Origin of the sequence: Nostoc sp., assembly GCF_036917195.1 — a bacterium.
Classification (GTDB): domain Bacteria; phylum Cyanobacteriota; class Cyanobacteriia; order Cyanobacteriales; family Nostocaceae; genus Nostoc.
This window is the reverse complement of record NZ_JBALDG010000020.1, coordinates 173015-230685: the sequence shown is the minus strand read 5'-3', so window position 1 is coordinate 230685 and position 57671 is coordinate 173015. Positions and strand designations below refer to the sequence as shown.

Below are 57671 nucleotides of genomic sequence, written 5' to 3'. Positions count from 1 at the left end.
ATCTGACTAATAGTCGCAGAACTTGCTTGCGTCGGTAACTTCATTAACCGGATTTGAATACGAAACAGAACTCGCTTGGCAGAGTTCCCTGGACTACCAGTCTCATACTCTACATCAAAAATTTCATCCACCTGCCGTCCAGCGCTATTAGCAATTCCGACTGATCCAAGTTGTGCTTGATTTGGACGCAGGGCTTGAGAAACTTTATCTTTAATCTGAATCTTCACTTGATTAAGGATTGCAAAATGAAACACCTCCTCTGACATCCGCATTCGCAGATAATCCAGATTAAAGTCCCGTGAGTTGACCAAATCGGGATTAGTTTCCATTTTGCGAATTGTTTCTAGCGCCAGCTTAAATTTTTTCTCTAATTCTCGCGTGCGGAATTGTTCAAACTTAAGTTTTTTCTCCAGCTTATTCATCTGGAGCTTACTATACACAATTAAAGCAATCACCGCTAAAGCCAGTCCTCCAGAAGTTACCAACAATAATGGTGGTATTTGAGGATCACTTGCTGGCACTTCCTGGGATGCTTTTTTAGGCTTTGACCCTGGGGATTGGGCAAGAAACATCGAAGTGGACATGGTTGGAAAACTGAAAAACTTGACTCCTGATGTTTAGGATGCCCAAATCTTCAATGCCATCTTGCTGTATCATTAATATTTTTTACAGCTTTTTACAAACCGCATATGTCCAAACATTTGAGCCTCCCTATTCTGTCTGAGGTTTCATCTACAAGCTTTAGCAATATTCGTCTGATAGCCACAGATATGGATGGCACCCTGACTAGACGAGGAAAATTTACTCCTGCACTGCTGCAAGCTTTAGAGGATTTAGCAGCAGCTGACATTAAGGTGCTGATTGTCACAGGACGTTCTGCTGGGTGGGTGAGTGGATTGAGTGCGATGATGCCAGTGGCAGGTGCGATGGCAGAAAATGGCGGTTTGTACTTTCCGCCTGGGAACCAGAAACCAGTAGTCTTAACACCCATTCCCGATTTAGCTAAACATCGCCAGCACTTGGCTACGACTTTTGAGAATTTACAAACTAAATTTCCCCAAATCCAAGAATCTGCTGATAATCGCTTTCGCATCACCGACTGGACTTTTGATGTAGCTGCTTTGCGTCAAGACGAACTACAAACCCTAGACAATCTCTGTCAACAAATGGGTTGGGGATTTACCTATAGCAATGTGCAGTGTCACATTAAACCCCAAGGGCAAGATAAAGCTGTGGGATTGTTGCAAGTATTGCGCGAATATTTGCCCCAATACTCACCAGAACAAATTGTCACTGTTGGCGATAGCCCCAATGATGAAAGTTTATTTGATCAGCGTTATTTTCCTGTTTCTGTAGGCGTGGCAAACGTGCTGGAATATCTGAATCAGTTGAAATATCACCCTGCTTATATTACTAACGCTGCCGAAGGGGAAGGATTTTGTGAGTTATCTAGTTATATTTTGAAAAGCTTGCACATCCTAAGTTAGGCAGAGCCAGACTTGCTCTACAATAATCTCGTAGCACTGATTTTACAACCATGACGGCTACTCTAAGAGTTGGTATCGAATCCGAAATATTCTATCCCAGTGCTGATGGTCAACCACTGGCAGAAACCTACGACCACCTTTATGCCTTGCTAACTACTTTGGAAGTACTGAAACAGTATCTGGCATCTCATCAGGCAACAGTATTGGGAAATCAATTTCTTTATTATGCACAGGGTTTTCCTAAGTTGCGCGTAGCCCCAGATGTGATGGTGATTTTTGATGTTGCATCCGGCGGTCGGGACAACTATAAAATTTGGGAAGAGGGTCAAGTACCCACAGTTATTTTTGAAATGACATCTTTTGGTACTAAGGGACAAGACGAAATCTTCAAAAAGACCCTCTATGAGCAGCTAGGTGTCAAGGAATACTGGCTATTTGACCCTAAAGGCGAGTGGGTAGAACAACAGCTACGTGGCTATCGCCTGCGGGGAGAAATCTACGAACCTATACAAGATGGACGCAGTGAACCGTTACAACTGCGTTTGGTGGTTGAGGAAAGGCTAATTGGGTTTTATCGAGAGGATACAGGGGAAAAATTACTAATCCCTGATGAACTGGTACAGGCTTTACGGCAGGAAGTTTTAGCAAGGCAGCAAGCAGAACAACTGGCAGAACAGGAACGCCAACGAGCAGAACAGGAACGCCAACGAGCAGAACAAGAACGCCAACGAGCAGAACAGGCAGAATTGCAGATAGAACAGTTAAAGGCAAGGTTACGTTCGCTGAATGTAGACCCCGATACTATTGAGTAACATGCAAGGTGTAATTCTAAAAATTGCTTTAACTACGCCCATCGTAGACATCGCACCAAACACACTAATGAGTGACGGTGAAATTTAAAAATTGTTACAAACAAGTAGACAATTTGTTACCTATATTTTTGCCACATTTATTACCTTAGACAGAATAGAATAGATGGGTGTCCACCGCGTTTCAATCTCGGAAGTCTCAATAGTAGTGATTTGATTGAGAAGACTATCTTATATAATATTCGCAAGAGGTTAGCGTTGCAAGCATCTCAGTTTTGCAAAAATATCTTTTAAAGAATCCGAAAAGCAGCAAGTTGATTTTGGAGATAAAGTATACACATACCAAAACGAGATGCACTCGTTAACATTTTATTTCCAGCTTCCACTAGAAAGTCCAAGACCAATGGTAGAGTCAAGAATTTACCTTTAAATACTGTGGTATTAAATTATGCAAGAAATTGAAAGATTCTTTAGCGACTTGTTCAGGAGCGTAATCAACCGCTTTAAGTATTTTGCGATGGACACTGCTGAACAGAAAATGAGAGAAACTATCGATGAGCAGATCAAACAACGGCGACAAAAACCCAAACCGAAGGATCAAGAAGACCGCGAGTAGATAGGTCTTTTGGGGTAGTTTAAAACTAGTCAGTTAAACACTAGTACATGACGGCGTAAATGCAGCTACCATTTCAATTAACAAGATTTGGGGCAAAATTCCTTCTTTAAAGGTAGGCAAACTGACGCCATGTACTAGGGTGTAGCTCCCCTGGCTTACGCGTAACTTTAGCTTTTTTACTGAGTATTTCTTACTAAAAAAGGGTAGCGATCGCTGTTGAAGGCGTTTAAAACAGCAAGATTTTTATCACTATCACTACAAGCATAGCGCTTCCCTATTGTTGAGTGGGCAGCGCTATTTTCTCGCCCTCACTCTGTCAACAAACTACAACTCTTCCGAATATGCTAACCTAGTATGGTTAACTAATCTCGCACATCTGAGAATTCGGGTGTTTCCCTGTTGGGAAATACGCTTGGATGGAGGTTTAACCCGAATCGGAGTTAGAAAATATATGCCAGTAGTTTCATTGGCTCAGATGATGGAGTCAGGGGTTCACTTTGGGCATCAGACCCGGCGTTGGAACCCAAAAATGTCTCCTTACATTTACACTTCCCGCAATGGTGTACATATCATTGACTTGGTGCAAACTGCCCAGTTGATGGATAATGCTTATAACTACATGCGATCGCACGCTGAACAAGGGAAGAAATTTCTTTTTGTTGGCACCAAGCGCCAAGCGGCTGGAATTATTGCCCAAGAGGCCAGCCGTTGTGGTTCCCACTACATTAACCAACGGTGGTTGGGCGGAATGTTGACTAATTGGGCAACCATCAAAACACGGGTAGACCGTCTGAAAGATTTAGAACGCCGTGAGGAAACAGGCGCTCTAGATTTATTACCGAAAAAAGAAGCATCAATGCTACGTCGGGAAATGACGAAGCTTCAGAAATACTTGGGCGGCATTAAAACAATGCGGAAAGTCCCCGATATCGTTGTAATTGTAGACCAACGGCGGGAATATAACGCAGTTCAAGAATGCCAAAAGCTGAATATTCCGATTGTGTCCATGCTGGATACAAACTGTGACCCAGATGTAGTAGATATCCCCATCCCAGCAAACGACGATGCTATCAGGTCAATTAAGCTGATAGTAGGAAAATTGGCGGATGCCATTTATGAAGGTCGTCATGGTCAGCTGGATGTTGAAGAGGATTACGAAGATTACGAAGGTGGTGAGTATGACGAAGATTACGAAGAAAGCGAATATACTGACGCCATAATTCCCGACGAGGAAGCAGAGGAATAAGTAAAGCAGGGGTGAAGTAAGTGGACAAGGGAGGGCGGTGGATTGCAAAGTAGCAGCAAGCCGCCCTAGCCTGCGGCAAATCATAGACAAAGGTGGAGGCAAAAAACTCATGCCTCATACCTTTATACTTGATTATTTTTTCTCCCCTAGCCCTGAGTAATATAGAAATACTCAACACCCGTGAGCGATTACAAATCGAGGTCAAGTTAGGAATTGAGGCAACATGGCGGAAATATCTGCAAAACTCGTCCAAGAGCTACGCCAAAAAACTGGTGCCGGCATGATGGACTGCAAAAAGGCGCTGAAAGAGACTGATGGCAACATAGAAGAAGCGGTAGACTGGCTACGGAAAAAGGGCATCTCTACGGCGGGGAAAAAAAGCGATCGCGTTGCGGCAGAAGGTCTAGTAGACACTTACATTCAGCCCGGAGGTAGAGTGGGTGTACTCATAGAAGTCAACTGCCAAACCGACTTTGTTGCTCGTAACGAGGCTTTTAAAGCTTTAGTTAAGAACCTAGCAAAGCAAGCAGCGACTGCTAATAGTGTTGAGTCTTTGTTGGCTCAACCCTATATTGATAATGAAAGTGGGACTGTAGAAGAATTCATCAAGCAAACCATTGCCACGCTCGGTGAAAACATCCAAGTGCGTCGCTTTAAGAATTTTGCATTAACAGAAGGCACGCAAGGGATAGTAGACAGCTATATTCACACTGGCGGTCGAGTTGGTGTATTGGTAGAGTTGGGTTCCCAAACTGAGTCAGCGGCTACTAATCAAGAGTTCCAAACCTTGGCACGGAACACTGCTATGCAAGTTGCGGCTTGTCCAAATGTTGAGTATGTGAGCGTAGACCAAATCCCTAGCGAAATTGCCCAAAAGGAAAAAGACATTGAAATGGGCAAGGATGATTTGGCGAACAAGCCAGATAATATCAAAGAAAAGATTGTTCAGGGACGGATTGAAAAACGCTTGAAAGAATTGGCTTTGCTCGATCAGCCTTACATTCGTGATCAAAGTATTTCTGTGGAAGACTTGGTGAAGCAAGTGAAGGGGCAATTAGGCGAAGAGATTCAAGTGACTCGCTTTGTCCGCTATATACTGGGCGAAGGCATTGAAAAGCAAGAAAGTAACTTTGCTGATGAAGTCGCTGCACAAATTGGCAGCAAGTAATAATTAGTTAGGAGAGACGCGATTAATCGCGTCTGTACAGGAGTTAGCAGTTAATAGGAAGTTAGCTTCATAATTCATCACTCATAATTCTTAACTCCTAACTTATTTAAGGACAGGTCAAGCAAATTGCCTGACCTGTATTTTATTAATAGAGATGCGAAATATCGTATTTAATTTAAAATCTAAAATCCTCTAAAAAGTTATCCTTAAATAAATTCGTACATTTGTACTATGTAAGAGTTAACATGGACAAGAACGAAAAGATATGGCAAGAGCAATCGAGCGAATTGAACAAGATATTGCAGCACTGAAAGAAGCGATTCGGGCGATCGCAACAGAACTACAAAGCGCTTATGCTAGTTATCTAAATACATTAGGGCTAGCTGTACGAAAACAGTTGATTCTGGCAAGTTACCACCTTTGTACCCAAGGGTATCCCGAAAACTTTCTGCATTTGTCATTGAATCAGCGTCAACAATTGCAACAAGCCATCCGCAAGTTGGGTCAAGTGGCATCTGAGCAATTACTCACTTGTATAAAAAGTGAGGAAGTAGGGGAAGATGGAACAGATGAAACAGATGGAACACATGAGGGAGATGGGCAAGATGAGGGAGTAACATCCTCATCTCCTGTGATACTGGGCACATCTACTCCTGAGCCTCTCACCCTCGACACCTCTAATCCTATAGAACTGGCAAAATGGCAACATAACTTAGAAGAGGTTACGCAAGAGATACTGAAAAAACTTTCGCATGATGCTAATCTTTTATTACAAAAAGCTGGCGTATTACCCAAAAAATTACCAGAACCGATTTTAGCAGCTGCGGCTGCGGCTGCATCAGAAGCGTCTGCCGAGGTTATGCCAGGGCCACCCAACTTATTAAACTTAGTAATTGAAATTGAAAATGAGCAGCAGTCAGAAGATTCTGAAATGACGCAAATTATGGCTATTAACCTGCGGCTAGGGGAAATTGAATTTGCTGATGTGACACTCTCCTCTGAGCGCAGGCAAATCCGCAGTATTTTAGTTCAAATCAACAAGCTAGGACGAGAGTATCAAAAAAAACATCGAGAAAGAGCGATCGCTGAAGCTGAAGCTGCATGGCGTGCTAGTTGGTTTGAATAAAGTTATGAGTTATGAATTATAAGTTATGAGTTATTTATTCCTAACTCTTAACTCCTCACTCCTGTACAGACGCGATTAATCGCGTCTCCTAACTCCTAACTCTGCTGACCAATGACTAATGAAAAACCAGATTGGATACGATTGCACAAAGCCTTGGCAATAGAAGCCGAACATGGCTTTACAGACTTGGTAGGCAGACAGTACCGCTTCAGTGAATTTCTTAGCCTGACTTTGGGCAAATTCCCAACAGGCTTGCCCCAAACTGAACGCCGCCGTTGGCAAGGACTAGCGGTGCAATTTGCTAGTTATCCACATCTAGCACTGGAAGAAAGACAACACTTAGTAGCAGATACTCGCAGGTATCTTTCCCAACTACAGCAGGGGGAGCAGGGGGAGCAGAGGAGCAGAGGAGCAGGGGAGCAGGGGAAAAAAATCCAAAATCCAAAATCTCCAATTGTTGCTGAGGTGAGTCGGAGGCTTGCCCCAAAAATTGAGCAAAAACTCAGTGATTTACCAGAAATAGGCTTCAAAAAAGCTGGTAATTTGGCACGGCTTGGTTTACACACTGTCCGCGACTTGCTTTTCTACTATCCTCGTGACCATATTGATTATGCGCGTCAGGTGAATATCCGCGAGTTACAGGCGGGTGAGACGGTGACAATAGTGGCTACCGTGAAGCGTTGCAACTGCTTTACTAGCCCTAAAAATCAGAAATTATCAATTTTAGAACTGATCGTAAAAGATAACAGTGGTCAAATCAAAATTGGTCGTTTTTACGCAGGTACACGCTTTAGCAGTCGCGCTTGGCAAGAAAGTTTAAAACGTCGTTATCCAGTAGGTAGTATTCTGGCAGCGTGTGGGTTAGTGAAAGAAAGTAAATACGGCTTAACACTGGATAATCCAGAACTAGAGGTTTTGGCAAATCCAGGAGATTCGATTGAGTCGCTGAATATTGGGCGGGTGGTGCCAATTTATGGACTGACTGAGGGTGTGGTGGCAAATACAGTGCGACAAGCGGTAATTGCTGCTTTGCCCGCTGCGGCTAATCTGAAAGACCCTTTACCAAGTGGTTTGCGAGAGAAGTATGGTTTGATGGAATTGAAAGATGCGATCGCTAATATCCATTTTCCTAGTGATAGCGCCGTCCTACAAGTTGCCCGTCGTCGCCTAGTTTTTGATGAATTTTTCTACCTGCAACTTGGTTTACTGCAACGTCAACAGCAAGCAAGGGCGATTCAAACCAGCGCTATCCTTGTGCCACGAGGTCAACTTGTGGAAAAATTCCACGAAATACTGCCTTTTCAACTCACTGACGCACAGCAACGTGTTCTCAACGACATTCTCAATGATTTGCAGAAACCTGTGCCAATGAATCGTCTGGTGCAAGGCGATGTCGGTTCAGGTAAAACGGTCGTCGCCGTGCTAGCTATCCTCGCAGCAATTCAATCCGGCTACCAAGCGGCGCTGATGGCTCCCACAGAAGTTTTGGCAGAACAACATTATCGCAAGTTAGTTAGCTGGTTTAACCTGCTGCATTTACCAGTGGAATTACTGACAGGTTCCACTAAAACTGCTAAACGAAGACAAATACATTCTCAGTTAGGAACTGGTGAATTACCTCTGTTAGTGGGAACTCATGCCTTAATTCAAGACCCGGTAAACTTCCATCAATTGGGGTTAGTGGTGATAGATGAACAGCATCGTTTTGGGGTAGAACAACGGGCGCGTTTACAGCAAAAAGGTAAGCAACCCCACGTGTTAACTATGACAGCTACCCCAATTCCCCGAACCTTAGCACTGACAATACATGGGGATTTGGATGTGAGCCAAATTGATGAGTTACCGCCAGGACGACAAAAAATTCAGACAACAGTATTGTCAGGTCAGCAACGCAACCATGCTTACGACCTCATCCGCCGAGAAATTGCCCAAGGTAGACAAGTTTACGTGGTTTTGCCGTTAGTGGAAGAATCAGAAAAACTGGATTTGCGATCGGCTGTGGAGGAGCATCAAAAGTTACAGGAAAGCGTTTTTCCTGACTTTCAAGTGGGGCTGCTACACGGTCGCATGAGTTCAGCGGATAAGGATGAAGCAATTACTAAATTCCGCGATAACCAAACGCAGGTTCTAGTTTCTACTACCGTTGTTGAGGTTGGTGTAGACGTACCTAATGCTACAGTAATGCTCATTGAAAATGCAGAACGATTTGGCTTATCGCAACTGCACCAACTGCGCGGGCGTGTTGGTCGGGGTGCGGCTCAGTCTTACTGTCTGTTGATGAGCAGTTCCAGAAGCCCTGATGCTCAACAACGGTTGAAGGTGTTGGAACAATCCCAGGATGGCTTTTTCATCTCCGAGATGGATATGCGTTTTCGTGGGCCAGGGCAAGTATTGGGAACTCGTCAATCGGGAGTGCCAGATTTTACATTAGCAAGTTTGGTTGAAGACGAAGAAGTTTTGCTTTTAGCACGACAATCAGCTGAGAAAATTATAGAGATGGATGCAACCCTAGAGCGTTGGCATTTAATGAAAGAAGAGTTGAAGTATCGGTATGAGAAATTGATGGGTGGGGCGATTTTGACTTAATTTATCTTGTTTTGATGATGAACAGCTACTAGATAAGATGGCACTACATCTTCCGATAGCTGGGATGATCGCAGAAGTGAAGCGGTAATTCACAAGTTGGAGCAGGAATACAATTTGCAATCGGTGCAACCAAGTTGGGAAAAAGATAAGCACAATTCAACTACTGGCGAACGTAGGCACATTGCTAAAAGTGGAGAGGAAAGCGTTAAGGTCAAACTTCAGCAATCGCTCCAAATTCACAGACAGTAGCGTGTGAAGAATTCTTTCAACTCTGTCTTCCCGTCTTGAGTAAAGGAATTATAAAACACCTCATCGCTATTACCCTGACTCCAAAAACGCAAAATTCTAGGGTAGTCGGCATAACGAACGTAAATTAGAGGGGTTTTTGTAGAAGCGATCATATCAAATTTGGTGCGATCGCGCCTTTGAGTATCTTCCAGATCATGCCAGGGAGACTGACATTCCAACATTAGACAAGCTTTACGGCAGTGTTCACCCAAATTAGGGTTCATCACAATGATGTCAACCCTAGAATTAACCCAGAATTGCCACAAGGTTTTGTCCTCTAAGTAAACTCCTTCCTGTTTAGGGCAGGCTATTTGCAAAGGAAATTCGGTGAAGTACCAGTAGTTTTCGCCCAAAATACCACGCACCAATTCCATGATAGACAGGGCGTAACCACTTATCAATTCTCCTCGCTCAAAGTCGGCAGTAAAGAAATGCTTATCTCCACCAAATAATTCAGATTGGTGAAAATCTGCCTGGTTGGATTTTGTATAGCTAGTGTAGACTGCGTTGTAATGATCCGTCATTTAACTTTCTCCAGATTCGTTTATTTATATGTTTACAACCTATCTGGAAAACCCCAACTAAGTCTCCCCACAAGCGTAGGCAATTTTGTGGGTAATTTTGTGGGTGGTCTATCATCCAAGGAAATTGATAACCTTGAACAGTAAATACAAAGACATTGAACCGATGCCAAAGTTTACAGATAAGTTAAACGAAGACTTCCCAGAAGTTCACCAATTATACGAATGGAATAGATTTTACCTGGATCTATTGAATTGCAATGCTGGAGATGGATTGCAGCCTAAAGAGCACAGCTGTTTAAAAGCTATTGCTATTAACTTAGATCGCGATGAGATTGCTAAAAAACTAAACATTGCATCTGATACAATAAGGTACAATTTAAGGAAGCCCTACGAGCTTATTAAAATGCTTTTCCCTGATGAAACTACAGAGGGAAATATGACAGAGAGAAAAGCTCGTTATCTAATTTTGAGTAATTATAAAAAAATACCCCAAGCAAGTGTTTATAGTTTTGGTCAAAAAGATGAACCAAATTATGAAGCTAGCAAAAACATAGAAGATATAAGTCTAATTAAAGAGTACACATGGCAGACAATTGAGCAAGTTCAACCCTATATTGATAATTTTCAGAATCTCTGTGATTCTGAAAATTATACAAAAGCTTTTTACACAATTTTTGATACTGATGATTATGAAAATTGTGTTTATAACTTCTTGAGTTCGCATGGATACTTAAATATCGTAATTGCGCTTTATGAGCGATTAATAGAATCTTGGATTCCCCGAAAAGTCGAAAAGTGGGAATTTATAACTACACTTGCTTGTTTAGGCGATGCTCATGATCGGATGGGCAATCACGAAATAGCCATTGGACATTATCAAAATTGCTTGAAAATTGCCGAGGAAATTGATGATATAGACAACATTGGTGGTTCTCTTGTAAATTTGGGTCTCGCTTACTTTTCTTTAGAAAACTATGAAGAAGCACTTGACTATAGCCGACTTGGTTTAGAAATCGCCAGAGAAATTGGAAACAGAGAGTTTGAGGCTCACGCATTAAATAACTTAGGCATGATTTATAGTGATCTTGAAGAGTACCAATTAGCTATTGATTATTATCATTTCTCGTTAGAAGTTAAATCAAAGCTTAATGATCCTCAAGGAGCAGCAGGGTCATTAATTAATATAGGCAACACATACCGCCAGCTAGAAAAGTATGAACAAGCTATTTCTTACCTTCAACGCGGAATAGAAGCTGCTCACCATAATCATCATAATCAATTTGAAGCTAATGGCTGGTTTAATTTAGCATTGGCTCTAAAGTCTCTATACCATTATTCAGATGCTATTTCTGCTTATGAAGAAGCCTTTAATCTGTATCAGCAAATGGAGATGATTGAAAATGCAAAAGACTGTAGAAAAGCAATTAACCAGATGGCCAAATGAAGCCTAAACTCACAATACTTGCTGCATTTGAGCATAGGCTTCATAGACACCTTTCACGTTGTACCAGTTAAGAAAAATTCGGGCAATTTCTAAAGCCAGTTGAGGTTTACCTAAATTAATTAGCCATTGCAACAATGGAGCCATTGTCCGTTCATTAAGTATGCCATTGAGTGACAGAATTCCCCAAAGTAAGCGATGCAGCCAAGTCATTTGAATCATCATTCGCACTTCCCATGTGGGATGTTTTTGATAAAACAAAACTCCCATACGTCCGCGTTGAATTTCTTGGTCAATCAATCGGGGAATTTGCTCTAATTTAAATGGCGGATGCCAGTGATAGCCGACTGCTTCTGGACATTTAATTAGTGTCAAACCTAGTTTTTTTAGCCGCACACCCAATTCTAAATCTTCCCAGCCATAGAGTTGAAAGCTGATGTCAAAAAGTCCCGCTTTCTCTAACCAATGTTTAGGGATTGCTACATTTCCAGTAGCAAAAAAAGCTGCTGAAAAATCTGTGACTTTGTAGGGTTCAGCCGTTGGATTATGGAAATTACAAGTATTAATAACTGCACCGTAAGTGAAAAAGCGATCGCTCCTCAATTTCTCCTGTCCCTGCATTAGTGCATCCGCGTGAGCTTGCAAGAAATTATCCAGCACTACTAAATCACTATCAATAAAGATAATTGTATCTCCCAGCGCCTGTTCTACCCCCAAATTCCGAGCCGCAGCTGGGCCAGCATGGTCTTGCTGAAACCAGCGTACATGGGGAAACTCTTCTTTGTGTTCTGTCAACCACACCAATGTACCATCAGTAGAACCATCATCCACCAAGACAATCTCGTAACCAGAAACTGCACTTGGCTTACTTAATTCCTGCGCCTCCAAAGCGCGGAGGCACTTTTCTAAAATCGGTTGGCGATTATAAGTCGGTATCACAACGCTGAAAAACACACTCTCACCCACAACACTACTCATCTCCAGGATAGGACAGATGGAGCGCTGACACTGTTCCTTACCCGATTCTAGTCACGAAAACAGTAAGGGTTAATTATTGGTTAATTAATACATAAGTGGATGGGTGTAAATAAATATAATATGGACTGTCATTTAACGTAAACATTACCATTCCTTAAATTAACCGGGATAAATTTTATATAGTCTTAAATATATTCCAGTGTTCAAAAATTAATGCATTGAAAATTATGTATCTCTAAAAATAATAGTGAGTAATTTTCCAAAAAATATATAGTACTCAGATTTGATTTTGCAAAACATCCTGAGACTAAAAAGCACGTTTTCTCGGAAATATTGTTCAGAAACCAGAAGTCTTATAGGAAACCAAAATTTTTAATTTCAGTCTAGTTTAGGATAACTTTTGAGGATGTAGCATTCTCAATTAAAAACAGAGTCATTACAAATCTTGAGGTGGATATTTTTCAGGATAATAATGTATATTTAAAGGCTTTTTTGGATAATGCTTTTACTTCGATGGGATGAATGTAGATGCGAAAATACTTCTACAAAAATGGTTATAAATCAGCAAAAAGACAAAATAATATGGATAACATTAGGTTTACTTGTTTGTTTTTTTTTTGCTGAGTGGAGTGTAGGTTTGTGGAGTAAAAGTTTATCTCTACAAGCAGATGCCGGACATATGTTCTCCGATATTACAGCCTTGCTAATATCACTATTTGCAAGTTTCTTAGCACGGCAACCAGCTAAGGGTCAGGCAACATTCGGATATCAACGAATCGAAGTTTTAGCAGCTTTGTTGAATGGATTAGGTTTGCTGGCGATCGCTAGTTTTATTACTTGGGAAGCTATTGGGCGCTGGCAACATCCAACAACAATTTTGGGCTTACCAATGTTAGGAATTGCAGTATTAGGTTTAATAGTCAATTTACTCAACATTACTTTGCTTCATCCCCACACTCACGAGGACTTAAACCTCCGGGGGGCTTTGCTTCATGTCATCGCCGATACTGCTAGTTCTGTTGGCGTTATTATAGCTGCTTTAGCAGTTCATCTTTGGGATTGGTGGTGGGCAGATGTCGTTATTAGTTTAGTAGTTGCAACTTTTACTGCTTTAAGTGCTTTCCCCTTAGTTCAAGAAAGCCTGAAAATTTTTTTGGAGTATGCACCAGAATCAATTGATCCGGATGAAGTAGAAATATCTCTCAAATCTTTTCCTGGTGTTGAGCAAGTAGAAAAACTTCATATCTGGGCAATTAGCTTAAATCACGTAATGCTTTGCGCTGATTTGACAGTTAAATGTACAACAGCCCAAGAACGCGATCGTTTACTCAATAAATTACAAATTCATCTGCAAAAAACTTTTAAGATTACTGAAGTAACTTTGCAGCTAACCAGCTGTAAAGTTACTTCAAAAATATCTATTCATCCTTTATTCAACCAAGATATAGCTTTAATGTTATCAGTAAATCAAACACATTCATCCTGAAGCAATGGCTAAAAATATATCAAATCAATCAGTTTTTGTGCTTTTTTATAATTCAAATTTAAACATGATGCTTATTGACGTTTTTTGAATTGTCAAAGCATAGCTATTATCTAAGAAACACAACTTATTTACTAGGAGGTTTGCTAATCATGACTTTAATTCAAAAATCAAAAATTGTTTCAGTAATCAAACAGTACAAACGTGCATTGGCTTGGTTCATATCTGGTTTAGTTGTGGCAATCCTGCTGTTTTTAGGAACATTGATTCAACAACCAGCTACTGCCTCTAACCAGAGTCATGTTACAACTTCTACTCAACCAGATGTGAGTGCTACCCACTCAAACTTCGAGAATAATCATCTTGAACCTAATTTTTATCAGTATTAGAACTTACGCATACTCTACGAATTCTTCTCTAGGAGACGTTCTGCGTACCCCTATGAGGAAGCAAGCTACACGTAGTGTCTCCTAGAGTTGGCGGTAGCCTGCGGCAAGCCACTACCTACGATAAATTAAGCTTTTTGGGAATTTTTGCGAAAGTCCAGAGTATTAACAGCTACTAATTGCTCAATCAATCTGAAGGCATACTGCAATGATTTCATTTTTAGAAAAGTACAGACGCTTCCTAGCTTTGACTATGGCTGGCTTTTTCTGTACCGTTCTGCTGATGTTAGGTAATTCTATTTTTCAGCCGACTATGGCCGCTGGTAATGGAATTAACGTGATTATCATGATTGGCGATGGCATGGGTTGGAATATGGCACGGGCCGCAGCCCTTGCCAAAGGCGCTCCCTTTTATACCAGTGGGAAAGGCTCTGGTCTGAGCTTTCAAAATTTGACTGGATATGGATTAGTGACCACTTATGGCACAACGATTCAGGGCAATACACCAGCTAAACCAATAAATCAACCCCACCTTACAGGTAACTCTGGCTTAGATGGGTCTAATCCACTTACAGGTGCAAGTCCTGTTCGTCCGAACTTCTCATTCCAGCCTACTCCTTTTAATCCTGGCGATCGCGCTGATGGTAATAGCCTTTCACCTGGTAACTTGACAGGTTATGAAACAAGTAAAGGAGGCCCCGTTCCCTGGATTCCTTTAACCCCTGCTAATCTCGGTTCCTACGACAAAGAGTACATCAAGCACAGTTATCCGGACTCTGCTAACACCGCTACCACTCTTTATACAGGCGTAAAGAGCTATAACAACGCGATGGGAGTAGACATTTACGAGAAGAGGTTGAAAACCATCCTGGAAATTGCCAAAGAAAAAGGTAAGTCTACAGGTCTGGTAACATCTGTACCTGTTAGCCATGCAACGCCTGGTGCTGCTGCCTCTTTCGTCAATCGTCGTAGCAAGTACGACAGTATTTATGACCCCACTAAGACCAACCAAGACAGCATTTTACAGCAAACATTGCTAAACTTTCAGCCCAATGTTTTGTTGGGTGGTGGTCATCCCTTGGACTTTAGCAATACGACCAATACAGGGCCAGTTTTTAACTACACGTATATCACACAAGACACTTACGAGTATTTGAAGGCTAACCCTACGTCCAATCGTTATGGCTATAACTTTTTGGAACGTGGCCCGAATGCAACTAAGGCACTGTTAGACAAGGCAGCCAAAATCGACCCAAATAAAGGAGGTAAATTATTTGGTCTATACGGTGCCCGTGGACAAGATGGCAATATTCCTACCAGTTCCTCTAAAGGTGACTACAGCACCACAGGTCTGGGTAATTTCACGCTCTATAGCTCTGTTGTTAAAATTGTAACTCCCTGTCCATCAGGTCAAATCATTCCTGGTACTGCTGGGGAGTGTGTTCCTGTCATTGATGCAGCAGGCAACCCGATTACTCCCAATGCTCCTGCACCTGATACTGTGCGTCCTCTGGCTGCTGGTGAAACCGATGCTAGCTTCATTGCCAGAGAGATTAACGAAAATCCAACTTTGGCTGATCTGAGCAAAGCTGCTCTTAAAGTTTTAGGTAAGGACAAAGATGGCTTCTGGCTAATGATTGAGGGAGGTGATATCGATTGGGGTGCTCATGACAACAACATGGATAACCTGATTGGTACTATGAATGATTTTGACAAAGCAGTTCAAGAGGTTATTACCTGGATTAACAATCATGGTGGTTGGAGCAAGAACCTGCTACTCGTTACTGCTGACCATGACCACTATTTAACTCTGAATAATGACTTTGTATCAAAGCTGACTCCTAATCCTGACCCAAATCAGTCTAAGGGCTTGAAGTATAACGCCAAGGACATCACTTTCAACAAGCACAATTCTAAAGATGCTGGTCACTTTTGGGGATCTGATCCGAATTATAAGTACCTCTGGGGTAGTCACAGCCGAAGGATTGTACCTGTTTACTACCAAGGTGCTTATGCATCAGTTCTAACTAAATACCTGGGAAAAGAAGTTAAGTTCAAAGATAGCTCTAATACTACTTACAGTGCGCCCGCTGTCCGAGGAGTACTTGATCAGAGCCATATCTTTCAGGCAATGAAAACTGCGCTGACGAGTCAGTGAATTTAATCCACTGCTTCACTGAACACTGATTGAAAAGCTTGGTGTTGCAGAGACGTGTAACACACGTCTCTCTCATAAAACTATTTCAGTCTTTTTGTACCTGTTCTCTATCAAGTAAAAAAATGACTGACTCCATCTTCAAGAAATTAGCAGCTGTAACGATGGGAACTGCTTTGATTTTTGCAGCCGGAGAAATTATGCCCGTCCAGGCTGCACAACTCACTTATCATTTCTCTAACACTAATAAAACTCTGACAGGCGCTTTTTCGTTTGACCAGGCAGCTGCTGCTGACCAACAAATAACGACTTCAGAAGGCTTAAAGATTTTTGCTACCTACAATGGCCAGTCCTATACTGAAGCAAATGATCCATTAGCGTTAGTTTTAACCGACTCTTCGGGAAAAATTTCTCAAGGACAGGGATTAGGGTTGCAATTTACACCGGGCACTTTTGAAGTTTACAGTGGCAATTTTATTGATCTAAATGATGTTCAGATTATCAGTTACACCAGCGTTCCTGAGTCAAATTTTACCCTTGGATTATCTGTATTGGGACTGGGTGTATTATTTGCCAAAAAGCAACTATCTTCTAGGTCATCAAGCACAAAAGCTTGAACCAAGTTATCAAGAATAAAGTGTTAGGCAGTTAATTTGCATCTATTTAAAACAGGGTGGATAATTCTACCCTGTTACTAATTTCTTACATTTATAAAAAATGTAATATCTAATACATGAATTATTTAGTATTGTAAAAATTGGTATTTTTAAAGTTATATCTAGCTTTCAGGCACAGATGCTGTACTTCATCTAGTCGATCGCTCTATTTGCAAACTTCGATTAGAGTTAACCACAAATTAACCTATACAGATTCTTCTGTCTGAGTTTGCTGACAATCTGCGTATAGGTTGTTGCATAAAGAAAATATACATGGATTAGTTTAGATATAATAATGACTCATTGTTTGTTTTCCTAACTGGAGAAATTAATGGGTCGCGCCAAAAAGGTTGTCCTGGCATATTCTGGCGGAGTGGATACCTCAGTTTGCATCCCCTACCTCAAAAAGGAGTGGGGTGTAGAAGAGGTGATTACCCTAGCAGCAGATTTAGGTCAGGGAGATGAATTAGAGCCAATTCGAGAAAAAGCTCTCAAATCCGGTGCAAGTGAATCCCTAGTGGCGGATGTCAAAGACAGCTTCGTTAAAGATTACGCCTTTGGAGCGATTCAAGCTAACGCCCTCTATGAAAATCGTTATCCTCTAGGAACTGCCCTTGCTCGTCCACTGATCGCTAAGGTATTAGTAGATACAGCCGAAAAATATGGTGCTGATGCGATCGCTCATGGTTGCACCGGCAAGGGTAACGATCAGGTTCGCTTTGATGTCTCTGTTACCGCCCTGAACCCCAACCTAAAGATCCTCGCACCAGCCAGAGAATGGGGAATGAGCCGTGAAGAAACGATCGCCTATGGGGAAAAGTTTGGTATCCCCTCACCAGTCAAAAAATCCTCTCCCTACAGCATTGACAAGAATTTGCTCGGTCGTAGCATTGAAGCTGGTTTACTCGAAGATCCGTCATTTGAGCCACCAGAAGAAATTTATGAGATGACCAAAGCGATCGCCCATACTCCCAACGAGCCAGAGTACATCGAAATTGGTTTCCACGGTGGTATTCCAACAACTATCAATGGCATAGCTAAAAAGCCAGTTGAGCTAATTGAACAACTCAATCAGGTGGTAGGAAATCACGGTATCGGGCGGATCGATATGATTGAAAACCGTTTGGTGGGGATCAAATCGCGGGAAATCTATGAATCACCCGCGATGTTGGTGCTAATTCAGGCACATAGGGATTTAGAAAGCTTGACTCTAACGGCAGATGTCACCCATTACAAGCGTGGGATTGAAGAAACTTACAGTCAAATTGTTTACAACGGTCTCTGGTACAGTCCACTCAAAGTTGCACTGGATGCTTTTATTCAAAAGACACAAGAACGAGTCTCTGGAACTGTGCGAGTGAAGTTGTTCAAGGGCAACTCTACGATAGTTGGGCGTTCGAGCGATAATTCCCTCTATACTCCCGATTTGGCAACCTATGGAGCCGAAGACCAATTTGACCACAAAGCTGCTGAAGGCTTTATCTACGTTTGGGGACTACCAACTCGCATTTGGTCGCAGCAAGTTAGGGGTTAGGAGTTAGGAGTTAGGAGTTAGAAGTTAAACATGCAAAATACAAGAAGTGAAAGTAAAAAGAAATAACTTTTCACTTTATTTCTCACTCCTCACTCCTGACTTCTTTAACTTGGCGAGACTCTAGCCACAGGGGTACAACAATTAAGGCAGCGAGAATTAGTAACGCTGCGATCGCAAATTGACCCACCCAAGCAACCAATTGTTCTAAAGAGACAATTTTGCCAGCAAAAAAAGCTAATGTCACCATCAAACTAGCCCAAGCAACTGCTCCTAACAAGTTGTATAAAAAGAATTTTCCAAAGGGCATTTCGGCTATACCAGCTAGTGGTGCCGCAAAAACTCGCAACAACGCCAAAAAACGCCCAAAAAATACTGCTTTAGCAGCATTTTGACTAAATTGATCTTTAATAGTTAGCAGCCGCACTTCCGAAATCCGAAGTATGCTACCAACTTTTACCAGAAAAGGCCAACCGCTAACTCTACCAATCCAATAACCACAAGTGCCACCAATGACAGCACCCATAATTGCGTCACCGAGAACTAGCCAGAAATTTAGTTCATCACTGCCAGCTAGAAATCCGCCCACTAAGGTCACGGTTTCACCAGGAAGAGGAATGCCTAAATTTTCTAGCAAAATTCCCAAAAAAATTGCCCAATACCCGTATATGTGGGCGACTTTCTGGATGTTTTCTAGTGAAATCAACTCTAAAGACATCCTGCACCGCCGGCTTTACAAATTTTTACTTTTATTATATCTTTGCTTGTTTTTGAGCGGGGTGTCAATCAAACCGCTATATAGAGTCATTGAGTCATTAATTTAATTCTGAATTAACCATAGTTTATAGTTTATGATAACGATGAACTTTTGACTATTAAGTATGCAATTTTTATTACTAAGTATCACAATCTCATATTTTTTTTAAAAATTAAAAAATTCATAAAAAATTTATAAATATCTAGTTTAATTATAAAAATATTGTAAAAGATACGGTTGATACCGAAATTGTTAGGCGCTTATGCCTATATTGATGAAAGTTATCACAAATTATACGGCATGAATACTGAATTAATCTCTCTCAACTACACGACTGCAATTGCCCAAATATCTGGGTAAAACAGTAATTTTGCGGTTGAAAGAGAAAAGGTATTGATGTCTTTTTTCAATTTTTTGTCAAGTGTTCTAACTACCCTATTAAATTGATGACTCTTACACAAGAACTTCAAGTGATTTTGTTTAAACCCCAAGGAAGTATAGATTTGGAAGGCGGTAAGGCTTTAAGTCAACAGATGGCTGGAGTAGTACCCCAAGCTGATCAACTCTGGGTTATCGACCTAGTAGAAGTTAATTTCATGGACAGTTCTGGGTTAGTCCCTTTAGTAAAAGGGTTGAAAGCTGCACGTCAGAGTGGTTGCCGCTTGGTTTTATGCAATGTGCAAGCTCCTGTACGGCTAATTTTTGAACTTACCCACCTAGATTCAGTGTTTGAAATTTTTCACACTTACGAAGACATTTTTACTGCCGAAAATAATAGTCTGGTACTAGCACGCTAAATAATAAATCTACCTTTAGAAGGATGGTATATTCAATCAATATTTGCATTTTTTCACATTTTTCCAAATATCCTCACCGAATTTTAGATTTTGAATTTTGGATAATGGAAAAGAAGATTCAAAATCCAAAATTTAAAAAGGTCTGAGAGGATGTTTGAAAAGTTCGTAGTTAAGTAAAAAAAGCTCTTAGGGCATAAGCTGTAGATACATACATACAGCAGCTTTGAGAGCGATGAGTAAAGCATACTTTAGTAACCTGACTATCGCTCAATTCGAGTTAATTGAACCCTTTTAGACTTGTCCAACGCAACTAATGCAAGGAAGTAGGAGGTAAGAAAGGTTAGAATATCAGCCTTTGCGTTATTTCTAACTCTATAGTTATTTTTGCCTTGATGTACTACTTGGATGTCTCCAAGATACTTTGCTATGCCAATTTCTTACCTCTTCGATTCCACTATAATCGTAACTTTAGGCATTCTGCGGAGTAGAAATGTTAGTTTGTTCGGATGCTGGGCGGGGAAAATTTGGCAAATCAATGCCGCTGTGACTAGCATTGCGAGTTTTGAGTGCTAAACGGTAACTCACACTTTGCAGTTCTGCTTGTAGTTGGCGGTTTTCCCGTTGAAGCATTGCTACTTTTTCTCTGACTGGCGTCATCCGTTCCTCAAACTTGCGACGGTAAATTTGAGGCAACTCTTGTACTACTTGCTCTAACATCCGAGTGCGATCGGTGAATTCTTGAACTGACTGTCGCAATTGGTAAATTTCGGAATCACGAGTTGTAATTTGCTCTTGGTAGAACGCCACCTGTTGCTCCACAGCTTGGAGTTGTTCTTGCAAAGCCTGTAACTGGGCCAGATCGCGCTCTACCTCCGGCTGCTGGGGCATAAAACTAGTGTTACCCTTTACTAGGCGGAAGAGTTCTTGAGATAGTTGTTGCACTAATTGATCGCGAAGTTGCAACTCTTGGCGTAGCTGCGATACTTCCGTAGAGAGAACTTGAATATTGGGTGTATCAGATTGGCTCACAGTAGCTTACATTCCCATTCAGAATCTTGTCTACTCTTAGGTATAACTGTGGGAGTACTACCTTTGGCAAGTATTTGTTAATTTAGCATTCCCAGACAAGTCACGAAAAAAGAAAAAGACAAAATTTTATTGAATGGGATTGGGTACTGGGAATTGGGGATTAGGAATTGGGAAAACTATCCCCTATTCCCTATTCCATATCCCTTAGACGATGTTCAAGGAGTAAATTAGACTTTACAAACATCCTCTTAGACTGTTGCAGCGACTTTAGCGGGTTTTTCCTCTTTAGCGGGTTTTTCTTGTTCGGCTTCCTGCTTAATTGTCAAATAGCGAATCACTTCTTCACTCAAACGCATGGCGCGTTCAAAGGGGGCAATCGCAGTTGCAGGTGCAGTGTAGTTTAACTGGATGTAGATGCCATCACGGTGTTTTTTGATTTCATAAGCGAGGCGACGCTTACCACGATTTTGAATTTGGATATCCTCGGCACCTTGGTCGCGAAGCAAATTCTGATATTTAGTAATTGCTTGCTCTATCAGTTCGTCTCCCAAGTCAGGACGAAGGATGTACATTGTTTCGTAAGTTGTAGTCATATTTTTGAGTCTCCTCATGGACAAAAATGGCTGCTGATATTGATTTATACTTAATATAAATTTTAAATATCAGTATTAATCAATATCTGAAGCAACAAGGAACTATAATCTTACCAGTTTTCAATTTGAATCATTAGCCAAATCACCAAGGTTTGGATTTTTTGGATGTCCTTAATGAAAACTAGGTTGGGAGACGACCCCGATATTTCTTTAGCAAGTAAAAATCCAGTTTTTGGCGATCACCAGCAAATTGATCAAGCTATCAGCTTTGCCAACGGGTATGTTTCCCTAAAGGCATCTATAGCGATCGCTTTTAGGTTCAAGGTTGAATCGGTTCGCTAAAAGCTAACTGAGGATTGCTACCCGCTTACAGCAACAAAAAAGCAGATAAAAGGATATTCATCAAGGTTATGGCGCAGCGCTATGTGCGAATTCAAAATCAAGAAGGACAAATTTACTATGGGATACTACAACTATCCCTGAATGTGCAGGTGCTAGATGCTCCGCCCTGGTTAGAAGGACAACCCACTGATTTAACTTTGACACCAGAAGATTACCAAATTCTGGCTCCCTGCGCTCCCTCAAAAATTGTGGCGGTGGGTAAGAATTATGCAGATCATGCAGCCGAAATGGGAACTCCAGTACCTTCTGAGCCACTAATCTTTCTCAAGCCACCTACGTCTATTATCCCATCTGAGAGGGAAATTAAATATCCTACCCAGTCACAAAGAGTTGACTACGAAGGAGAGTTAGCATTAGTGATTGGCGATTACGCGTATAAATGTACACCAGAGGTTGCCCAAACCAAAATTTGGGGCTACACCATCGCCAATGACGTAACAGCGCGAGATTTACAAAAACAGGATGGTCAATGGACACGAGCCAAAGGTTTTGATACTTTTTGTCCCTTGGGTCCTTGGATTGTGCGGGAATTAAATCCAGGAGCGAGATTGCAGACTTTTGTGAATGACGACGCCAATCCAGTTCAATCTGCCTGTATCAATCAGATGGTCTTTTCCCCCGATGTTCTAGTTTCCTATATCAGTCAGGTTATGACGTTACTACCCGGTGATTTGGTGCTTACAGGTACACCCGAGGGTGTAAGTCCATTGCATCCAGGCGATCGCGTCCGCGTAGAAATTGAAGGTATTGGTCGCCTGGAAAACATCGTAGCGGTTCGTTAACTTCTAACGCACTTGCATATACACTGCATCGGAAATCGCCGGAATTTCCGCATAACGTCCGCTCAACGACTGGATGACTGAATATCCAACTGCTGCCACTACCCCTAAAAAGATGGTGTTGGCTACCGTTTCTATTGCAAAGCCAGTACCAGGAACCTTTCCTAAAGCTCCCACCAGTATGGAACACAAAAATATAACTATGTCCAAAAGAATTGCCTGCATTGTGTTGAAACGAATGAAGTGACTGATTTTTTCGTTTCTTACCACCAATAGGAACAACGCAAAAAACACAATTATTTGTCCAAATTGTCCTAAACTACCGTAAATTATTAACACTGGTTGCAGTGGTAAAAGCAGGACTTTTAGTACTGGAAACTGATTTAACAAAAAGCTGCCAAAAACTAAACCATCAATTAGGGGCAGCAAATAAGGCAAGGAAGCAAAAATCCGATCTGAAACCGTTGTAGACCCGCGCCAAGACATTATGCGTTCTCCTGTGGTGAAATTTCTATAGTTACTTGAGCTTAGGATAACGCAGTTAGTTGGTCTTGCTGGCAAATTCAACTATTCTATATGGGCGATGCGAAAGCCCATCATACACTCGTACTGGTCTGGCTGCTGTTGAGTAAGTTTGCGAATGGCTTGACCACAGCGCAGTTTACCCCCACGCCAACGGGGTTGACCGCTCCCGTCAGCAAGTAAACAAGACTGGCAAACTTGCTCAGGGGCAAGGATTTGCTCGTCCATTAAAATGACTAGCATGGAATCCCTCCTGTAAATCCTCATTGTCACCCACATTTCACTCAGGGGAGGACACGCTTTGTCGCGGTTTGAACCGCTTCAGGTAGGTTGGGCACGTTTTACAAAGTGGTTTATTGTGATTGGCGATGACGCTTTGCACCCGGCGTGGGCGATCGCAGAGGACACTTAAGAGGCACATTCTAGCTGTTGATAGCAAAAATGTGGGCAATCACAATTCAAAAAAAATTATCGAGTGAATCTTAATTTATTGTATGTTGTGTCTATTGCAAATTGAACATATTAGTAAAAAATAATACAACTATATTCGTACAAGGTTGAGCACAGACAACTAACGGTATTCATTGCATCCCTGTTTATTTAGCACTGGAGAGCGTCAAAGTTAATATTCAGGAAACAACAAAAGCTTTATGCACAAGCAACACGACGAACCATTGAAATTCCCTTGATGCGACTAGTTAAAATGCGAGAACTCAAGTAAGTAAAACTGAGTTAACTTGATAGCCATTTAAGTGATGCATTTACAAATTACTGAGGTAAACTTGCAAGCAAGGTAATACACAATATTACTAAGCGACTCGTCGGTCTGAACATCACTTACAATGGAACACTGGCAATTTCTGATACAGAAACAAGGCGCTCGCTCGTGGCATATCCTAGAATCGCCAAATTTGCAGATTTTGGAAGGGCATTATAGAGTTTTAGCTCGTTCTAACCTTCCGAATACAGACGTGGAAGTGCGGGTAACTCACTCTTCAACCCATGAAGTTCAACCAAAGCAGCGAATTTTCAAGCGATCGCGTCGCACTAATTCAGAAGGCTTAATGGCACTAATCCCCTTTACCTACTTCGCTCCGGGAGTTTGGGAGTTGCGCTGTAGCGGCGATTTGATGTCGGATCTGCTGGGTAAATCTTGGCAATACAGTGTCCAACTTCAAGTCTTGTCCCAGGAAGGAGAGGAAGAGCATACAACTCTTGGAGAGGCTGCGCCAACGACTGCGCTCAGTAACCAGGGGAAGCAGGGGGAGAATGTAGAATCAAATTCACCTGATCACCCAGATCCTGTTTCTGAAAACTTGGAATGCACTGCCCCAGTAGAACCCACAGTTACGTTAGATAAAGCGATCGCTATTTCCACAGAACTGGCAATTGCTACAGACAACAACTCCGCTACCATTGTTCTGCCAGAAGGGAACTTGGAATCTACTGTCCCATCAGAATCGGCAATTACGCTAGATAAAGCGATCGCTGTCTCCACAGAAGTGGCAATTACTACAGACAGCCACTTGACTACCACTGTTGTGCCAAATGAAACAGAAGAAGATATAGTTAGCGATGAGCCTGTAAGTCCTGTGTGGCTCAAAGGTGAGACAGCAGAGCAGATTTTACAAAATTTAATAGATTTAGCTTTACCCACCTCTGAACCCCTACCCAAAGATGAAAAGGTTACAGATTCTTTAACAACACAACCACCGCCACCATTACTGTTAACTTTAGGTGAGGATACTTACATTGCTCGTTGGGGACAAGCTCTTACAATCAATGGACACATAGAACTCAAAGAAAAGATAAATCTAGATCAGGCTGAAAGATTATCCTCAAAAAGCCTGCGGGCACTTGAACTAGGAATTGAACTGCGATCGCCCAATAACTCAAAAATCTTAACCCAGGTACGGCAACCCTTACCAGATCAGGAGTTGCCCTTCACCATCAATACCTCAATTGATATTCCTGCTGACTGTGAATCTAAATTAATTTTGGCAGACATCAGTTTGTATGGTAGATTCGCCGATGTTGCTCAAGTCATCCGGTTAGCCAGCCAGTCGTTCATCATTACAGCAGATGTAACAGAATTACTGGCAATTACAGCCGCAGCAAAATCTAGTATATCCTTAAATGACCCCATAGCACCATCGGACTCGTCTACTGCTTTCACGGAGCCGGAAACCGCTGTGAGGATCGATTTGAAACTATTCAATCTGGTCAAGATTCCAAAAACAGACCAGTCTCAGATCCTTAATCCATCCCCAAATACACCCCTACCACCGCAAATTAACCTGCAAGTTTTGCGAGAAGCCACCCTGCGGACATCTAACTTAAAAAATTCAGCCACTTCGCCTCAATTGCCGAAATTGCCACCTGTTCAAACTGATGTTAACCCTGCCACAGATGTTGTTGCAGAACCCCCTACACAGGAGCAGCTTTTAGAAAAGAATGCTCCTATAGCTGCTATCAACTTGGAGCAGTTGGTCATCAAGCAACGTCGAATGCCAATACTCGACGCCACTTTTCCATACTTGAGACGACTACAAGCTTTGCCGGGTGATGCAGAGGAAGTAAAAAACAATGTCCCCCCAGATGCATTGGAAGTTCAAGCGGCTGATGACTTCCCGCAGTTAGAGGTAATTATAGCTGAAGATGAAAATACACCTGAATTAGTAGTAAGTAATGCACAATTCCAGGAAGAATCTGTTGCTGTATTAGAAGCCCAGCCAAATGAACAATTCCAGGAAGAATCTGTTGCTGCACTTGAAGCCCAGCCAAATGAACAATTCCAGGAAGAATCTGTTGCTGCACTTGAAGCCCAGCCAAATGCACAATTGATTAAAACAGGTAACCTTTACTCATCTCCCCTGCTCAGGAAGTGGATGCAGAGCCAAGGATACTCTTTGCCTGAATCCATCAATGAACTGGAACCTGAAGACTACGATAACTATGTTCCAGCCCAGCAGACCCAGCTTTCTCTTAGTGCTGAAACTCCCAATGTTGATGTCAACTTGCCGTTAAGCCTGGATGCTGATATAGAGGCACAGGAAGAAGCCCAAGAGGCAGTTTTTGATCTTGGGAACTTTGAGGAAGATGTAGACACAGCAAAGGAAACTGATCTAGAGACAGAGGAAAATACACTAGTAGAAAAAGTATCAGAACCAACACTCTCAATGGCTCTAGTAAGACAACTACCGCCCCCTCCTCCTCCGATAAAAATAAATATAGCGTCAGCTTGGTTGGCGCAAGAAATCGTTGTAGATGATATATATAGTGAACTGGAAGCCGATGTAAAGAAAAATTACTCCTTTGAAGAACAGAAGCAACCACCGTTAGGTTTATCCCCTTCTCTACCCATAACTGCGGCAACCATTGAGCCTTTGCCAATTCCCCAACTGCATGTACCAGAAGGCGAACTAATCGCCGGTAAGTATATCAAAGTGCGCGTAGTACTCCCTGAAGTACCTCCGCAAGTGGTTATCAAGTTATGGGTTGAAGATTATCAAACTCGCTGGTTACTAGATGGACCCCATTTATTGACAAATTTACTACCTAATGCATTGGGAGGGTTGGAAGTGATGACCTTATTAAACATTCCCTTTGGTTGTTTGGAAATTCGCTTAGAAGCGATCGCACTTGATTTGACAACCCAACAGGAGAGTCACAAAGTTACAATAGTGCGAACTGTGATTCCTCCAGACTTGCCAAACTTGCAACTAGATGAACTCCTGGGTATGTGATCGGGAGGAGGGAGTAACTTAGGAATCAGCAGGATCAGGGGGACAAGGAGGACAAAGAAAGAGTTTTTGCACTTAAGAGTCCTCATCTGCCAATATTGCCTGTGTTAATAATATGAAAGAATTTCAAAAATCTGGCAGAATTTGCAGTAAGCTCATTTTGAATTGTAGTGTGATTTGATAGGAACCTTTACTATGGCAGCTTATTTTTTGCCTTCTATCTTGGCTAGTACTTCGTACTTGCCTTCTATCTTCATTCCCATAATTGGTTGGGTTTTGCCAGGTGTAGTCTTCGCGTTTCTATTTTTATACATCGAAAGCGACGATATCAGCGATATTTAACTGATGTAGTCATTAGGAGCCACTGCGTTGCTCTGGTTTCCAGAGTTGTACACCTGCTCAAAAGCCAGCTAGCAAGAGCGTCTCACGCCACTTGTTACAACTCTTGTCACCACGGGCGCAGTGGCTCCTCTTCTCCCTTTTGGAGAAGCAAGTGGCGTTCATTAGTCAAGTTTTCGGACAAGCGAGAGTTATTAATTCTGTCGGATACGTTTATTGACCAAAATTAATACCGCCCATCTCTATGAGACAGGCGGTTTTTTTAACGTTGATTTCTCAACAAATCCTAGAAAATCCTAACTTATAGTGTTCGGTTCAAACTAATGTTAAATCGAAGAACCAAGTCCGGCGTAGGCACCATAAAAGAAAATGCCCAAGACTGTAATTATACCTAAACCTGCGATCGTAGCGACGACCCACAGGGGAATTCTCCCACTTCCAGACACAGCTTCTCTCCTCCCTTAACAACAAATCAACACAGGTTCAATAAACAAAAATTAACAACAGTAATTCCAATTAGTTAAAGAAGTAACTGGAAAACAAAATGCCCAGAACGAAAATCATTAGTAATCCCAGATATAAAGAAGTCCGGTTTAGTTCAACCGGCTGATTATTGGGATTGGGGGATCTTTCTGCCATAATTGCTCCTAACGGTGAATAAATTGCATTGCAGCGATCGCGCCTAAAAAGAATACAGTTGGTACACCTAAAGTGTGAACTGCCAGCCATCTAACGGTAAAAATTGGATAGGTAACTGGTTGATTGATGTTATTGCTGCTAGTCATAATCTCAAACTACTTTTCGATAAATTGTTCAACTTGTTTTTTAGCTTCAAAACGGTTCTTCACAATTGGCACTTCTTGGCGTGCTGGTGTGAAATACTCATTGGGACGAGGTGTGCCAAAAGCATCATAAGCCAGCCCAGTTTGCACAAATAGCCAACCTGCAATAAACAATGCTGGGATAGTAATACTGTGAATTACCCAGTAACGAACGCTGGTAATGATGTCCGAAAACGGACGTTCTCCAGTGGTACCTGACATTTAGATCCCTACCTTTACATAGAGTGTTATTGAGTTTATTATCCTACAAAGTTAAGAAAGAGTTACAAGTTGCAACGTTCTTCTCAGAAATAAGATATCAGGCATGGAGCATAGGGTACTTGTACTGAGCATCTCGACTTCTCTACGAGACGCTACGCGAACGCTCGATGGAGTCGGCGTCGTAAAGCCTGCGGCATAGCTACGCTTAGGGCGCAGTCTCTGGTAGAGTTGTATGGGGCATGGGGCATTTGGTATTGCTTATTGTCCCTCATCTTCCCTACTCTCTACTCCTTACTTCCCACTCCCCACTCCCTCTGCTTCTTGGGTAACTAAGCAGCCTCTGCTGGGGAAGTTGTTTCAGGGTTTGGTAAATATTTGAGCAAAACGCCGCGATCGCCAATTATAAATCCCCGTTCTGGCTCTAAAAACACTATCTTATACAAATTAGCAGCAATTTCTTCCACTGCACGGTCTTTTTCCCAGGTTTTGCCACCGTCGGCACTCCGTAGCAAATTACCGCTACCGCCACCTATCCAAATTTCATTGGGTGTGCGATATGCCAAATCCAGTAAACCCCAACTGGTGGATACCTCTGGATATTTTGCCTTTTCCCACTCTTCAGGTTTAGTTGGGTCACTAAACTGAATTTGGCCTCCCCTAGCTAGTAACCACAATTGCCCATTGTCAGTAAAGCCCATGTTTTCTAGCCGCCGAGAACTATTGCGGTTATGGGGTACCCAAGCATCTTGTCCTGGTTCCCAAGTCGAGTAGAAACTACCCTTAGCGGAAACTGCAATATATTTACCATCAGCAGAACGTTCCAAGTTACGTACCACACCTACTGCTGATTCTACCTGGGCTTTCCAGTTTTTGCCGCCATCTGTGGTTTTATATATTGCTCCGACATCAGTAGCCATTTCAGCTGTCTTGTCTGCCAGTGCCTTAATTGCGATCGGGCTACCTGGTAGCTTTTCACTCAGGGGAATACGTGACCAAGAACCACCTTCATCGGTAGTGTGCAGCAACAGTCCAGGCTCTCCGGCAATCCAGCCTTCTTTACCTGCAAAACTTACTGAGTCAAAGCGATACTTTTGCTCATCCAGTTGCAATATTATCGGTTTCCAGGTATTACCACCGTCATTGGTTTCTAACAGGGTAGCATTGCTACCTACTAAGTAGCCATGCTCAGGGTTATTAGTAAAAGCAATATCCAATAGATTCGAGTCTGTTGGCACAGAAATGATTTTCCAAGGGTTGTAGCTAACAGACGGGATTTTGCTACAACCTATGCACATCAGGAATACTATTAACAAGGCAGCTATTCGTTGCCAACTTTTTACAATTGAATGCATCAGGATCTCTTATTTGTTTCTAAATTTCTGTAACTGTTCTCTAAAAGGTTTACCTTATACCAAGTTTTGGATTTTAGATTTTGGATTTTGGATTTTGGTGAAGCAGTGCGGTCTTCTCTCTACAGCCCTTCTTAAGACAGGAGACGCTCCTGCGTTCAGGCATCCTACGGCAGGCGTTAGCCTCTGGAAAAGTGAGAAGGGGAGACATTTTAGCAGCGCAGCGTAAAGTCAACGGCATAGCTTCTCTACGAGACGCTCTTGCGTTCGCTTAGAGCGAGTCTGTGTAGCCCTACGGGGACTTGCTAGCAAGAGCGTCTCTTAGAGAGCATCTGGGAGTTTCCACGCCACTTGACGGCAGTTGCTTCTCCCTACAGCCCTTTGGGCATCCTACGGCAGACGCTAGCCTCTCCCAATGTGAGAAGGGGAGCCACTGCGGTCTTCTCCCAAGGGGAGACGCCAAGGGCGATGGGGTTTCCCCAAGTAGAGCAAGTGGCGTGAGACGCGCAAAGGAGAAGTCGGGAAACCCTCTTGGGCGCACTGCCTCCTTTATGCCTCTTAACCCGTCCACCGCAGTCGCTCCCTATGAGCGACTGCACCAAGCCGAAGGGATTAAAAGTCCTTATTAAAAGGCGTTCCAAAAATCCCAAAAATATTCTTTTTCCCCAATTTGTTACTGAGGGATGTAGCCGCTCTACGGAACTAGTATAACGGCACATCTATGTGATTTTAATTACAGAACTAAACTCACTGTCACCTGTTCCCTATTTTCGAGATAACGGCTGTCATTGTAAGCCGTAGAGACTAATAAAAAACAAGAAGCCAAGAGCCAAAGCGCCAAAAATTAGGATATTCTTTTGGGCTGGCGTTAGGGTATTGACACCCAAACCGTAACCGAGATTTTCTTTGAAGCCGGATGCAGTACCGGCAGGGCCAATGTTGGCAAAAGCGGTCTTTTTTGCAGTACAAACTGGACAGCGCCAATCTATGGGCAGTTCTGCAAAAAGTGTCCCTGAAGGAATATCATGCTCGTCGTCTCCCTTTTCGGGTTCGTAAACATAACCGCAGGCGCGACACTCGTAGCGGTCTAACACAGGAGTCTCAACAGCTGGTTCGCTCATGGCTAAGGCCTCGCAGAGGAGAAATCTTAAATATACGTTAAAAATTATGACATAATTGTCAGACTTTTCTATCACGATCAAAAGCGAATTAAATAAGCTGTTGTGCGTCTGTTTCCCAGATTTCAGAATAGTCAAACAGATATAATGTAAAAGAAAGTAACGTAATTCAAGGGATTGGGCTGGGTGTTAGGTCTATATTGAACTCAACCCAGAAGCGCTATAGTCCCTAATCTCTAGTCGTCAGTACCCAATCTCCAGTCACTACTTAAAATACTCCATAAGCGGTAGATACTCATTGTGTTTGTCCTCAGCGGTTACGAGTACCTTCTAGGCTTTTTCATCATCTGTAGCCTAGTGCCTGCCTTAGCGCTCTCAGCGTCCAAGCTCCTACGACCCAGTGGTTACAGCCCAGAACGGCACACCACCTATGAATCTGGTATGGAACCCATCGGGGGAGCCTGGATTCAGTTCAACATCCGCTACTACATGTTTGCTCTGGTCTTCGTCGTCTTTGATGTGGAGACTGTATTCTTGTATCCTTGGGCGGTAGCTTTCCACCGTTTGGGACTATTAGCATTTATTGAAGCGCTAGTCTTTATTGCAATTCTTGTAGTCGCCTTAGTTTACGCATGGCGTAAAGGAGCTTTGGAATGGTCTTGAATTCTAACTTAACAACCCAGGACAAAGAGCGAATCATCAACCCCATTGAGCGGACTAATGTCACTCAAGACCTTTCAGAAAACGTCATTTTGACGACGGTTGATGATCTCTACGACTGGGCGCGGCTTTCTAGTTTATGGCCGTTGCTATTTGGTACTGCTTGCTGCTTTATTGAGTTTGCAGCTTTAATTGGTTCCCGATTTGACTTTGACCGTTTTGGACTAATTCCTCGTTCTAGCCCCCGCCAAGCCGATTTAATTATTACAGCAGGGACTATTACGATGAAGATGGCTCCCCAACTGGTGCGTCTTTATGAACAAATGCCAGAGCCGAAGTATGTAATTGCGATGGGAGCTTGCACAATTACTGGCGGGATGTTCAGCGTTGATTCCCCCACGGCAGTGCGTGGAGTCGATAAACTGATTCCTGTAGATGTGTATTTGCCTGGTTGTCCTCCCCGTCCAGAAGCAATTATCGACGCAATCATTAAGCTGCGGAAGAAAATCGCCAATGAATCGATGCAAGAGCGGTATAAAATTAAGCAAACCCACCGCTACTACAGCACGACTCATAATTTGAAGCCAGTAGAGGAAATCTTAACTGGTAAGTATTTGCAGTCAGAAACTCGCTCTGTACCACCGAAGGAATTGACAGAAGCGATCGGTATGCCAATACCACCTGCACTGCTGACAGCAAAGGCGCAAAAGGAGGAACAAACTCGTGGCTGAAGAAGAATCTAAACCAGTACCAGCAGACGAAGAAGAATCTAAACCGGTAGCAGCGGCTAAAGAAGAGTCATTGGTACAAGCCGGTAAAGTTTCCCAGTGGTTGACGGAAAATGGCTTTGACCACGAGTTTTTAGCACCAGACAAGAATGGTGTAGAGATAATTAAAGTGGGGGCAGATTTCTTGCTTCCCACTGCTACAGCCCTTTATGCCTACGGGTTTAATTATCTCCAGTTTCAAGGTGGTGTTGACCTTGGCCCAGGACAGGAATTGGTGAGTGTATATCATTTGAATAAAGTCGGTGATAATAGCGATCGCCCCGAAGAAGTACGGGTGAAGGTGTTCTTACCACGGGAAAACCCCGTAGTGCCTTCTGTGTACTGGATTTGGAAGACCGCAGATTGGCAAGAGCGCGAGTCTTACGATATGTTCGGCATTATCTACGAAGGACACCCAAATCTCAAGCGGCTTTTGATGCCGGAAGATTGGGTGGGTTGGCCTTTACGGAAGGATTACATCTCGCCTGATTTCTACGAGTTGCAGGATGCTTATTAGATAGTGCTGAATAGACACGCGATGAATCGCGTCTGTACAATATAGTGCTGAGTTAGCGATTAACCCCTTTCCGGTGGCGGAGAGGGGTTATGTTTTTGGTGTTTCATGTCAAGTTGGTTGACAAAACTTGCTGTAACTCATTGACTGTATTTACAGTTTTAATTGCCTGTTGAATTGTTTTTAATTTCTGCAAATCTGTAATTTGAGAGATTATCGGCATCAATTCTGAACCTTGATTGCCAAACTTAATTTCTAATGCCAATTCAATCCCTGAATATAACTCTTCTTTTCTTCCTCGCAGTTCTCCGCGTGCTTCTTTGCGTGCTTCTCCTTTGCTAAAAATTTATTGATACCAAGGCGACTGCTCTAAAAGTGCCATATCCCACCTCAGAATTTGTTGAACTATTGCACTATCTAATACAAAGGTAGCAAAAAATCCTAATACTGTTTCTAGTTGATTCAATTGTTCATCTGCACGTAATATTCGCAATGCGTCCCGAATCGTAGGCTCGTTATCACCTCCTTTAAGGATGGGTACAAATGGAAGTAGTGATGGTAATGGTTGTGCAAAGGCAATGTTTACATCGACTTCCCACAGGTTAATGACACGGTAATCTTGAATAGCACGTAAACCAGCAATATTTAATGCATAAATTGTCGGTATTTCAGCGTCACTTGCCTTGAGGATATTAATTAGTACTGGATACGTTGGCAAATTATATTTTTCTTCTGCAAGTGCTGCATAAGCACGCATTCTGCGGGGCATTTCTGGTTTATAACGCAGTTGTAATTCGTTAAGAACAAGAAACTTTCCGGGGACTTTCGACACGGATTAAAACATCACTTTCTCAAACTCGTGGGAAGTTTGTTTAGTCAAGCTGAACAGCAAGCAAAAGTCAACTCCAAGATGCAGCTAGATGAAATTGAGCTATCGGTAGAAATTAGTGCAGATGGGGAAGTTAAATTAATTGGCAGTGGTGTCAAAGCTGGAAGTAAAGGAGCTTTGACTTCCGCCTTGAGGTACTAGCTCATTTTTAACTGTTCTAATTTTTGTTTAATCAAAATTTCAACTTCTTCAATCTCAGTATTCGATTTTGGGATGTCAAAAGTCTCTGGAGACGCTTCAGATGTAAAGCGGTCAACAAAAGCACGAAACGCTGTTTTGTTGTCGGGGTAAGCAATGACAAAGGCTCTTAACTCGGTTTTGCTCATGCTGCTAAAGTCTGGCTCAATCACAAGAACCTCCAAAGACCATTGCGATAGATTTCTACCTCTATGTTATCTCCTGCCAAAATAAACACATTACCTGTTTGTTCATCAAGGCGGACAATGTAAATAGGAGTAAATGTATTGGTCAAAGATTGACATATTATGATACACCTGATGCCTTGTTCAGCAGTTGGCAAGATTTGTATACCTCATAACCGCATAGCTTGGAATCAAAATAGCAGATAAGGGGAAAATATCAAACCATCTCTGTTGTAAATTGATAAGGCAGTAATTCGTAGGTTGGGTTGAGGAACGAAACCCAACATTACCCATCACAATACTCAACGAGTTTGACAACATCCTTAGTCCATTTGCGATCGCACCCACCACATCCATTATCATTGGTGCGTAAGGTAACACATTATAGACATCGCGGCATTAATTAAAATCCTAAAATCTGGCTAATACCAATATCTAGTCCAGGTTAAAATTAAATATGCTCGTGAAAAATATCGTATTTATATTCAGAGCTACAACAAAATTAAAAGCTTATGACAACAAGCAGTATTAGACAGCAAATTTTAGAGCAGCTTAAAACGTTACCTGGAGAACAGGTGAAAACTCTCGTCTTAACATGGCTGACTGATTCATCCACTTCCTTAGAAGATTTTGAGCAGTTACTAACAAATCAACTTACTCAAACTCCAGAAGAATCATTTGAATCCGGTGAGATAGACACAGAATTAAATTTTCAACCTCTTACTGAAGTCCAAATGGTTCAACAGAGCCAATCTGCTCTCGAAGCTTACCGTTCCACAGGTTCAGGAATAGCCCATGATCGCGTGCGTGAATGGGCTGACAGTTTGGGAAGCGATCAAGAACGTCCATGCCCGAAATAGTTTGGACTGAAACTGCAATTGACGACTTAAATCGTCATTATGATTTTATAAAACTGAATAATCCTGATGCAGCAGTACGCGCAATACAAGCAATTGTTTCTTCAGGCGAAAGTCTAGAGCAGAATCCTCGTTGAGGTGCGATTGCAGATGAAATAGCAGGCTTGCGAAAACTTTTATTTTCTTTTGGTAAATACGGCTTTATAATTCACTACGTTCTTCTTGAGGATGATATTGTTATTTTACGCGTCTATCATGGGCGAGAGAATCGACCTCGTTAGTATTAATTTTCATGTTGAGAAGATTAGGCTACCTGCTCCCTCTCGACATCCTCAGCAATTACTGTAACCGCTTGCTCAACTCTTGAAGCAAACATTGGAAAAAGGAGAATCTGAAGCGATCGCCAGAGTTTGATTAGCTTTATATTAATTTTAATGGTGCGTTGACCTTTGTGACAACGCACCATTATCTAAAGAAACGACGAGTACAAACAATTACTTCACAGATGTCACTGTTTGGTTTACTACTGGACGTGGTTTTTTACGGTCTGACCTGCGCGTTCCACCAGCCATCTCATATTCATCACTATTTTTGCCATAGCGAGATGCAACATTCAACAGCATCTGCTCAGTATAAGTATTTAACTCACGTTCTGCTTCTATTAATGCATTGTGTGTCTTATCTACTATCGTTTGTGCTTGATTATAAGCGGCTAGCTTTTCTCGTAACTCAATTACTTTAGTGTTGTAAGTAGCAATTGAAAACCCATTGCTAAAGTCTAATTGAGAGTTAATTGTCTGCATTCCTTCAATCCGTCGTTCAGCTTTGGTCAGTGCTATGGAGTTTCGTTTGCGTTGCGTCATATAGTTTTCCTGTTTGGATTAATTTATAAATAACCCCAAATTTAAACACTGAGTTATTTATATATCATTAAAATACGCACTAAGCAGATGCAGCAGCCACAGTGAAGTTACAGAATTATAAAAGCATTGGATGGCATTAACCAACTAGATAGATGCGGGTATATTTGCTGAAATTCGTTGAGAAAAGCTGGTTTTGAAGTTGCAAAAGCTGGTTTTGAAGTCGCAAAAGCTGGTTTTGAAGTCGCAAAAGCTGGTTTTGAAGTCGCAAAAGCTGGTTTTGAAGTCGCGAAAGCTGGTTTTGAAGTCGCAAAAGCTGGTTTTGAAGTCGCAAAAGCTGGTTTTGAAGTCGCAAAAGCTGGTTTTGAAGTCGCAAAAGCTGGTTTGATGAAAGTTGTTCAAATAATTCCATAACGCTTAATTAGCTCAACAGAACAACCCCACGGATTTATCCGTGGGGTTGCGACTATTACCGCAAGGTGGAATTAAAATAATGCTTTTTAGCGCCGTGTGCAACTTTCTTTCAAACCTAACCCCCAGACTCTCTCCGTTTCGGGGCGCGGTGTACACACAAGTCGAATTACCCCCCTTAATCCGCCCGATGGATTGGGGGGAAACAATAAATCCAGTTCCCTCCCCTTTACAAGGCGATCGCAGGCGGGTTATGGGTGTCGCTTCCAGTTAGTGATAGGGAAAGAAATCCAATTCCCTCGCGTTTACAAGGCGATCGCAGGCGGGTTATGGGTGTCGTCGGAAACAATAAATCTAGTTCCCTCCCCTTTACAAGGCGATCGCAGGCGGGTTGTTGGTGTCGTTTCTAGCTAGTGATGGGGAAACAAGAAATCCAGTTCCCTCCCCAATACATCGGGGAGGGTTAGGGTGGGGTAAAACAGCACGGCGTAAATAAAGCAACTATTTCAAATCATTCAAAAGCCAGTCTTCTAAGCTTTTTGACTTTTTACTTTTGAATGCATGACTTCCGCCTTACGGTACTAGGTATATTTGCAAAAGTGAAATACCCGCCTAATAAACCAATAGTAACAACAGCTACCCATCGCATCGGTTAGAGGGGGATGAGACGAAGCACACTAAAAATTTATTTTTATAACTGAAAATTTTATTTTATTTATGTGTTAAGTAGCTTTCAGGATGTTATCTGTATAATCTATCATTCAGTTTAAATTATCGAATGTATAATCTATCATTCAGTCTTATTAATTATTGACCTCTGTTACTTATTGATAGGTTTAAATTTGGGGATTAGGGCATCTCTTTTTAAGACATAACATACCACTCACCTAGTAGTTATTTATTAACGAAATTTGAGAAGTTATGTAGGCATACTCTATCTGAGACACTACCTAAACTTCTACTTGAAAAATCATGAGCCATTATATGGATAGTTAGCACCTTTACAGCACTATCCGATGTCTCAAGACTTATTAAACTCCTTTCAAGAAGCATACAGCAATCTCGAACTGTTTCCGTTGATGGAACGGAACGAAATGGAAAAATTTAGAGTCGAATATGGTGATGATTTGATTGCAGACCTTAACCAATTAGTGGAAGATAGTCCGAATGGAGATGGCAAAATTGTCTTTACAGGACATCGGGGATGTGGTAAGTCCACTTTGTTAGCTGAGTTTAGCAGACAAATTGAAAATAAATATTTTGTAGTTCTATTCTCTATTGCTGACAAAATTGAAATGTCGGCCGTTAACCATATTAATATCCTGTTTGCGATCGCAGTTAATTTGATGACCGAGGCAGAAGCACGCAAAGTTGATATTCCGCAATCAACTAAAGAAGCTCTTTATAAGTGGTTTGCTACCCGCACTCGCACTGAAGAATTAAATTTACAAGCAGAAGCTAGTATAGGTTTTGACCTGTTAAAATTGATTAGCTCTAAATTAAAAGCTGATGCTAGCGTTCGGGATGAAATTAAGCAAGAATTTGAACGTAAATTATCAGATTTAGTTGCCAGAATTAATGAAATTGCCGCTCTAATTCAAACTGCAACTCAACAAAACGTTTTAGTAATTATTGATGATTTAGATAAACTTGACTTAGGAAGAGTTAACGAAATTTATCGAGATAATATTAAAGCTCTCTGCCAACCTAACTTTCAAATTATCTACACTATCCCGATCGCAGTCCTTCGGGAAACATTTCTCAGTACAATAATTACCACTGAAACTAACGACCAGGTTGTGGCGATGCCTGTATTAAAAATCTTTGAGAAAGGTAAAAATCGGTTCCCTAATGCCCAACCTCGCCTGGAAGCAACAAAGATTCTCGGTGAAGTTTTACAAAAGCGGATTTCCAGTGAATTAATCACAGCAGAAACTGCTGAAAAAATTGTCATTTCTAGTGGTGGTGTATTGCGAGAGTTAATTCGTATTTCTAAGGAATGTTGCCGCATTTGTTTGCGGATGATCCGGCGAAATCCATCAGCAGAAGTTATCATTAATGATAAAATTCTCCTTCAAGCAATCAATAAAATCCGCAATGATTTTTCCATCCGTTTAGGAAAAGCTGATATAGATATTTTGCAGAGTGTTTATGAACAATTTATGCCCAATGACCCCAAACAAGCAGAGTTTTTGGATTTGCTACATGGGTTGTATGTTCTAGAATATCGCACTGATGAAACTTGGTACGATGTTCATCCAATTATTATCGAAAGCTTAAAAAGACAGGGAGCTATTAATGTTAAATGAAGAATTCTTAGAGGACGAGGGAGAAAATCAAGATGCATATGATGATTTAATTGTTTCTATTGAAGCTCAAAAACGGGGATTAAATTTACTGATTGCAGTTTGTAATGATGCAAACTTTCGTGATGAAATTATTGCCCAGTATGAAGCTGAACTACAACCCGCTTTCCGTCCATATCGAGTGACTTTAGCACGTCAGGAACCTAGCCTCAAAGCTGTTCTTAACCAACTGGTACAACAAGAAGAATATCTTCGTCAGCGTAACCAGGCGGTGATCACTGTGACGGGTGCTGAACAACTTTATTTTCTCAGATTGGGAAAAGAGCAATCAGAACAGGAGAAATTTTTTGGTTACTTACAGTGGACAAGAGAAGGATTGCGCGAGTTTCCTTTTGCGATCGTGCTTTGGGTAACTAACCAAATTTTAGTCAACCTGATTAAAAAAGCCCCTGACTTTTGGAGTTGGCGTAATGGTGTATTCCGGTTTGAATCTAAAAAGACGAATGCTATTCCTGGTAAAGAATTAGAACATATACGGTTTGTTTTTAGAGACACGGAATTAGCTAGCACAGATACTAATCAAGATAACTCCTTTTTCTTACCCATCCAAGATTTGCAAGGATTAATTGAGAAAGTAGAACAGGAGCGGGGAACTAAAGATCCCAGCTTGGCTACCTTATATTCAAGGTTGGGTGATATTTATCGCAGCAGATTAGATCGGGGTGAATCTCAAAATTATCAAGAAGAACAGGAATTAGCAATTAAGTATTGGCGTCAGGCGAGTGAATTGCAAAATGAATTAGGTTTGCAGATAGACTTAGCTACTAGCTTCAACAATTTAGCAGGACTATACCGTGCAACAGGACGCTACAACCAAGCAGAACCACTATATCAACAAGCTTTGGAACTGACGAAACGTCTTTTGGGAGACAACCATCCTTCTTTTGCTACTAGCCTGAATAATTTGGCGGGACTTTATAAATCTACTGGACAATATAGTAAAGCGGAACTCCTATATCAACAAGCTTTGGAACTGAGGAAACGCCTGTGCAAAGAAAATCATGCTGATGTCGCCGCCAGTCTCAACGATTTGGCATTACTATATGATGAACAAGGACGTTATGACGAAGCAGAACCTCTGTATCTACAATCATTAGAACTAGAAAAAAGTCTGCTTGGCGAAAATCATCTTTCTTTCGCTCATATACTGAATAATTTAGCGCTACTTTATTATCATCAAGGACGTTATAGTGAAGCTGAACCGTTGTCGCAACAAGCAATAGAACTAGATAAGCGATTTTTCGGAGAAGAGAATCCTTATGTTGCAACAGATTTGCACAATTTGGGATTGATATACCGCGCTCAAGGACGTTACGATCAAGCCGAATCTTTATTTTTGCAATCATTGGAACTCAAGCAGCGTCTATTGCAAAAGGCGCATCCACTTTTAGCAGATACTATCTATGCTCTTGGTTATATGTACAGAGAGCAGGGGCGTTACAATGAAGCGGAACCCTTATGTGTAAAAGCCTTAGAACTTGATAAGCTTTTGTTAGGAGAAAATCATCCCAATGTTGCCGAAAGTCTCAATAATTTGGCAGAAATTTATCGTGAAACTGGACGTTATGGTGAAGCGAAACCGCTTTATTTGCAAGCTTTAGAAATTTGTGAACGAGTCTGGGGCGTCAATCATATTCGTAGTCTCAATATTCGTCAAAATTTAGAAAAACTTGCCGTAGCAATGCAGAATAATGGAGAGTGCGATGTCTTGTCTACGACACGCTGCGCGAACGACAACCCCTTCGGGGAACACATTGCATAGAGGAAAAATATTATTTAGGGTTAAGCTAAACGCTAAAATACAATAAAAAAATTGGATATTTTCATTTTGAGACTCTAATCTAGAGATAGCAAAATGGCTAAAGATGTTTTCCATCAACAGGTAAAAAAAGCATTAATCAAAGATAAATGGATAATTACTCACGACCCTTTTACAATTCAGATTAGTGAAGCAATTAAACTACAAATAGATTTAGCGGCTGAAAATAGCCATTGCCGCAGAACGTAATACAGAGAAAATAGCTGTCGAAATTAAGAGTTTTACTGCAGATTCAGATATTAGTGAATTTCATACTGCACTCGGACAATATCTCAATTACTGTCAAGCTTTAGAAGAACAAGAAGCAGACAGAGTGCTTTATCTAGCCGTTTCTATCGAAACATATCAAGACTTTTTTCAACTTTCTTTTGTCCAACGCGCCCTTCATCGTTTCCAAGTTAAGTTGATAATTTACGACCCAAAACACGAGGAGATTCGGCTATGGATAAAATAAAATGCTATCGACAACTTATCAAACAAATATTGAGCGAACATCAACAAATTGCATCTAATTCTGATACTGTCAAATCACAATTAATTTTAGACAATGAAAATGACCATTATCAACTAGCTTATGTTGGTTGGCAAGGAGACAAACGGGTATTTGGCCCTGTAATACATTTTGATATTCAAAATGGAAAAATATGGATTCAATATAACGGTACAGAAGAGTCTGTTGCAGAACGATTGGTTAAGTTAGGTGTACCCCCTTCGGATATCGTCATTGGGTTCCATTCTCCTTTTAAACGCCAATTTACCTCCTATGCTGTCGAGTGAATGTGAACAAATATTTTAGGACTTACGCAGCGATAATTGGTCATTGCGAGCGAAGCGAAGCAATCCCAGTCTTGACGAGATTGCTTCGCTTCGCTCGCAATGACGGAAATACGTTACCTTTACGTAAGTCCTGTGTTTTCAACTCAAGTGATGAATACATGAATATTCGCCCAAAATAATCGATACCAATACTTCCCCATAGCTCCCCGACTTCTTAGAGAAGTTGGGGAACTGAATGATGTGTGGTAGAAAGTGCGATTGCACCAAATAATCATGTAATGGGACAAAAATCTTCAACCGACCGAGGCAATATTTAGGTAGAAGGTGCGATTGCACCAAATAATCATGTAATGGAAACTGCGTAGGCGTAGCCCCCCGCAGGCATCGCTAACTAAGTTCTATCAACTTGTAGGCTGTATACTGAGGTTTACCATCAGAATTGGGTTTTGTAAATTTCAAGTTTAATGCTACCTAGCATTATCAATTAGATTATGCTGTACTAACGAACCCCGACGAAACCAGCTTGCTCAATTGCCTTTTGCCCCTGGTCAGTTAATAAAAGATTGGCATAAGCATTTCCAATCTGCTGTTCCCGACCTTTGTTTTGCTTAATAATCACAGACAAGTTAGCGATAATGGGATAGCTACCATTTTTGATAGCCTGAGTATTTAGCTGGTTGCGCCGACGTGGACATTGCTCAGGCGACACCATCGGTTCCCGATAGGGGGGAATTAGCTGACTAGAAGTGCTACCCAATGGCAAAGCCTTCACACTACATTGAAATACTACTGAACGCGCAGAAGCGTAATAGACACCACCAGGGGTTTTACTGAGTTGGCGCACTGCCTCTGTAGTAGAGTAGACATACTGCACATTAGAGCCAAATGCTTGCCCCTTCAAGTCGCTGTTGCTAGAGAATATTACTGTATCTGCGTCCTCTGGTCGTTGAGATAAAGGTGTGATGGGCAGGTTTGGCCCACCTATTTGATTCCAGTTAGTAATTTTCCCCAAATAAATCTGCTGCAATTGATCAACAGTTAAACCAGGTACATTGAGTGATGGGTTGACTACCACTGCTATCCCATCCTTACCCACCGGACTTTCCTTAAGGGTGAAGCCTTGCTCTTTTGCAATAGCTTGTTCTTCATCAGTAAGAGGACGGGAAGATTGAGCAAAGTCTAGTTTCCCATTAAGCAACATCCGAATGCCCGAGCTAGAACCAGGGCTACCATTAACAGGGTCTACGTAGCGCAATTGTAGTTCAGGGCGAACGCTTTGGATCTGAGAATCTACCAATTGCCGAATGGATGCCCAAGCTGTACTGCCTCCATAGTTAAATGAGGCATTGGGGACATTAGCAACTGTCTGAAAAGTTGATCCAGTACTAGGAAGGGTGTTACTAGAGATGGCGTTGGAACTTTGATTGGAGGAATCAACGCTGCTGCGGGACAATAAGTTCGGCTTCAGGAACCACCAAAGCAGTCCCCCAATAACTATAACTGTCAGCACTTTACCAATAATCAAACCTCTAAGAAAGAGGGCTATTTCACTGTTAATTAAAGCTTTTTTTTGGTTTGTATTGTCCATTAGTTTCAAATATTCTTTATTATATTTATCCTACAGGAATCTATAGATATTTAGGTTAAAAGCAAATCTGAAATAAGCCAGTTAATAGGCAGTTTGATGAGTGCTGGTAGATAATTCACTCTTTTTAATGTATTGAGATTCAATTTATTTTTTGGTAGTTTTTGCAATGGGGGAATTGCTTTTATAGACTCCTCTGTTAACTGCTAATTTGACTGCGATGCTATTCAGATTAACGTTAGTGAACCGTCGCTCAATAAATTTTTCTATAAAATTATTTAATTGAGTAGGTTGCTTTGGAGGCGATGTCCCTGTATTAATAAATGTATAGATTAAAACTAATACTATCAAACTAGTGATAGCACCAAGCCCTATTCCCAGCAGCAAAATAAAATTTCTATAAGTTAGCGAATAGCTATCATCAGTATTTTGGTTTATGCCAGCAGATTGTGAAGACTGTGACAACACCAGATCAGAATTAAGCGCTTGCAAAGCTTCTACGGCAGTCTGGTAACGCTGGTTATAGCGATCGCGAACCATTGTATCTAAAATATTTGCAAGACCATCACTTACTTGTGCTTTATCGCGCCAGATAACTTCTCCAGTATTAGGATCATCTTGGAGTTGCTCAGGTATTAAACCTGTCAAAGCTTGAATGGCAATCATCCCTACTGCATAGATATCGCTGCAAAGTTTTGGCTTTCCCTTAGCCTGTTCGCTTGGCATATAGCCAGGAGTCCCAACAGCAATTGTTAAGCCTGCTCCCAAAGCACCAATTTTCTTAATACTCCCAAAGTCAATTAGCACAATCTTCTGATCGGAGTGCCGCCGCATTAAATTTTGCGGCTTGATATCCCGGTGAATAATATTGTGTTGGTGGACGAAGGCTAGCACTTCCAGCATGTCTTTTAATAAATTTAAGACTGCATTCTCGCTAAGACACTGACCTGATACAATTTCTTGAGTCAAGGCATGACCGTCAATAAATTCCTGGACTAAATAAAAATCTCCATCTTCATTAAAATGGGCAAACAATCTAGGAATTTGATCATGAGCGTTGCCTAGCTGGTATAAAACTTCCGCTTCCCGATCAAATAGACTTTTAGCGATGGGTAGAACAGCAGGATTGGGATCTTTTGGGTGGAAATGTTTGACAACACAATAAGGTTGTCCTGGTAAATCCAGGTCTACCGCTAAGTAGGTATCACCAGAACCTCCGCTTCCTAAGTGTTTGACAATCTCAAAGCGATTCCGAAGTGTTTTTCCAGCAAGATAGTATTGATGTCTGTTACGTCTAGCACTTGCCAACAAGTAAGTATTACCATATCCTCCGCTTTTGTGCAGTTTGACAGTCTCAAAGCGACTCCGGAGTGTTTTTCTGACTAGAGGGTTCTGGCTCATATGGTGTCTACTACTTGTTAATTTGCTAACCATTCAGAGCTTGGGTGAGGTTATGAATACCTGCTGCTAGATTTGTTGGTATTTGAGGCAGTGAGCTTTTCATACAATCTATGCTTTGGAGCAGTTTTGTAGTTTGCCGCTTGATTAGTTCATTTAATACCTTTATAGGTATCTTACATATAAAATTTCTTTCTGGAATAGTTTAAAAATTTTATCACTTAAGTAAGTTTAACACTAGTTCACAGTATTTATAACTGCGACACGAAGACAACATTCAGGAGCCAGGAGATTTATTTATTGGAGTTGAGACTAATTCTATCCATTAAACCGCTAAACCCTTATCCAGAAAGGCTTTAATGATTTTTATTAATGATTGAAATTATAAGTCGATAACCCTTGTCACATAAGGGTTGTAGCCTTAAAATTCCAATTTAGTCTCAACTCCAGGATTTATTTATTTTAACTGTTGGGTCTGATTACTGACAAAACCTTGAACAGTGGAATTTAAAGCTACAAATATCCCTTCCGGTGTCTACCACAATTTTGTTACCAGATTTTAGTCATTACTAACCGCGATCGCATCGTCAGATCAACGTGATTTCGACAAAACTAAAAAAGAGCAGGTAAGTTCTTGAGCTAAATATCGAGTGATGGTTTTTAAGGCAAATAAGTATTAGTTGTCAATCACTGAGATATCAAGTTACAGGATATTAACTAGTTATTCAATAATTTCTTCAAAATATCCAACTTTTCCGACTTTTCCCACTTTTTACTCGCGTCTGTATCACTTACAATAACTCAGTTACATTTAGCAAAACTTTTAGTGGGAAAAGTCTAAGCTGGTTTTAATGTATTTTTCGTAAATAAATAACGGTTTAGATAACTTCCGAGATATTTAATCTTTTAGAAACTGTCTTAATTTAGGTTTTGCTGCCAGCCGATAGATAAAACAATGTGACATCAGAGCAGCTAACGGCAACGGTAGCGTTATGTTAATAAAAAAAGCCCCCGAATGGGGGCCTATTAACTTGTTAGCGTGGAGTGAACAACTAATAATTAATACTCACAGTAGATACAGTAATCCGAACAAAATAATCCAAATCACGTCAACGAAGTGCCAGTAGATTTCGGCTGCTTCAATGCCAAAGTGCTTTTCGTTACTGTAGTGACCCGGAACGCGCGATCGCCATAACACAGCAACAATTGCCAAAACGCCGATGGTAACGTGCAATCCGTGGAAACCAGTCAAAACGTAAAATGCACTGGCAAATAAATTGGTAGTTAAACCAAATTGTAAATGGGTATATTCATATACTTGACCCACCAAGAAAATAGCACCCATTGCAGCAGTAATTGCTAACCAGATTCGCGCACCTCGCGCATCGTTCTTTTTGATTGCAGTGTCAGCATTGTGCATGACAAAACTACTAGAAATCAGATTGATGGTGTTGACTCCAGGTAGCAATAGCTCTAACTCTGGGGTACCTGCTGGGGGCCATGCAGGTAAGGTAGCACGGAAAGCCAAGTAGGCTCCGAACAACCCCATAAAAATCATCCCTTCAGCAATCAGGAAGACAATTAGCCCAAACAGGCGATGGTCTGGATGTTCTTCGTGATGAGCGACGGACGCTTCCACCGCGTGGTGATGATTTAGTTCGGTTTTAGCTGGGTCAATAGTTTGACTTTGCATGAATTTTTAATGCCTAGAGGAGAAGGGGGAGTGGGGAGTTAGGAGTGGGGAGTTAGAAATTTTGAACTAACAACTTTATTAAAGTCATAACTCATAACTCATAACTCATAACTTTATTTCCGGTCTTCGGGATTGGCAGCAACCGCTGGGTCGGGTTCTGCTCTTAACACTGAGTTCGGACCGCCAGACAAGACTGGATTGGGATCAGATAAGGGTACACCTTCTTTAGCCTTTTCCAAACCATAGTCATAGGGTCCCGTAGCTAATACTGGGAGTTCATCAAAATTCTCGATCGCTGGCGGTGAGGTTGTCATCCACTCTAAGGTAAGTGCCCTCCAGGGATTATTACTAGCTTTCTCTCCGTACAACCAACTCCAAATCGCATTGAAGATGAAGGGGAATGTCGAAACTGCTAGTATGTAAGCGCCATAAGTGCAAATTTCGTTGATAAAGGTAAATTTGGGGTCATACTGAGCGACGCGGCGGTTCATGCCCATTAATCCCAGTTTGTGCATTGGTAAGAAGGTCATGTTTAGACCAACAATTGTCAAGGCAAAATGAACCTTACCCCAAAATTCGTTCAGCATCCGTCCCGTCATTTTCGGGAACCAGTGGTAAATTGCCGCATAAATGCCGAGAACACTACCACCAAATAAGACGTAGTGCAAATGTGCAACTACAAAATAGGTGTCGTGAACGTGAATGTCAAAGGGCACTGCTGCCAACATTACGCCACTGATACCACCAATCACAAAGGTGCCAACAAAGCCCATTGCGAATAGCATGGCACTATTGAGTTGGATTTTTCCACCCCACATGGTTGCTAACCAGCTGAAAATTTTAATTCCTGTGGGTACGGCAATGATCATGGTGGTGATCATAAAGAACATCCGTAACCAACCGGGGATACCGCTGGTAAACATGTGGTGTGCCCAAACAATTAGCCCCAGAAAGCTAATGGCAAGAGAGGAATAGGCGATCGCTTTATAGCCAAAAATCGGTTTGCGAGAATGCACGGGGATAATTTCTGAAATTGCCCCAAAAAAGGGCAAAATCATGATATATACCGCTGGGTGAGAGTAAAACCAGAACATATGCTGGTAGACAACTGGGTCACCACCGCCAGTCGGGTTAAAAAATGTTGTTCCAGCAATTAAGTCAAAGGAAAGCAGAATTAGACCTGCTGCTAACACTGGCGTAGATACCAAAGTCAGTGCCGAGGTAGCAAACATTGCCCAGCAGAACAAGGGCATTTGGTGAACCCCCATACCGGGGATACGCATCCTGAGCAATGTGACGAGGAAATTGATTGCCCCTAAAATCGATGACGTACCTAGTAGGAGGACGCTCATAATCCAAATTCCCTCACCTACTTGACCTGTTACCAAGCTCAGGGGAGGGTAGGAAGTCCAACCCGCATCCGGTGCATCGCCTACCACTAAACTAGTGATCAACAATAAACCCGCAGGGGGAATCATCCAAAAGGCAACAGCATTCAAGCGCGGGAATGCCATATCCTTGGCCCCAATCATCAAGGGGATGAGGAAGTTAGCAAAACCTGCACCAGCTGGCACGATCCACAAGAAAATCATGATTGTGGCGTGCAACGTAAATAAGCTGTTGTAGACTTCAGGGGTGACAAAATCGACTTCAGGGGTTCGCAGTTCTGTACGAACCAAGTCAGCCATCACGCCACCAATGCAGTAGAAAATGAACGTAGTGACTAGGTATTGAATCCCAATCACCTTATGGTCGGTGTTGAAGCCAAAGTAGTCTTGCCATTTTCTCCCTGGTTCCTCAAGAAGGGCGGGGATATTGGCAGTTTCTTGCAACTGAGCTTGGGTCATAGTCATTAGTCATTAGTCATTAATCATTAGTCATTAGTCATTGGATTTTGACTAATTAACAATTGACTAATGGTGAACTTGATGGAGGATTTCTGGCTGAATTCCCATGTCCTTGGTGTAAGGGGCGAGAAATTCATTTGGGGATAGATCCGCAGGGTTAACAGCAACAGCTTGATTTAGCGTTTCTTTGCTGGCAACTAGCTGCTCTTGCTGCCATTTATCAAAGGCTTCTTCTGTCTCAACTACTACTGATGCTCTCATAGCTCCGTGATATGGGCCACAAAGTTCAGCACAAATCAGGGCATAATCGCCTGCTTTTTTGGGTGTGAAGCGAATCTCGCTTTGTCTACCAGGGATGGCATCTTGTTTCAGGCGGAACTCTGGCACCCAGAAGGCGTGAATGACATCGTTGGCTGTCATATTGATTTGCACTTCTCGCCCGATGGGGACGTGCATTTCACTTGTAGTTATACCAGTTTCAGGATAGGTGAAAATCCAGGCATATTGTAGACCTGTGACGTTGACTTGCAATTCTGGTGGTTTGTCTGCTTTATCAGGACTGCCCCCAATTGTCGGAGCAACACTACCTACACCTGGGGCATTCCGCAGTTGGGGAATTTGGTCAGCATTGCGGACTTCTGCAGTAGCTGGGTCTTGCATTGCTTCATCAGATTTTTCTTGATTGAGGTTGGGTTCGGTGCTGGGAGGAGTATCGCTTAAAGTTGCAGCCATAGCACTTCCTGGCATTGTCATTGACTCCTGATTCATCGGTGCTTCATGGATAGCATGGGGATCGAAGCCACCGATTTCGTTGTACACATCAAAACTGTAAACAGAAATACCGATAACGATAATTGCTGGGATCGCCGTCCAGAGAATTTCTAGAGGTACATTGCCCTCAACTGGTGGGCCGTCTTCATTATCACCTGCACGCCGACGGTATTTAAATGCAGAGTAAATTAAAATACCTTCTACGAGCAGGAATATACCTGTAGAAATAATCATCATCGCATTGAACAGACCATCCACTAATACGGCTTCATCTGTGGCTGCTGCTGGCAACAGACCGTGATTTTGACCGTACCAAAGGCTGGCTAGCGTTAACACGATGCCAATGAGTAATGTCCAGATTGAACTTGGAATCTTCACGGCTTACTTAATTTAATTTACTACGTTATCTCAAAGCTACTCACTTACTAAGGTAGTCTAGGCCAGAAGGCATGGAGTCTAAAGGTCTGAAATTTTTATTAATTTTTTTGACTATTTTACTAATTTTGGGTAGAAGGTGACTATCAAATACTGCCAAAAGTAGATGTAAATCAGTGTAAAAATTTAGGATGCTTAAATTAATTGTGATTAATCAATTTTTCACATCTTGAAAAATACCTAAAGCTTCAGGCAAAACGTCGCTAAAGTGATTCAAAGTATAAGTGAGTGCTAATCTATAAACCTTTAGCCTATACGCTAGGGTGAAGATGGGACGCTAAAAGAAAATTGAAAATTTTAAGAGATCCACCAACAGCGGGCAGAAGGTATCGTTAATGAGCGAATTTGTCCTACAACAACAAAATGAAGCGGCACTTCAGCAGCAAAAGCCCAAGGAAATGATTCGGCGCTTGGTGTGGAAAATGTGCATAGCCACCTTAATTTTGATGGCAATAGGCAGTGCCACCCGCGTGATGAATGCTGGACTTGCTTGCCCAGACTGGCCCTTATGCTATGGCGAACTCGTGCCAGCCAAGCAAATGAATCTCCAGGTGTTCCTGGAGTGGTTTCACAGATTGGATGCAGCTTTAATTGGTGTAAGCGCGATCGCACTCTTCGGTTTGTCCTGGTGGCATCGTCGTTTCTTACCCTCTTGGCTGCCTTGGGCATCCACATTCGCCCTGTTTTTAATCGTCTTCCAAGGTATCTTGGGGGGACTTACCGTTACCGAACTGTTGCGGTTTGATATCGTTACCGCTCATTTAGGAACGGCGCTGTTGTTTTTTACCACCCTCCTGGTTATCGGCACAGCACTTACACCTTATCAGGGGAATGGAACCGTTGGTAATTTACCTTGGGTCGGTTTAACTGCCGCTGTTCTGGTTTACCTGCAAAGTCTGCTAGGTGCTTTGGTAGGCTCTCGCTGGGCGCTACACCAATGCCTTGGCGGTTCTCAACTTTGTACTGTGATGTACAGCCATATTGCTGGTTTGGTGCCGCCAACGGTAACAACCTTGGCAATGGTATTTATCTGTTGGCGTACACCAGCACTACATCCAGCCTTGCGGCGACTGGCAAATATGGCTGGTGCGTTGTTGAGCTTACAAATCTTGTTGGGATTCGCTACTTTCAAATTACATCTCCAAGTCGAGCCTCTAACCGTCTCTCACCAAGCTATAGGAGCTACTTTGCTGGGTACTTTGGTGGCTTTCACAGTTCTCGCACTGCGTGACTCAGTGAGTGCTGAGTCACGTTAGCGGATAGCTATGGTTTAGCCCGTGCTGAGTCACGGGTAAGGAATGAGGGAGATGAGGGAGCAGGGAAAGCAAGGGAGGTAGGGAAAGAATTCCTAACTTTTAACTCCTAACAGACGCGATTAACGCGTCTCTACTCCTAACTCCTGTACAGACGCGATTAATCGCGTCTCTCCTAACTCAGCACTGATGGAAGGCGCAACGGCGAGTATTGCGACCCACGCAGGTGCAGAAAATCTGTGTTTTCGTTTGCCTGAAAGAGCCAGCTTGAGCGGGGGCTGCATATAAGTTGTTAAAAAATAAGGAACCAGAGCCAAAATGATTGAGACTAATGTCTCTCGCCACCACGAAACATTTTTACAGGTAATTCAAAGTTACTACCAGCTAACGAAGCCTCGGATTATTCCGTTGCTTTTAATTACCACGGCTGGGAGTATGTGGATTGCTGCTAAGGGAGAAGTAGATCCATTGCTGTTGCTAGTAACTCTCACTGGTGGCACAATGGCTGCTGCAAGCGCCCAGACGATTAACTGTGTCTATGACCGAGATATTGATTATGACATGGAGCGGACGCGCCATCGTCCCATGCCTTCGGGTAGGGTGCAGCCGCGCGATGCTCTAATTTTTGCGATCGCACTGGCGACGATTTCCTTTACACTCCTAGCAGTATTTGCCAACCTGTTAGCCGCCCTGCTAGCGTTCTCTGGCATCGTCTTTTATATTTTGGTCTATACCCACTGGCTGAAACGCCACAGCACCCAGAATATCGTCATTGGTGGGGCCGCTGGGGCAATTCCGGCGTTAGTGGGTTGGGCTGCTGTCACTGGCACATTAAGCTGGTCAGCATGGTTAATTTTTGCCATTGTCTTTTTGTGGACACCACCCCATTTCTGGGCGCTAGCTCTGATGATCAGGGACGATTACGCAAAGGTTGGGATACCAATGCTACCTGTAGTTGAAGGTGACACAGCAACAGTGAAGCAGATTTGGTACTATACGTTGGTCACTGTAGTTGCAACCCTGTTATTGGTTTATCCTTTGGGCGCAAGTGGAATTCTTTATGCTGCGATCGCCCTAATTCTGGGAGGATTATTTATCCACAAATCTTGGCGTTTGTTGCAAAATCCAGAGGATCGCACTGTAGCTAGAGAGTTGTTTCTCTATTCCATCTCCTACATGATGCTGTTGTGTCTGGGTATGGTAGTGGATAGTCTTCCCGTTACCCATCATCTAATTAGTGCAGGGATCAATCAGCTGCATCTATTAATCGGCTAATTCTTAGCTAAGGATTTCAGCATCCAGAAATCGGGTTTGAGAAAAACCCGGTTTCTCCAAGGCGCGTAGGGGTAGCCCACCGAAGGAAAATTTAGCCGTTAAGGGGACTGCCTTGGCAATAAATGTTACCAGTATCGACCATCGAAGAAGTCCTGGAATCTTTACTGATTTTATACCGCGTTCCGAAGATTGCCGTACTCGGCATCGTTTTTTTATCCCATAGTCATACTGTGGACATAGATATACCAAGTTCTGGACTCTGATAAAAGTTGTCGCAACGCAGTCAGTCGAGTGATTGCATGTGTATAAAAACTGCTGACCTCTGGTAGCGATCGCATTCAGCCAAGAGTACTCAAATGCCGACCCAAGTCATATCCTCGCATGACCAAACCACGACGCACGATCAAATTCCAGATGGCTGCATAAAAACCTTAACTAAGTGCCATTCTATTGTAGGGTGTGTTATGCCGTAGGCTAACGCACCTTGAATCGTTGACGGTGCCGTACTCTCATAGATAACGCCCCATACATTTAAATTTCTTAACATAGCTTGAAATATTAGCGCCGACTTATTTAGATTCTGTATCGCATTACTTCAATTGGCGTTAGCTATAGCTATGGAACTGAGTCAGAATTGAAAACTCATCGTGCTGACTTGATTGCCTATTCTGCGAGTCATATTCCCAAATTAATCATTCGTAATTCGTAATGGGCTACGCCTAGCTGCGCTAACATCTGGTTCTATCTGAATTTAGCTTGGGTAGCGTCTTTCTTTTAGTGTCATCTGTATTTATTAATAAATTATGAGAATTATTTGCAATTGATTAGTTATTTCCTGTAATGTTTATTCTCAAGTAGCTGATACTAAATTTCATCAAGCAGCAAATAGCATCTGCTTGATTGAGAGAAAGTAGCAGGTGGAGAGCAGGTGTAGGGGTATAAAAGTGGTATTGAAGCAAATATTAAAGATTGTTTTGGTCACAAGCTCTATTTGGTTCTGGGTTGCAATAAGCGTAACGGCTACTGAAGTAAACAAACAAGCACAGGGTAAATCTGTTGGAGCGGCACTACTCAATTCTAAAACGACTAGAGAGATTCCAAGACTAGGTGAAGTAGGATTTCCTAGCACCCTAGCTCAACAGTTAGTACAGTCCCCAGCACCTCAAACAGCGCCGACTCAGAAGTTGTGCAAGTGACGGGAGTCAAGGCAAATCCTACCTCTAAGGGTGTGGAGATTATTTTACAGACTTCCATTGGTCAACAGTTGCAAGTGGTAAACCGCAGTGCTGGCAATAGTTTTATCACTGATATTCCCAATGCTCAACTGCGTTTGCCGTCAGGCGATGCATTCACATTTGATTCAGACAAACCAATTACGGGTCTTAGTAAGATAACGGTAATAAATCTGGATGCCAATACTATCCGAGTAACGGTAACGGGTGAGGCGGGTTTATCTATTGTTGAGTTGTTTGATAGCAATGAAGGTTTAATCTTCGGGTTAACACCAGTTACATCTTCAGCACAGACACCACAGCAACCGCCAGCACAACAACAGCCGGGAACTCAAACCAAGCCAGAGCAACCACCTAACTCACAAACTGATGAACCGATTGAATTGGTGGTGACGGGGGAGCAAGACGAGTATCGTGTACCAAATGCCTCCACTGCCACTGGAACTGATACCCCGATCCGGGATATTCCATTCTCAATTCAAGTAGTTCCTCAAGAGATAATTCGAGATCAGCAAGTCACACGCATAGAAGAAGCGCTCCGCAATGTCAGTGGTGTAACTTACCAAGGAAGTGCAAGCAACAGGAGTGGTGCAAATTTCACCATCCGAGGGTTTACTGATGCCCCAATTTTGCGCGATGGATTTAGACGGTATGGCGTTGTTGAAGCGCCTTTAGAAGTAGCGAATTTGGAGCGGATTGAAGTACTCAAGGGTCCGGCATCCATCTTGTATGGTGCAATTGAACCCGGAGGATTGATTAACGCGGTGTCCAAGCAGCCCTTGTCCCAGCCTTTTTATGAAACAGAATTACAAGTGGGAAGCCAGGGTTTTGTCTGACCCCGCTTTGATTTTTCTAGCCCCTTAAGCGCTGATGGGAAAGTACTCTACCGCCTGAATGGGTTGTACCAGAGATTGGACAGCTTTAGCAACTTTGACCAAGAAGATCGGCGAATCTTCATTGCGCCTACACTTACCTGGAAAATAGACGATCGCACCGATTTAGGAATTTCGTTGGAATATATTGACAATAATCGTCCAGCTGATTTTGGTATCCCGGCTATTGGTAATAGGATTGCTGATCTGCCACGCGATCGCATTGCCACCGAACCTAGTGACGCGGTGACAAATCAATATCTAAATATTGGCTATAACTTAGAACATCGCTTCAGTCGGAATTGGAAATTCCGCAATGCCTTTCGCTATTCCTCTTTTAACTATGATTTCAACGTTGTTGCCCTTCCCCTTTCTTTTGATGAGGCAACAGGTACAGTGAATCGCTCCTTTGCCTCCCAAGAAGGACAGGACGATAACTATACCCTGCAAGCCAACGTCGTGGGTGAGTTTGCTACGGGTTTTATCAATCACACTCTTTTATTCGGTGCAGACTACATTCATAGTGCTACGAACGTTTTCACGGTGCTTGATTTTACTCCCCAACCGTTGAATCTTTTCAATCCAGTTTACGGGGTGGCTAAACCCAATGAGGATACATTACCGCCCTTTGGTGGCAATGATACAACATCCAATCGCTGGGGATTCTATCTGCAAGATCAGATTTCGCTGTTCCAAAATTTAAAGCTGTTAGCAGGCATCCGCTACGACACCATAGAATCAAAAACAGTCAACCTGCCAGGGCAGGTGATACAACCGGGTGAAACGACTCAAAATGATGATGCTTTTACCCCGCGTGTGGGAATTCTTTACCAACCGAGCAAAGCTGTATCTTTATACGCTAGTTACTCAGAATCTTTCACCCCCAATACAACAAATACAGCAACTGGTGAACCCCTGGAACCGCAACGGAGCAAAGGGTATGAGTTTGGCGTCAAAACAGAATTGCTAGACGGTAAACTGTTTGCCACCTTGGCATATTTTGACATCACCAAACAAAATGTGTCGGTCACAGATCCCAACTTCCCGCTTGCATCGATCGCATCTGGAGAACAGCGCAGTCGTGGGATTGAATTTGATGCCGCAGGAGAAATATTGCCGGGATGGAAGATAATCGCTGACTACGCCTACATTGATGCTGAAGTCAGTGCTGATACCAATCCCGAATTAGTTGGCAATAGGTTATATGGTGTTCCCGAAAATAGTGCCAGTTTATGGACAACTTATGAAATTCAGCGCGGTAATTTGCAGGGTTTAGGCTTGGGATTTGGATTTAATTATGTTGGTGAAAGACAGGGGGATTTAGCTAGTAGCTATCAGGTAGATAGCTATTTCACAACCAATGCAGCGATTTTTTATCGACGCAATAATTGGCGATTTGGCCTTAACTTCAAAAATATTGGTGATGTCAAATACATTGAAAATGTAACGAATCAGCGAAGCGGAGCCAACAATTTTGGCGAACCCTTCACGGTGATTGGCTCGGTTTCGGTGCAGTTTTAACCCGACCCTAACCTTCCCCGATGCCTTAGAGAGGAAAGCAGCCAGATTTCTTCCTATCAATCCATCGGGGCGATTGAGGGGGTAGTTAGAGGAAGTTTCAAGACAGTCCACCATCCGCTATAACTGCTATTTTGTCAGGCTAATTCATAAAATATGACTCAAATTAAGACAAAACTCACAGGTGTTCCGCGTACTATGCTGATGACTACTCGCGCGCGGGTGGATGAACATCAATGCGAGATTGGTGCATTGTTTCGTGATCCTAAAGTGTTTGAATGATGGCAAGCGATCGCCGTTGCTTGTCAACCAACACCTCAACCACCAATAGGGAATCAATCCACTGCAAGTGAAATCTCAGCAACTGAGCTAGATAATCAGGAAAAAGCTGGTTTCAACTCAGAAATTTATCTGCTGGCAAATCCTGATGTTGCTAAATCGATTCAAGAAGGAAAATTCAAATCTGCGTTAGATCACTATGAAAAAGTAGGGAAGTCTGGCAAAAATCCCGAAGGAGAAGCGATTGAAGGATACTTCACAGGGACTAGTGGCAATGATACAGTGACTGGCTTTGGTCAATCTCCTGCTCTGACTGGCGTAAACTTTGAAATTGTATCAGATCAGAAGGGTTCGTTTCCCATCCGTCCGAAAACTTTGGGCGTTAGTGAGGTGGATACCTTAATTGCAACCAAAGGTTCAAACAATGAATTTCTCCTGGGTAGCTTCATCACTGTTGTTAATCCCAAAGCTGAACCGTTTTATGTCGGTAAAGGAGATGCTGATTATGCTCGAATTCAAAATTTCACTAAATCTAAGGATGCAATTACCTTGGCAGGGCAACCACAACAATACAAGTTTGAAACTGTAAAAGGAAACTTTCGCATTTTAACTGCTAGCGGTGATTTAATTGCGATTGTTGAAGGCATAGATAAGCTTGAAGCAGGCAAAGTATCCAACAAACAGTACGGAATGTTTCCCTTAAAATAACCTGAGAAAGTATTAATTACTATGAGCAAACTATCCAAACCAAGTGCCCTCAACGACATTAAAATCGAAACTGTTTTAGCTCGACTGCACGCAGAAGCTGATAAGCAATTTGGTGGATTGATTCTCCACTATTTGCCTAAGCTTCCAGGCTTGTTTTTAGGTAAAGGCATTCAGTGGGATCAGACAAAAACTGAATTTTACAACGATAAATACATTTCCATTGAAAGGGATCAAGGGGAATTAATGTATTTGATAGCCCGTTCGATTAATGCTAAAACAATTGTTGAGTTTGGCACTTCATTTGGAATTTCCACCATATATCTAGCTACTGCTGTGAGGGATAATGGCGGCGGCGTTGTTATTGGCACGGAAATTGTGCATGAAAAAGTCATACAAGCTAGAAAAAATATTGCCGAAGCCGGACTAGAAACCTATGTGGATATTCGAGAAGGGGATGCTCTAGAGACACTAAAAACCTTAAATCAAACAGTTGATTTAGTCTTGATTGATGGCTGGACACACTTAGCCTTGGATGTGTTAAAAATTATAGATCCGTTGATCCGACCGGGCGGAATCATTATTTCTGATAATGTCAATACCTTTAAAGATGCACTGAAATCCTATGTTGAGTTTTTGCAAAACCCTGCTAATGGTTATCGAACATCTACTTTGAATTTGAAAGGAGGCACAGAATTTTCTGTCAAGGTTAAGGAAATATCATGAAAATTAAGCAGTTTTTTTCAAAATGGTCAAGAACAATTCATCGATGGGTTGGGCTTTATTTTGCTGTAGTCATTGGAATTTACTTAATAGAAATAATTGCTCTTCCATCTGTTTTCAGTTCTGGCTTACCTACAATTGACGAGAAACCACCTACTCAAACCGTTGTAAAAAATACCAAATCTTTACTTTCTCTGGAACAGGCTTCGCAAGCATTAATCTCTCTGCACCCAGAGGGGATTAATACGCTAGAAGACATTGATGAAATTGCCTATCTACCAACTTTAGGCGTTTATCGATTTGAAAATCAAAAACGTTTGTTTGAATGGTATATCGATGCTCATAACGGTAAATTAGTAAAGTATGGCTTCAACTCCACCGATTTTTTAGAGGATCGAGGATTGCTGGGATGGTTTGCTCCCTGGATTCACGATCTGATTGAAATGTCCTTTTTGTTTTTGATGTCAACACTGGCAGTTAGCGGTGTTTATCTGTTCATTTATCCATTTCTAGTAAGGAAAAATTCAGAGATTAATTCAAGCCTAAAGGAAACCCTTTAAGTCGGGCAAATCCTCGTTCTTAGATACTCATCTGTGTAAGAGGATGTCTGAGAAGTTAAAAATATCATGCTGGAAGCAATAGCCAAGTGTTGCATCTCATCAACCCACGGAAAATTGCGATTCTTCTCTTCTCTACGAGAGGCTACGCCAACGAGACGCTACGCGAACGCTCCCCTTTGTTACGCTCAGAATGACAAATTATATTTTTCGTACACTTTTTAGACATCTTCTAAGCAGGAACCGCTTGTTTCAAAGATAAGCAAGGCTCAGTTTGATTGGTAATCAAATTTCG

At 42.1% G+C, this 57671-nt stretch carries 59 protein-coding genes and 2 pseudogenes (1 of these 61 cut by a window edge); 37 read left to right on the top strand and 24 right to left on the bottom strand.

The genetic code is table 11. The features are described from left to right. Positions 1-584: the 5' portion of a hypothetical protein gene (locus tag V7K40_RS07115; protein ID WP_334958036.1), read on the bottom strand. The gene continues 238 nt to the left of window position 1, outside the view; only the first 584 of its 822 coding nucleotides appear in the window; the start codon lies at positions 582-584; its stop codon lies beyond the left edge, outside the window. 105 nt (positions 585-689) lie between these two features. On the opposite strand from V7K40_RS07115, the gene V7K40_RS07110 reads away from it, so the two are divergent. From V7K40_RS07110 to recG, 6 genes are all read left to right on the top strand, one after another. Continuing rightward, positions 690-1487 (top strand): HAD family hydrolase, encoded by a 798-nt coding sequence (locus V7K40_RS07110; RefSeq protein WP_334958034.1) that lies wholly within the window; start codon positions 690-692, stop codon positions 1485-1487. Between the two features lie 50 nt (positions 1488-1537). Next, positions 1538-2299, top strand: coding sequence for a Uma2 family endonuclease (locus V7K40_RS07105; RefSeq protein WP_334958032.1), 762 nt, complete (start codon positions 1538-1540; stop codon positions 2297-2299). A 1064-nt stretch (positions 2300-3363) separates the two neighbouring features. Further along, positions 3364-4158 carry a 30S ribosomal protein S2 gene (gene rpsB / locus V7K40_RS07100; protein WP_334958030.1) on the top strand — a complete coding sequence of 265 codons (795 nt, stop codon included), beginning with the start codon at positions 3364-3366 and terminating at the stop codon, positions 4156-4158. Between the two features lie 223 nt (positions 4159-4381). Next, positions 4382-5326 (top strand): translation elongation factor Ts, encoded by a 945-nt coding sequence (tsf, locus tag V7K40_RS07095; protein WP_334958028.1) that lies wholly within the window; start codon positions 4382-4384, stop codon positions 5324-5326. A gap of 265 nt (positions 5327-5591) precedes the next feature. After that, positions 5592-6452, top strand: coding sequence for a hypothetical protein (locus V7K40_RS07090; RefSeq protein ID WP_334958026.1), 861 nt, complete (start codon positions 5592-5594; stop codon positions 6450-6452). A gap of 111 nt (positions 6453-6563) precedes the next feature. Next, positions 6564-9038, top strand: coding sequence for an ATP-dependent DNA helicase RecG (gene recG, locus V7K40_RS07085; RefSeq protein ID WP_334958024.1), 2475 nt, complete (start codon positions 6564-6566; stop codon positions 9036-9038). 236 nt (positions 9039-9274) lie between these two features. On the opposite strand, the gene V7K40_RS07080 is transcribed toward recG, so the two are convergent. Then, positions 9275-9850, bottom strand: a complete 576-nt coding sequence (locus V7K40_RS07080) for a hypothetical protein (protein WP_334958022.1) — start codon at positions 9848-9850, stop codon at positions 9275-9277. A gap of 133 nt (positions 9851-9983) precedes the next feature. Between V7K40_RS07080 and V7K40_RS07075 the strand changes: the two genes are divergently transcribed. Beyond that, positions 9984-11294, top strand: coding sequence for a tetratricopeptide repeat protein (locus V7K40_RS07075; RefSeq protein ID WP_334958019.1), 1311 nt, complete (start codon positions 9984-9986; stop codon positions 11292-11294). A 9-nt stretch (positions 11295-11303) separates the two neighbouring features. Here V7K40_RS07075 and V7K40_RS07070 read toward each other — a convergent pair whose 3' ends face one another. Next, on the bottom strand, positions 11304-12269 hold the full coding sequence (locus V7K40_RS07070) for a glycosyltransferase family 2 protein (RefSeq protein WP_334958017.1): 966 nt from the start codon (positions 12267-12269) through the stop codon (positions 11304-11306). 550 nt (positions 12270-12819) lie between these two features. Here V7K40_RS07070 and V7K40_RS07065 point away from each other — a divergent pair. The 5 genes from V7K40_RS07065 (at position 12820) to V7K40_RS07045 (ending at position 18483) form a co-directional block, all read left to right on the top strand. Further along, positions 12820-13755 (top strand): cation diffusion facilitator family transporter, encoded by a 936-nt coding sequence (locus tag V7K40_RS07065; RefSeq protein WP_334958015.1) that lies wholly within the window; start codon positions 12820-12822, stop codon positions 13753-13755. 149 nt (positions 13756-13904) lie between these two features. Further along, entirely contained in the window at positions 13905-14141 is a 237-nt protein-coding gene (locus V7K40_RS07060) for a hypothetical protein (protein WP_334874803.1), read from the top strand. A 205-nt stretch (positions 14142-14346) separates the two neighbouring features. Further along, entirely contained in the window at positions 14347-16296 is a 1950-nt protein-coding gene (locus V7K40_RS07055) for an alkaline phosphatase (protein ID WP_334958013.1), read from the top strand. 122 nt (positions 16297-16418) lie between these two features. Next, the gene (locus tag V7K40_RS07050; RefSeq protein WP_334958011.1) at positions 16419-16910 is read left to right on the top strand and encodes a PEP-CTERM sorting domain-containing protein; all 492 of its coding nucleotides are present in this window, start codon (positions 16419-16421) and stop codon (positions 16908-16910) included. Between the two features lie 370 nt (positions 16911-17280). Beyond that, entirely contained in the window at positions 17281-18483 is a 1203-nt protein-coding gene (locus V7K40_RS07045) for an argininosuccinate synthase (RefSeq protein ID WP_334958009.1), read from the top strand. An 82-nt stretch (positions 18484-18565) separates the two neighbouring features. Here the strand turns inward: V7K40_RS07045 and V7K40_RS07040 are convergent, their stop codons facing one another. Next, complete coding sequence (locus V7K40_RS07040; protein ID WP_273762130.1) at positions 18566-19198, bottom strand: DedA family protein; 633 nt, start codon at positions 19196-19198, stop codon at positions 18566-18568. Positions 19199-19683: 485 nt separating this feature from the next. Here V7K40_RS07040 and V7K40_RS07035 point away from each other — a divergent pair, with 485 nt between their 5' ends. After that, a complete protein-coding gene (locus tag V7K40_RS07035; RefSeq protein WP_334958006.1) occupies positions 19684-20034 on the top strand; it encodes an STAS domain-containing protein in 351 nt (116 codons plus the stop codon). A gap of 468 nt (positions 20035-20502) precedes the next feature. On the opposite strand, the gene V7K40_RS07030 is transcribed toward V7K40_RS07035, so the two are convergent. Then, on the bottom strand, positions 20503-21063 hold the full coding sequence (locus tag V7K40_RS07030) for an Npun_F5560 family protein (RefSeq protein WP_334958004.1): 561 nt from the start codon (positions 21061-21063) through the stop codon (positions 20503-20505). Between the two features lie 248 nt (positions 21064-21311). Next, complete coding sequence (rpsF, locus tag V7K40_RS07025; RefSeq protein WP_334721390.1) at positions 21312-21656, bottom strand: 30S ribosomal protein S6; 345 nt, start codon at positions 21654-21656, stop codon at positions 21312-21314. Positions 21657-21830: 174 nt separating this feature from the next. Here rpsF and V7K40_RS07020 point away from each other — a divergent pair, with 174 nt between their 5' ends. Together V7K40_RS07020 and V7K40_RS07015 are read left to right on the top strand one after the other, a co-directional pair. Continuing rightward, complete coding sequence (locus tag V7K40_RS07020; RefSeq protein ID WP_334958002.1) at positions 21831-21998, top strand: hypothetical protein; 168 nt, start codon at positions 21831-21833, stop codon at positions 21996-21998. 68 nt (positions 21999-22066) lie between these two features. Continuing rightward, on the top strand, positions 22067-22840 hold the full coding sequence (locus V7K40_RS07015) for a fumarylacetoacetate hydrolase family protein (protein ID WP_334958000.1): 774 nt from the start codon (positions 22067-22069) through the stop codon (positions 22838-22840). 3 nt (positions 22841-22843) lie between these two features. On the opposite strand, the gene V7K40_RS07010 is transcribed toward V7K40_RS07015, so the two are convergent. Further along, positions 22844-23323 carry a Tic20 family protein gene (locus V7K40_RS07010; protein ID WP_334957998.1) on the bottom strand — a complete coding sequence of 160 codons (480 nt, stop codon included), beginning with the start codon at positions 23321-23323 and terminating at the stop codon, positions 22844-22846. An 81-nt stretch (positions 23324-23404) separates the two neighbouring features. Next, positions 23405-23602, bottom strand: coding sequence for a hypothetical protein (locus V7K40_RS07005; RefSeq protein ID WP_298906531.1), 198 nt, complete (start codon positions 23600-23602; stop codon positions 23405-23407). Positions 23603-24201: 599 nt separating this feature from the next. Between V7K40_RS07005 and V7K40_RS07000 the strand changes: the two genes are divergently transcribed. Together V7K40_RS07000 and psaI are read left to right on the top strand one after the other, a co-directional pair. Beyond that, positions 24202-27105: a hypothetical protein gene (locus V7K40_RS07000; RefSeq protein ID WP_334957995.1), complete on the top strand. Its 2904-nt coding sequence runs from the start codon at positions 24202-24204 to the stop codon at positions 27103-27105. A gap of 192 nt (positions 27106-27297) precedes the next feature. Beyond that, positions 27298-27444: a photosystem I reaction center subunit VIII gene (psaI, locus tag V7K40_RS06995; protein ID WP_273762117.1), complete on the top strand. Its 147-nt coding sequence runs from the start codon at positions 27298-27300 to the stop codon at positions 27442-27444. Between the two features lie 323 nt (positions 27445-27767). Here psaI and V7K40_RS06990 read toward each other — a convergent pair whose 3' ends face one another. From V7K40_RS06990 to V7K40_RS06965, 6 genes are all read right to left on the bottom strand, one after another. Continuing rightward, positions 27768-27887 carry a photosystem II reaction center protein J gene (locus V7K40_RS06990; RefSeq protein WP_012411803.1) on the bottom strand — a complete coding sequence of 40 codons (120 nt, stop codon included), beginning with the start codon at positions 27885-27887 and terminating at the stop codon, positions 27768-27770. Positions 27888-27957: 70 nt separating this feature from the next. Beyond that, positions 27958-28080, bottom strand: a complete 123-nt coding sequence (locus V7K40_RS06985) for a photosystem II reaction center protein L (RefSeq protein ID WP_104908255.1) — start codon at positions 28078-28080, stop codon at positions 27958-27960. Positions 28081-28088: 8 nt separating this feature from the next. Further along, entirely contained in the window at positions 28089-28226 is a 138-nt protein-coding gene (gene psbF / locus V7K40_RS06980; protein WP_174708531.1) for a cytochrome b559 subunit beta, read from the bottom strand. A gap of 9 nt (positions 28227-28235) precedes the next feature. Then, positions 28236-28484 carry a cytochrome b559 subunit alpha gene (psbE, locus tag V7K40_RS06975; RefSeq protein WP_334957992.1) on the bottom strand — a complete coding sequence of 83 codons (249 nt, stop codon included), beginning with the start codon at positions 28482-28484 and terminating at the stop codon, positions 28236-28238. Positions 28485-28813: 329 nt separating this feature from the next. After that, positions 28814-29836, bottom strand: a complete 1023-nt coding sequence (locus V7K40_RS06970) for a photosynthesis system II assembly factor Ycf48 (RefSeq protein WP_334957990.1) — start codon at positions 29834-29836, stop codon at positions 28814-28816. A 782-nt stretch (positions 29837-30618) separates the two neighbouring features. Next, the gene (locus tag V7K40_RS06965; RefSeq protein ID WP_334957988.1) at positions 30619-30954 is read right to left on the bottom strand and encodes a rubredoxin; all 336 of its coding nucleotides are present in this window, start codon (positions 30952-30954) and stop codon (positions 30619-30621) included. 297 nt (positions 30955-31251) lie between these two features. On the opposite strand from V7K40_RS06965, the gene ndhC reads away from it, so the two are divergent. From ndhC to V7K40_RS06950, 3 genes are read left to right on the top strand one after another with little or no spacing between them, the layout of a single operon-like run. Further along, positions 31252-31614, top strand: a complete 363-nt coding sequence (gene ndhC / locus V7K40_RS06960) for a photosynthetic/respiratory NAD(P)H-quinone oxidoreductase subunit C (protein WP_196526961.1) — start codon at positions 31252-31254, stop codon at positions 31612-31614. Continuing rightward, a complete protein-coding gene (gene ndhK, locus V7K40_RS06955; RefSeq protein ID WP_334957985.1) occupies positions 31605-32342 on the top strand; it encodes a photosynthetic/respiratory NAD(P)H-quinone oxidoreductase subunit K in 738 nt (245 codons plus the stop codon). Before ndhC ends, ndhK begins: the two co-directional genes overlap by 10 nt. Further along, positions 32335-32895: an NAD(P)H-quinone oxidoreductase subunit J gene (locus V7K40_RS06950; protein WP_334957983.1), complete on the top strand. Its 561-nt coding sequence runs from the start codon at positions 32335-32337 to the stop codon at positions 32893-32895. The genes ndhK and V7K40_RS06950 overlap by 8 nt, the downstream gene beginning before the upstream one ends. Positions 32896-32998: 103 nt before the next feature. Here V7K40_RS06950 and V7K40_RS06945 read toward each other — a convergent pair. Continuing rightward, a pseudogene (locus V7K40_RS06945) lies at positions 32999-33743 on the bottom strand (Rpn family recombination-promoting nuclease/putative transposase); the annotation flags it as partial. A gap of 17 nt (positions 33744-33760) precedes the next feature. On the opposite strand from V7K40_RS06945, the gene V7K40_RS06940 reads away from it, so the two are divergent. Beyond that, on the top strand, positions 33761-33922 hold the full coding sequence (locus V7K40_RS06940; protein WP_334957981.1) for a hypothetical protein: 162 nt from the start codon (positions 33761-33763) through the stop codon (positions 33920-33922). On the opposite strand, the gene V7K40_RS06935 is transcribed toward V7K40_RS06940, so the two are convergent. Beyond that, positions 33919-34131, bottom strand: a complete 213-nt coding sequence (locus V7K40_RS06935) for a hypothetical protein (protein WP_334957979.1) — start codon at positions 34129-34131, stop codon at positions 33919-33921. The two genes, V7K40_RS06940 and V7K40_RS06935, sit on opposite strands and share 4 nt — an antisense overlap. Continuing rightward, positions 34128-34253 carry a hypothetical protein gene (locus V7K40_RS06930; RefSeq protein ID WP_334957977.1) on the bottom strand — a complete coding sequence of 42 codons (126 nt, stop codon included), beginning with the start codon at positions 34251-34253 and terminating at the stop codon, positions 34128-34130. Before V7K40_RS06930 ends, V7K40_RS06935 begins: the two co-directional genes overlap by 4 nt. Before the next feature lie 402 nt (positions 34254-34655). On the opposite strand from V7K40_RS06930, the gene V7K40_RS06925 reads away from it, so the two are divergent. Both V7K40_RS06925 and V7K40_RS06920 read left to right on the top strand, forming a co-directional pair. After that, positions 34656-35003, top strand: a complete 348-nt coding sequence (locus tag V7K40_RS06925) for a hypothetical protein (protein WP_334957974.1) — start codon at positions 34656-34658, stop codon at positions 35001-35003. Next, positions 34991-35137 carry a type II toxin-antitoxin system RelE/ParE family toxin gene (locus tag V7K40_RS06920; protein WP_334957972.1) on the top strand — a complete coding sequence of 49 codons (147 nt, stop codon included), beginning with the start codon at positions 34991-34993 and terminating at the stop codon, positions 35135-35137. The genes V7K40_RS06925 and V7K40_RS06920 overlap by 13 nt, the downstream gene beginning before the upstream one ends. Positions 35138-35494: 357 nt before the next feature. Here the strand turns inward: V7K40_RS06920 and V7K40_RS06915 are convergent, their stop codons facing one another. Further along, a complete protein-coding gene (locus V7K40_RS06915) occupies positions 35495-35863 on the bottom strand; it encodes a hypothetical protein (protein ID WP_334957970.1) in 369 nt (122 codons plus the stop codon). 177 nt (positions 35864-36040) lie between these two features. On the opposite strand from V7K40_RS06915, the gene V7K40_RS06910 reads away from it, so the two are divergent. From V7K40_RS06910 to V7K40_RS06885, 6 genes and pseudogenes are all read left to right on the top strand, one after another. Beyond that, on the top strand, positions 36041-36274 hold the full coding sequence (locus V7K40_RS06910) for a hypothetical protein (protein WP_334957968.1): 234 nt from the start codon (positions 36041-36043) through the stop codon (positions 36272-36274). A gap of 96 nt (positions 36275-36370) precedes the next feature. Next, entirely contained in the window at positions 36371-36685 is a 315-nt protein-coding gene (locus V7K40_RS06905; protein ID WP_334957966.1) for a hypothetical protein, read from the top strand. 602 nt (positions 36686-37287) lie between these two features. Next, positions 37288-38580 (top strand): ATP-binding protein, encoded by a 1293-nt coding sequence (locus tag V7K40_RS06900; RefSeq protein WP_334957964.1) that lies wholly within the window; start codon positions 37288-37290, stop codon positions 38578-38580. Then, positions 38570-40399, top strand: a complete 1830-nt coding sequence (locus V7K40_RS06895) for a tetratricopeptide repeat protein (RefSeq protein WP_334957961.1) — start codon at positions 38570-38572, stop codon at positions 40397-40399. The genes V7K40_RS06900 and V7K40_RS06895 overlap by 11 nt, the downstream gene beginning before the upstream one ends. Before the next feature lie 93 nt (positions 40400-40492). Further along, positions 40493-40910 (top strand): annotated as a pseudogene (locus V7K40_RS06890) (XisH family protein). Beyond that, positions 40898-41233 (top strand): XisI protein, encoded by a 336-nt coding sequence (locus V7K40_RS06885; protein WP_334957959.1) that lies wholly within the window; start codon positions 40898-40900, stop codon positions 41231-41233. The pseudogene V7K40_RS06890 and the gene V7K40_RS06885 overlap by 13 nt, the downstream one beginning before the upstream one ends. Before the next feature lie 499 nt (positions 41234-41732). On the opposite strand, the gene V7K40_RS06880 is transcribed toward V7K40_RS06885, so the two are convergent. The 5 genes from V7K40_RS06880 to V7K40_RS06860 form a co-directional block, all read right to left on the bottom strand. Further along, the gene (locus tag V7K40_RS06880) at positions 41733-42821 is read right to left on the bottom strand and encodes a substrate-binding domain-containing protein (RefSeq protein WP_334957957.1); all 1089 of its coding nucleotides are present in this window, start codon (positions 42819-42821) and stop codon (positions 41733-41735) included. Positions 42822-42965: 144 nt separating this feature from the next. After that, positions 42966-44219, bottom strand: a complete 1254-nt coding sequence (locus V7K40_RS06875) for a serine/threonine-protein kinase (protein WP_334957955.1) — start codon at positions 44217-44219, stop codon at positions 42966-42968. A gap of 1063 nt (positions 44220-45282) precedes the next feature. Beyond that, complete coding sequence (locus V7K40_RS06870) at positions 45283-45909, bottom strand: heme-copper oxidase subunit III (RefSeq protein ID WP_334957953.1); 627 nt, start codon at positions 45907-45909, stop codon at positions 45283-45285. Between the two features lie 113 nt (positions 45910-46022). Further along, complete coding sequence (ctaD, locus tag V7K40_RS06865; RefSeq protein ID WP_334957951.1) at positions 46023-47756, bottom strand: cytochrome c oxidase subunit I; 1734 nt, start codon at positions 47754-47756, stop codon at positions 46023-46025. 66 nt (positions 47757-47822) lie between these two features. Then, positions 47823-48905 carry a cytochrome c oxidase subunit II gene (locus V7K40_RS06860; protein ID WP_334957949.1) on the bottom strand — a complete coding sequence of 361 codons (1083 nt, stop codon included), beginning with the start codon at positions 48903-48905 and terminating at the stop codon, positions 47823-47825. Between the two features lie 392 nt (positions 48906-49297). On the opposite strand from V7K40_RS06860, the gene V7K40_RS06855 reads away from it, so the two are divergent. Together V7K40_RS06855 and V7K40_RS06850 are read left to right on the top strand one after the other, a co-directional pair. Continuing rightward, positions 49298-50218: a heme A synthase gene (locus tag V7K40_RS06855; RefSeq protein ID WP_334957947.1), complete on the top strand. Its 921-nt coding sequence runs from the start codon at positions 49298-49300 to the stop codon at positions 50216-50218. A 315-nt stretch (positions 50219-50533) separates the two neighbouring features. Further along, positions 50534-51490, top strand: coding sequence for a heme o synthase (locus tag V7K40_RS06850; protein WP_334957945.1), 957 nt, complete (start codon positions 50534-50536; stop codon positions 51488-51490). 3 nt (positions 51491-51493) lie between these two features. Here V7K40_RS06850 and V7K40_RS06845 read toward each other — a convergent pair whose 3' ends face one another. After that, positions 51494-51739, bottom strand: a complete 246-nt coding sequence (locus V7K40_RS06845; protein ID WP_334957943.1) for a hypothetical protein — start codon at positions 51737-51739, stop codon at positions 51494-51496. 695 nt (positions 51740-52434) lie between these two features. On the opposite strand from V7K40_RS06845, the gene V7K40_RS06840 reads away from it, so the two are divergent. From V7K40_RS06840 to V7K40_RS06815, 6 genes are all read left to right on the top strand, one after another. Further along, positions 52435-52686 (top strand): hypothetical protein, encoded by a 252-nt coding sequence (locus V7K40_RS06840; protein WP_334957941.1) that lies wholly within the window; start codon positions 52435-52437, stop codon positions 52684-52686. Next, on the top strand, positions 52677-53558 hold the full coding sequence (locus V7K40_RS06835) for a TonB-dependent receptor plug domain-containing protein (protein WP_334957939.1): 882 nt from the start codon (positions 52677-52679) through the stop codon (positions 53556-53558). Before V7K40_RS06840 ends, V7K40_RS06835 begins: the two co-directional genes overlap by 10 nt. A gap of 63 nt (positions 53559-53621) precedes the next feature. Next, the gene (locus V7K40_RS06830) at positions 53622-55115 is read left to right on the top strand and encodes a TonB-dependent siderophore receptor (RefSeq protein WP_334957937.1); all 1494 of its coding nucleotides are present in this window, start codon (positions 53622-53624) and stop codon (positions 55113-55115) included. Between the two features lie 558 nt (positions 55116-55673). Further along, positions 55674-56099 carry a hypothetical protein gene (locus V7K40_RS06825; RefSeq protein ID WP_334957935.1) on the top strand — a complete coding sequence of 142 codons (426 nt, stop codon included), beginning with the start codon at positions 55674-55676 and terminating at the stop codon, positions 56097-56099. Positions 56100-56120: 21 nt separating this feature from the next. After that, a complete protein-coding gene (locus tag V7K40_RS06820) occupies positions 56121-56822 on the top strand; it encodes a class I SAM-dependent methyltransferase (RefSeq protein ID WP_334957933.1) in 702 nt (233 codons plus the stop codon). Continuing rightward, on the top strand, positions 56819-57379 hold the full coding sequence (locus V7K40_RS06815; RefSeq protein WP_334957931.1) for a PepSY domain-containing protein: 561 nt from the start codon (positions 56819-56821) through the stop codon (positions 57377-57379). Before V7K40_RS06820 ends, V7K40_RS06815 begins: the two co-directional genes overlap by 4 nt. The last annotated feature ends 292 nt before the right edge of the window (positions 57380-57671 follow it).

What these genes read in the sequence shown, in the direction of transcription:
- psaI (WP_273762117.1), top strand. Translation starts at nt 27,298, where the DNA reads ATGGCAGCTTATTTTTTGCCTTCTATCTTGGCTAGTACTTCGTACTTG.
- V7K40_RS07010 (WP_334957998.1), bottom strand. Translation starts at nt 23,323, where the DNA reads ATGTCTTGGCGCGGGTCTACAACGGTTTCAGATCGGATTTTTGCTTCC.
- V7K40_RS06820 (WP_334957933.1), top strand. Translation starts at nt 56,121, where the DNA reads ATGAGCAAACTATCCAAACCAAGTGCCCTCAACGACATTAAAATCGAA.
- V7K40_RS07040 (WP_273762130.1), bottom strand. Translation starts at nt 19,198, where the DNA reads ATGTCTTTAGAGTTGATTTCACTAGAAAACATCCAGAAAGTCGCCCAC.
- V7K40_RS07105 (WP_334958032.1), top strand. Translation starts at nt 1,538, where the DNA reads ATGACGGCTACTCTAAGAGTTGGTATCGAATCCGAAATATTCTATCCC.
- V7K40_RS07005 (WP_298906531.1), bottom strand. Translation starts at nt 23,602, where the DNA reads ATGCTAGTCATTTTAATGGACGAGCAAATCCTTGCCCCTGAGCAAGTT.
- V7K40_RS07065 (WP_334958015.1), top strand. Translation starts at nt 12,820, where the DNA reads ATGGTTATAAATCAGCAAAAAGACAAAATAATATGGATAACATTAGGT.
- rpsB (WP_334958030.1), top strand. Translation starts at nt 3,364, where the DNA reads ATGCCAGTAGTTTCATTGGCTCAGATGATGGAGTCAGGGGTTCACTTT.
- V7K40_RS07055 (WP_334958013.1), top strand. Translation starts at nt 14,347, where the DNA reads ATGATTTCATTTTTAGAAAAGTACAGACGCTTCCTAGCTTTGACTATG.
- V7K40_RS07070 (WP_334958017.1), bottom strand. Translation starts at nt 12,269, where the DNA reads ATGAGTAGTGTTGTGGGTGAGAGTGTGTTTTTCAGCGTTGTGATACCG.
- V7K40_RS06920 (WP_334957972.1), top strand. Translation starts at nt 34,991, where the DNA reads ATGCCCGAAATAGTTTGGACTGAAACTGCAATTGACGACTTAAATCGT.
- V7K40_RS07050 (WP_334958011.1), top strand. Translation starts at nt 16,419, where the DNA reads ATGACTGACTCCATCTTCAAGAAATTAGCAGCTGTAACGATGGGAACT.
- V7K40_RS06850 (WP_334957945.1), top strand. Translation starts at nt 50,534, where the DNA reads ATGATTGAGACTAATGTCTCTCGCCACCACGAAACATTTTTACAGGTA.
- V7K40_RS06970 (WP_334957990.1), bottom strand. Translation starts at nt 29,836, where the DNA reads ATGCATTCAATTGTAAAAAGTTGGCAACGAATAGCTGCCTTGTTAATA.
- V7K40_RS06875 (WP_334957955.1), bottom strand. Translation starts at nt 44,219, where the DNA reads ATGAGCCAGAACCCTCTAGTCAGAAAAACACTCCGGAGTCGCTTTGAG.
- V7K40_RS06985 (WP_104908255.1), bottom strand. Translation starts at nt 28,080, where the DNA reads ATGGCAGAAAGATCCCCCAATCCCAATAATCAGCCGGTTGAACTAAAC.
- V7K40_RS06815 (WP_334957931.1), top strand. Translation starts at nt 56,819, where the DNA reads ATGAAAATTAAGCAGTTTTTTTCAAAATGGTCAAGAACAATTCATCGA.
- V7K40_RS07110 (WP_334958034.1), top strand. Translation starts at nt 690, where the DNA reads ATGTCCAAACATTTGAGCCTCCCTATTCTGTCTGAGGTTTCATCTACA.
- psbF (WP_174708531.1), bottom strand. Translation starts at nt 28,226, where the DNA reads ATGACTAGCAGCAATAACATCAATCAACCAGTTACCTATCCAATTTTT.
- V7K40_RS06870 (WP_334957953.1), bottom strand. Translation starts at nt 45,909, where the DNA reads ATGCAAAGTCAAACTATTGACCCAGCTAAAACCGAACTAAATCATCAC.
- V7K40_RS07060 (WP_334874803.1), top strand. Translation starts at nt 13,905, where the DNA reads ATGACTTTAATTCAAAAATCAAAAATTGTTTCAGTAATCAAACAGTAC.
- V7K40_RS06885 (WP_334957959.1), top strand. Translation starts at nt 40,898, where the DNA reads ATGGATAAAATAAAATGCTATCGACAACTTATCAAACAAATATTGAGC.
- V7K40_RS07015 (WP_334958000.1), top strand. Translation starts at nt 22,067, where the DNA reads ATGGCGCAGCGCTATGTGCGAATTCAAAATCAAGAAGGACAAATTTAC.
- recG (WP_334958024.1), top strand. Translation starts at nt 6,564, where the DNA reads ATGACTAATGAAAAACCAGATTGGATACGATTGCACAAAGCCTTGGCA.
- V7K40_RS07000 (WP_334957995.1), top strand. Translation starts at nt 24,202, where the DNA reads ATGGAACACTGGCAATTTCTGATACAGAAACAAGGCGCTCGCTCGTGG.
- V7K40_RS07080 (WP_334958022.1), bottom strand. Translation starts at nt 9,850, where the DNA reads ATGACGGATCATTACAACGCAGTCTACACTAGCTATACAAAATCCAAC.
- V7K40_RS06925 (WP_334957974.1), top strand. Translation starts at nt 34,656, where the DNA reads ATGACAACAAGCAGTATTAGACAGCAAATTTTAGAGCAGCTTAAAACG.
- V7K40_RS07020 (WP_334958002.1), top strand. Translation starts at nt 21,831, where the DNA reads ATGAAAACTAGGTTGGGAGACGACCCCGATATTTCTTTAGCAAGTAAA.
- V7K40_RS06855 (WP_334957947.1), top strand. Translation starts at nt 49,298, where the DNA reads ATGAGCGAATTTGTCCTACAACAACAAAATGAAGCGGCACTTCAGCAG.
- V7K40_RS06915 (WP_334957970.1), bottom strand. Translation starts at nt 35,863, where the DNA reads ATGACGCAACGCAAACGAAACTCCATAGCACTGACCAAAGCTGAACGA.
- V7K40_RS06880 (WP_334957957.1), bottom strand. Translation starts at nt 42,821, where the DNA reads ATGGACAATACAAACCAAAAAAAAGCTTTAATTAACAGTGAAATAGCC.
- ndhK (WP_334957985.1), top strand. Translation starts at nt 31,605, where the DNA reads ATGGTCTTGAATTCTAACTTAACAACCCAGGACAAAGAGCGAATCATC.
- V7K40_RS07090 (WP_334958026.1), top strand. Translation starts at nt 5,592, where the DNA reads ATGGCAAGAGCAATCGAGCGAATTGAACAAGATATTGCAGCACTGAAA.
- ctaD (WP_334957951.1), bottom strand. Translation starts at nt 47,756, where the DNA reads ATGACCCAAGCTCAGTTGCAAGAAACTGCCAATATCCCCGCCCTTCTT.
- V7K40_RS06900 (WP_334957964.1), top strand. Translation starts at nt 37,288, where the DNA reads ATGTCTCAAGACTTATTAAACTCCTTTCAAGAAGCATACAGCAATCTC.
- rpsF (WP_334721390.1), bottom strand. Translation starts at nt 21,656, where the DNA reads ATGACTACAACTTACGAAACAATGTACATCCTTCGTCCTGACTTGGGA.
- V7K40_RS07045 (WP_334958009.1), top strand. Translation starts at nt 17,281, where the DNA reads ATGGGTCGCGCCAAAAAGGTTGTCCTGGCATATTCTGGCGGAGTGGAT.
- tsf (WP_334958028.1), top strand. Translation starts at nt 4,382, where the DNA reads ATGGCGGAAATATCTGCAAAACTCGTCCAAGAGCTACGCCAAAAAACT.
- V7K40_RS06965 (WP_334957988.1), bottom strand. Translation starts at nt 30,954, where the DNA reads ATGAGCGAACCAGCTGTTGAGACTCCTGTGTTAGACCGCTACGAGTGT.
- psbE (WP_334957992.1), bottom strand. Translation starts at nt 28,484, where the DNA reads ATGTCAGGTACCACTGGAGAACGTCCGTTTTCGGACATCATTACCAGC.
- V7K40_RS07035 (WP_334958006.1), top strand. Translation starts at nt 19,684, where the DNA reads ATGACTCTTACACAAGAACTTCAAGTGATTTTGTTTAAACCCCAAGGA.
- V7K40_RS06895 (WP_334957961.1), top strand. Translation starts at nt 38,570, where the DNA reads ATGTTAAATGAAGAATTCTTAGAGGACGAGGGAGAAAATCAAGATGCA.